Below are 56,475 nucleotides of genomic sequence, written 5' to 3'. Positions count from 1 at the left end.
CGACCCGTTGGCCGCGGCCGCCGCGATGCGGGCCGCCGGCTTCCCCGCCGACCTGGCGTCGACCGCCCTCACCCAGACGGAGCTGCGCCTTCGCGCGCGGGCGAAGTTCGGGTCGGACGCCGGGCGCCTGTTCTTCACCCGGGCCGGCCTGGAGCAGGCCACCCGCGCCCCGGTCGCGGCCCGCCGGGCCGACCGCCTCGCGGCCGCCGGCGTGCGCCACGTCGCCGACCTCGGCTGCGGCATCGGCGCCGACACGATCGCGTTCGCCCGCGCGGGCCTGCGCGTGCGGTCCGTCGACGCCGACCCGCTCACCGCCGCGATCACCGCCGCGAACGTAGAGGTCCTCGGCCTCTCCGACCTGGTCACTGTCACGACAGCCGACGCCACGACCGTCCCACTGGACACTGTGGACGGCGTGTTCTGCGATCCGGCCCGGCGCCGGGCCGGTGGCGGGCGCGTCTTCGACCCGCAGGCCTACTCCCCACCCTGGGACTTCGTCACCGGCCTCGCCGACCGGATCCCGGCGACCGTGCTCAAACTGGGCCCCGGCATCGACCACGCGCTGATCCCGCCCGGCGCCGAGGCCGAGTGGGTCAGCGTGGACGGCGAGGTGGTCGAGGCCGCGTTCTGGTGCGGGCCGCTGGCCGCCACGCCGCGAAAGGCAACCCTGGTGAGTACGCGCGGCCGCGCCACGCACCAGCTCACGGGCACGGGCGGCGCGCTCGCGCCGGTCGGGTCGCCCGGCCGGTTCGTGCACGATCCGGACGGGGCGGTCGTGCGGGCCCACCTCGTGGCCGAGTTCGCCGCCACCGTCGGCGGGCGCCTGGCCGACCCGACGATCGCCTACTGCTACACGGACGAGGCCGCTGTCAGCCCGTACTCGATGAGTTTTGAGGTGTTGGAGATGTTGCCGTTCTCGTTGAAGCGGGTGCGCGCGGCGGTGCGGGCCCACGGCCTGGGCGTTCTTGAGATCCGCAAGCGGGGGTCGGCGCTGGAGCCCGAGAAGCTGCGCCGCGACCTGCGGCTGTCCGGGTCGGGGTCGGGGACGCTGCTGCTCACCCGGGTTGCGGGGGCGCCGACGGCGATAATCGCTCGCGGCGTACCGGTAGCCTGATCGACTGTGGCAGCCCAAGGCACTCCCGCGACCGCGTTGCTGACCAGACAGAAGGTCACCCACGCGCTGCACCCCTACGAGGTCGACGCGCAGACCCCGAACTACGGCTTCGAGGTGGCCGCGGCGCTCGGCCAGGAGCCGGCCCGCGTGTTCAAGACGCTGGTCGCCGAGGTGGACGGCGCCCTGACGGTCGCGGTCGTCCCGGTGACCGGCGAGCTGGACCTCAAGGCGCTGGCCACCGCCGCCGGCGGCAAGAAGGCCGCGCTCGCGGACCGCACGCTCGCCGAGCGGACGACGGGCTACGTGCGCGGCGGCATCAGCCCGCTCGGCCAGCGCAGGGCCCTGCCCACAGTGATCGACGAGTCGGCCCTGGAGTTCGACACGGTCCTGGTCAGCGCCGGCCGCCGCGGCCTCCAGGTCGAACTCGCCCCCACCGACCTGGTCCGCCTCACCGCCGCCGTCACCGCCCCCATCTCCCGCCCCGACTAACGCACGACGCGTTGCTGCCGATGCGGGTGATCACAGCATCAAACCTGCGCCCGAACCTCGCCGCCGCACTCGACGCGATCGAGAGCGACGCCGCGGATCCTGTTGTGACGCGCAGCGGCCACGAAGATGTGGTGATCATGCTCAAGCGCGGCTACGACGCCTGGCGCGAAGCGGACTATGTGTCCCGCGGCGCGAACGGCGCCGAACTCCGTCGCCGGATCGCCGACATGGATGCCGTTGACGTCGAGATCCACGACCGTCGTTGATATGTGCTCGCGTGGAGATCGCCATCTTCGGTACGAACGCGCGGTCCGGCCAGCGGTCACGGACGCGCGCCGGCTCACGATCACTGAACCCTGTGCGAATGTGAAGCGCCAGCGACCCGAAAAGCCGCATATCACCCTGCACCTGTCGCGAAGATCGGCGTTTCGTGTACCAGAGTGCGGCCCAGCTGCACTCTGGTACACGAAACCGCGACCTTGGACGCGTCCTGTGGCGCCGACCGGGATGCGAATGCCGACATGCACGGTCTCGCCGGCAAGAGTCGACTTCTGGTTGTTATCCCTCGTCGGGTAGCAGCCAGAAGTCGACTCTTGTGTGCGCGGGGCCGGCGGCGCAGCCGCCGGCCCCGACGCGTCAGCGGACCGTGACCTGGTCGGTCGCGGAGGACGGGGCGTGGGTCGCGTCGCCGGCGTAGCGGACGCGCCACGTGCCCGACTTTGTGGCCGTCGCGTGGAAGGCGTAGAGGCCGCCGAAGATGGTCGTCGTCGTGGTGATCTGGGTGTACGTGGTCGCGCCGTCGGGCTTGAACTCGACGATCAGAGTCGCGCCGGAGAAGCCGTTCATCGCGCCGTTGTCCAGGTGCTGGACGACGCCGAGGGCGGCGATGTCCTTGCCCTTGCGGGCCGGTTCGGGCAGGACGTCGACGCTGACCGTGGTCGGGGCCAGCGCGGTGAACGACCCGAGCTTCGCGGCCGCCGCCGGCGGGGCGAAGCTGGCGCCGACGCAGTCGGTGCCCGACAGGTACACGTCGTAGGCGCCGGCCGCGGTCGTCTTCGACGCCGTCAGCTTGGCCGCGTAGGTACCGGATGGGGTCTTCGCCAGCGTCGCCGACAGGGTGCCGTTCGGGCCGACCGCGACGACCTTGCTGCCCGTGGTCGGGCACCAGCTCGCCGACAGGGTGACCGTCAGCGGGACCGTGCCCTTCGTGGGCAGCACCACCGGGTCCGCGCTGAGCGTCGCCGTGCGCGGCCCGGCCGGCAGCCAGGTCCTCGCCACGTCGACGACCGTGTCGAAGACCGGCTTGGCCTGCAGCCGGTCGTCGAACAGCAGCGGCGTGTCGAGGTGGTTGATCGGGAAGGTCGTCAACCACGTGTCGTCATCGGCGAGACCCCAGAACGTCAACGAGTCGATGCCGGCCGCGTGCTTTGCGAACGCCTCGAACACCGCCTTGTACTGCGCCTTCTGGGCCGCGAGCGCCGAGTCGGGGATCGGGTCGTACGAGTCGTAGCGGTCGGCGTACACGCTGATGTCCAGTTCGGTGATGCGCTGGCGCAGGCCGAGGGCCTGGAACTGGCCGAGGACCTGGTCGATCTGGGCCGGCGAGTCGTTGACCAGCAGGTGCATCTGGTGCCCGACGCAGTCGACCGGCACGCCCTCCGCGAGCAGCTGCTTCACCAGCGCCAGGTACTTCGCCGCCTTGTCCGGCAGCTGGGTGTTGTAGTCGTTGATGCACAGCTTCGCGTCCGGGTCGGTCTCGTGCGCCACCCGGAACGCGGTCCGGATGAAGTCGAGCCCGGTGTACTTGTAGTAGTCGCTCTGCCGGTACGTCTCGTCGGCGGCGTCGGAGATGACCTCGTTCACCGCGTCCCAGGCGTAGACCTTGCCCTTGTACCGGCCGACGAGCGCGCGGATGTGCTCCGCGAGCCGGTCGAGGACGAGCTGCCTGCTCTCCGCGTTCACCGGCAGCGGGTTGCCCGCGCTGTCCTGGAAGACCCAGGCCGGCAGCTGCGAGTGCCAGGCGAGCACGTGCCCGTACACCTTGATGTTCCTGGCCTCGGCCAGGGCGACGATGCGGTCGGCGCGCGCGAAGTTCCACACGCCCGGCTGGGGCTGGATGGTGTCCCACTTCATCGCGTTGCCGGGCGTCACCGAGTTGAAGTGCTTGGCCAGCAGCGTCGCGTGGTCGCCCACCAGCTGCGGCACCTCGACGGCCGCGCCCGTGAGCGGCCAGTAGCGCGCCAGCTCGTCCTTGAGGGACGCGATGTCGGTCTGGATCGGCAGCGGCGGCAGGTAGGTGATCTTCACGTCGTCGACGAAGAAGTCCTCCAGGCCGTCCGTCTCGACGTACAGCTTCAGGAAGTCGACGTCGTCGCCGAGGATGTACGAGCCGGTCAGCTTCGTCCAGCCGGTGCTGGTCACCGGCGTCGCACCGGTCAGGCCCTCGTACGTCGGCGTGTCGCCCAGCCGCCGCTCGACGGTCAGCCTGGCCGTGGCTGTCGGGAACGCCGCGGAGGTGCGCACCCACGCCGAGACGTTGTACCTGATCCCCTGCTTCACCCGGCCGAGCAGGCTGACGATCGGCGCGTTCCAGGTCTGGGTGCGCCCCGTCACCGACAGGCTGTGCGTCCCGGTGTGGGCCACCGTGGTGCTGTTGGTGACGACCTCGGGGCCGCCGCGCGCGGTCCAGCCCTGCGTGGTGCCGTTCTCGAAGCCGTGGTTGAGCAGCGTCTGCGGGCCGTCCTCCGGGTCCGGCTCCGGCTCCGCCACCGGGTCGTCAAGACCCAGGAAGGCCAGGGCGTACGCGTGCATCTCCGGGCGGGGCAGGTCGTGCCCGTTGCCGTTGACGGTGATCGCCTCGACGGGCGCGGTGACGGTGTCGCTGCCGTAGCGGCTGCGCGACCAGGTGTCCTCCAGCGTCCGGGTGGCGGCCGGCGTGGCGGGGACATCCAGGACGTCGGCCCACTCCTTCACGCCCTCGACGAGGTTGTTGTAGGAGATCGTGGTGTCCTCGGTGCCGTGCCACAGCTGCACGCGCGGGCGCGACCCGGTGTAGCCGGGGTAGGCGGCCCGGACGAGGTCGCCCCACTCCTGACCGGTCTTGACCAGCGAGCCCTGCGCACAGGCGCTGTTCCACAGGTTCGTCGAGCTGCCCGTGCCGAAGCAGCTGTGCGGCACGCCCATGAACGACACCCCCGCGGCGAACACGTCCGGGTAGTTGCCGAGCAGGACCTGGGTGAGCATCGCGCCCGAGGACGCGCCGACCGCGAAGACCCGCTCGTCGTCGACCGGGTAGTGCGCCTTCACATAGTCGACCATGGACTTGACGCTGACCGGGTCGCTGCCGCCGTCGCGGCGCAGCGACTCCGGGCTCGCGCTGTCGAAGCAGCGCCCGTCGCGGGTCGACTCCGGGAAGATCATGATGAAACCGAGCCGGTCGGACGCCTGCACGATCTCCTTCACGCCGAAGCCGGAGCCCGTGTAGAACGCCGACGCCGTGCCGGTGCAGTAGTGCGAGGCCACCACGACCGGCGCCTTCGCCTGCAGCGTGGTCGGCACGTGCACGTACATCTTGAGGTTGCCGGGGTTGGCGCCGAAGTCGGTCACCTTCGCAAGGCCCGCCGGGAGCGGCGGGTCGGTGGGCGTGGTCGGCGCGCCCTCGTAGGTGAGGGAGATGTCGTCGAGGTAGTACTCCGACGTGGCGGCGGCGCCCTCGACGTAGAGGCTCAGCTCGGTGGCGTTCGCGGGGGCGGTCCACGTGCCGGTCAGCTTCGTCCAGCCGGCGTCGGTGGCGGTGACGCGGGCGCTGGCCCCGTCCCAGCTCGTCGTGCCGTCGACGGCCTTCTGCACGGTGGCGCCGATCGTGTCGGTGCCGGAGACCATCCGGACGTACGCGGTGAACGTGTACTGCGTGCCGGCGGCGACCTTGCCGAGCAGGCTGATCGCCGGCCCGTGCCAGTTCGCCGTACGGCCGGTGGTCTTGAGGCTGCGGGTGCCGCCGTTCGCCTGCTCGGTGCTGTTGGCGACGGTCACGCCGCCGCGCGGGCCCCAGCCCTGCGCGCCGCCGTCCTCGAAGTCGTGGGCGAACACCGTCCGGGTGTCCGAGTCGCCGGAGTCCACGTGGGTCAGCGTCACGTCGTCGAGGTACATCGGCACAAACGGATCACCCTGCTCGAAGTAGACCTGCAACGGGCTGGGCAGCGCCTCGCCGGCGGCGGCCGTGTAGGTGCGGCTGAGCTTCGTCCAGCCGGTCGCGTCGAACGGCACCTGGTACGTGCCGGAGTTCTCGTACGCGGCGCCGGCGTTGACGGTCATGGAGACCTGGCCGGCGCCGGACACGGCGCGGACCCAGGCGGTCAGGGTGTACTCGACGCCGGGCGCGATGTTCGGGGTGAGGTCGCGCAGCGCGACGCCCCAGCCGGTCTTGTCGTGCACGGACAGCACGCCGGTGCCGCCGTGCGCGTCCGCGGCCACGGCGGCGTTCTCCGCGGTGATGCCGTTGCCGACCCAGCCGTGGGTCTGCCCGGCCTCGAAGTCGTGGGTGAAGTCGGTCACCACCGTCGCCGCGTTGGCCGTGGTGACGGTGAGCGGGACGAGCACGGACGCCGCGAGCGCGGCGGTGGCGAGGAGCGCGGTCCGCGCGCGCCGTCGGTGGCGCTGCGGGATGTACGGCAATCGACCCAGGCGCATGGGTTTCCCTTTCTTCCGGGCAGGACGCACTCACCACCCGGGCGCGTGTTCTTCGAAGACGGGGACGAGAAGAGCGGGCCAAACGATAACCCACTGTCGATATGTTTCGGCAGCCCTCGCCGCCAGTTCGTTGTCGCGACCGGCGATTTGATGGCAGTTACATGGGGCTATTGATATCGAAAGCGCTGTGGAAACTTTCGAGGGTCAACGTTCTTGGCACAGGCGATCTACAGTGCAGGGTGGTTTAAAGCAGTCCTAGCTCTGGTGAATGGAACAACTCGTGAGCGACCCTTACGCGCAGCACCCCGGCCAGCCCGGCCAGCCCGGCCAGAACTGGCCGCCGCAGGCTCCGACCTCGCCCTACGCCCAGCCGCCGACGCAGCCGGGCTTCCCTGCCTACGGCGCCCCGGGCCAGCAACCGCCGTACGGGGCCCAGCCCGGCTACGTTCCCGGCGGTCAACCGCCCGCAAATTCCAACAAGGGCCTCATCATCGGCCTGATCTCCGGTGTCGTCGTGCTCCTGCTGCTGCTCTGCGGCGGCGGCGCGGCGTGGTACTTCACCAGCAAGGACGACCCCACCACGCCGGAGGCCCCGGCCACCGTGGCGGCGCCTCCCTCCGCGGCGCCCACGACGGGCGACGACAGCGGCAAGCAGAACAACAACAACGCGATCACCGCGAAGTACTCCAGCGACTTCGGTGACGTGTGCTCCGGCGGCGCGATCCTCAACGCGGCCGACTACAACGCGTCGGCCAACAACAACAAGGCGTACGTGTTCTCGAACCGCCCGAGCCGCCCGACGTACTGGAGCATGGGGTATCTCGACTCGACCACCCCGTACTACGCCAAGTCGGCCGACTTCACCAAGGTGAGCGTCGTCGGCTGCCTGAAGTACGTGGACGGCAGCGAGACGCTCGGCCAGAAGTGCGACATCAAGGCCTCCGACGGCAAGAAGCTCACCGTGGACTACATGTCGGCGCGGTACGTGCTCACCTTCTACGCCGCCAAGACCGGCCAGAAGATCGGCGACGGTGGTCCGGTCAGCGCCCCCGCCAACCGGTGCCCGAGCTTCATGACCTACGACAAGGACACCCTGAAGTCGTACGCGTCGCCGGACGACGGGACCGTCGACGCCGCGTTCGCGAAGCTGCTGGGTTCCTGACCCACCCGTGGGGCCGGTCGCCACCGGCAACCGGCCCCACGTAAGGGTCTTGTTCGCGCATCGGCGCTCATCGTATCGTTGAGCGTCGCTGGATCCGGGGCCGCCGGGTGACCAGCGCCGGCACCGGAGCGTCCCACATGCACCATTCCCCTCGCGCTTACGCCATCGCTGTGGCGACCTCGGCCATCGTCGTGCTCGCCATCGCCGCGATCAGCGGACCGGGCGACCCCGCCGACTGCACCGGCCCCGGCTGCCCGCCCCACACGGCGGAGGCCTCGCCGAGCTCGAGCCCCACGCCGAGCGGCACGACGCCCGTGCCCGCCGCCCCGGGCAACGGCGACGTGCGCCCCGGCGCCGGATCGTTCGACGCGCCCGCGGGCGGACACGCGAACGGGGCGCCGCCCAGCGCCGACGCCACGGCGGACGCCGAACGCCCGGCCGGGCCGCGCGACCCGCTGCGGCAGCCGTTCGCCAGCGACAGCATCTGGAACACCCCGATCGGCTCCGGTGCCGCGTACCGACGGGTCTACCTGCGCGCCGAGCCCGGCGTGACGCTCGACGTCAACACGTTCGCCCACCCGGACCGCGCCGGCAGCTACCGGGCGTACACGCTGCGCGGCCCGGACGGCGGGGCCTACGACGCCGACGGCGTCACCTACGGCGGCCGGTGCACGGGCACGACCGACCTGGGCCCGGTGCTGTTCCCGCGCGGCACCGTCGTGGGCGACTCGGTCGTCGCCCCGACGTACTCGACGCCCGGCAACGCCACCGCCGTGGTCTACCCGGACGGCCGTACCCTCCTGCAGTTGCGGTCGATGGCCCGGTGCGACGCGGACAGTGAGCCGCACGGCCACCGGGCGACGGAGGCCGACCTCTACGGCGACGGCACCTACGGCGGGCACACCGGATCCGGGCTGTCCAGCGTGGGCGGGCAGCTCGCGCCCGGCGAGCTGACCGGCGCCGCGCCGATCGCGCACGCGCTGCAGCTGTCGGTGTGGGCACAGAAGTACCTGGCCTACGACCCCGGCGCCGAGCGGCCCGGCTTCCGCTGGCCCGCCGACCGCAACGACGCCGACGCGGCGAACGTCTACTGCACGCTCGACCCGTGCCGGTCCGCCCCCGACCGGCGGCTCAAGATGGGCGCCCTGCTCGCGGTCGACCCGTCGCTGAGCGCGTCCGACCTGCGGCTGCGCAACCCGGCCGCGATGAAGATCTTCCAGGCCCTCAAGGACTTCGGCGGGTACGTCGTGGACGACACGTACGGCCCGACCAACCAGCTCGGCATCGACGCCGCCGCGGTGGCGGAGATCGACCAGGACGACCCGGGCTGGGCACGCGACGTCCGGGTGATCTTCAACCACCTGTCGCTCGTCGACAACAACGGGCCCGACCGGATCGGCGGCGGCGGCACCCCACGCGTCACCCGGCCCGCACCGCTGCCCGCCCCCGCCACCACCCCGAAGGAGCTGGGCCGGGCGGGCTGGGTCGCGTCCGCGTTCCGCAACGGCGAGGACGCGGGCCGGGTGCTCGACGCCGACGCGGCCACCGGCTGGCGCGCGGCCGTCCCGCTCGCCGACGGCCAGTGGTTCCAGGTCGACCTGGGCGCCAAGCGGGCCTTCAACCGGCTCACGCTGGACGCCGAGGCGTTCCCGTACGACTACGCGCAGGAGCTCGACGTGCTGGTCTCCGCCGACGGGCGCCGGTGGACCCGGGTCACCCGCGCGGGCGGGGCGCGGTCCGGCGCGGTGACGTTCCCGCGCCAGACCGCCCGCTTCGTGCGGCTCGTCGCCGTCGGCGACGGCATCGACCCGCACCAGACCTGGTCGATCGGCGACCTGCGCCTGTGGCGCAACGACGCCGTCAGCTTCCGCTGACGCCCGCCAGCTCGGGCGGCTCCGCCGCCAGCGGATCCGGCGCCGCCGTTCCCGGCGCCGGCTGCGCCGGCGTCGGACGCTCGCCGTGCCAGGAGCGCCACAGGGCCGCGTAGGCACCGCCGGCCGCCACCAGCTCGTGGTGCGGGCCGAGCTCGCTGATCCGGCCGTCCTCGACCACGGCGACCCGGTCGGCGTCGTGCGCCGAGAACAACCGGTGCGCGATCGCGACGACCGTACGGCCGTCCAGGACGCCGGCCAGCGAACGCTCCAGGTGCCGGGCGGCCCGCGGGTCGATCAGCGAGGTCGCCTCGTCGAGGACCAGCGTGTGCGGGTCGGCGAGCACCAGCCGGGCCAGCGCCAACTGCTGCGCCTGCGCCGGTGACAGGGCGTGCGCCCCCTTGGACGGCGCGGCACCCGCGCCACCGACCTGCGTGTCCAGGCCCTCCGGGAGGGCCAGCGCCCAGTCGGCCGCGTCGACGGCCGCCAGCGCCGCGCGGATCTCCTCGTCGGTGGCGCCGGGGCGGACCATGGTCAGGTTCTCCCGGAGCGTGCCGAGGAACACGTGGTGCTCCTGGGTGACCAGGGCGACCTGGCGGCGCAGCTCGTCGAGCGGCAGGTCGGCGAGGGCCACCCCGTCGACGGTGATGCTGCCGGTGCGGGGCCGGTGGATGCCGGCGAGCAGCCGGCCGAGCGTCGACTTGCCGGCGCCGCTCGGGCCCACCATGGCGAGCCGCTCGCCCGGCGCGAGCGTCAGGTCGACGCCGTGCAGCACGTCCCGGCCGTCCACATAGGAGAACCGTACGTCGCGGGCCGCCAGCGCGCCCGGGCCGGCCGCTGCCGCTGCCGTGGCCTCCTCGCGGGCGGCCCCAACCCCGAGCACCCGCGCCAGCGACGCGGCGCCGACCTGGAGCTCGTCCAGCCAGGACAGCAGGCGGTCGACCGGGTCGACGAGCTGCTGCACGTAGAGGGTCGCGGCGGTCACCTGGCCGAGCGTCGCCCAGCCCCAGTTGTAGTACAGGCCGCCGATGAGCAGCGTCGCCACGACCGGCACGACGTAGCCGATCTCCGCCAGCGGGAAGAACACCGTCCGCAGGCGCAGCGTGTACATCTCCGCCCGGAACGAGCGGCGGATGTCGTCGTCCGTGCGTGCGACCCGGCGCTCCCGCACCCCCAACGCCTCCGCCGTCCGCGCGCCCTCCACCGTCTCGGCGAGCCCGTCGGTGATGTCGGCGTAGGCGGCGTTCTCCCGCAGGTAGCCCTCGGGGGCGCGGCGCAGGTACCACCGGGTGCCGGCCCAGATGATCGGCACACCGAGCACGAGGGGCAGCGCGAGCAGCGGCCCGACCACGATCAGCGCGCCGATGCCGAAGCTGCCCACGACGACCGCGATGATGATCTCGGGCAGGGCCAGCCGCACGCTGCGCGCCAGCGTGTCCACGTCCCGCGTCGTACGGGTGAGCAGGTCGCCCGTGCCGGCCCGCTCCAGGGTCGACAGCGGCACCGACAGCGCGCGGGTCATGAAGTCCTGGCGCAGCTCCGCGAGCACCCGCTCACCCAACCGCGCGGACACGTACGTCGCGAAGCGGGTGAACGCCGCGCACACCACCACGCAGCCCGCGATGGCGAGCGCGATCGTGTCGACCCGCGCGGTGGACGTGCCGTCCTTGACCTCGTCGATCAGCCGGCCCACCAGTGCGGGCAGGCCCAGCCCGGCGACGGCCGCGAGGCCGTGCAGGGTCAGCGCCAGGGCCAGCTGGCGCGGGTGGCGCAGCATCAGCCGCCGCGCGTACCGGCGGACCTCCGCCGGCGACGCGATCGGCAGGATCTGGATCACTCGTCCTCCCCCCGGGTCACGGTCGCGGCATAGCGCGGGTCGCGGTCGAGCAGCTCACGGTGGGTGCCCTCGGCGACCACCCGGCCGCCGTCGACGAACGCGACCCGGTCGGCCCGGTCGAGCACCAGCGGGCTCGTCGTGCACACGACCGTGGTGCGCCCGTTGCGGGCCCCCGCGAGCCGAGCCGCGATGCGGGCCTCGGTGTGCGCGTCCACGGCGCTGGTCGGCTCGACGAGCACCAGGATCGGCGGGTCGGCGAGCAGCGCCCGGGTCAGCCGCAGCCGCTGCTGCTGCCCGCCCGAGAACTCCCGGCCCCGCTCCGCCACGATCGCGTCGAGCCCGTCGGGCAGCGCGTCGACGATGTCCTGCGCGCTGGCGGCGTCGAGTGCCGCGCCGATCTTCTGGTCGCCCTGGTCGCGCGGGTCCAGCTCGTCGCGCAACCGGCCCGAGAACAGCCGGGCGTCGTTGTCCGCGACCAGGATCAGGTCGCGGACGGTCGCCCTGGTCAACTGCCTCAGCGGTACGCCGTCGAGCGCGGCGTCGCTGTCCGCGTAGCGGCCCAACCGGTCGGCGATCGCCGCGGCCTCCTCGGGGCGCGCCGCCGCCACGGCGGTGAGCTGGCCGGGCCTGACGGTGAGCCCCGACTCGGGGTCGACCAGCTCCGACACCGTCGGGTCGGGCGTCGCCGCCGGGGTGGCCGGGTCGTCGATCTCGGGCTCGAGGCGGAACAGCCCCAGCACCCGCCGCGCGGCCACGTGCCCGCGCGTGATCTTGTTGACCGCCTCGGTGAGCGTACGCAGCGGCATCATGAGGAAGACCGCGTAGCCGTAGAACGCCACGAGCTGGCCGGGCGTGATGTCGCCCGCCACGGTCAGCCGGGCGCCGAGCCAGGTCACGAGCGCCACGAAGATGCCGGGGAGCAGCACCTGGGTCGCCTCCAGGAGCGAGTCGACCTTTGCCACCCGTACCCCGGCGCCCCGGAGCTGTTGCGACTCGGACCGGTAGCGCGCCGCGAAGGCCGCCTCACCACCCACGCCGCGCAGTACGCGCAGGCCGGTGACGATGTCGGCCGCCCGGGTGGTCAGCGCGCCCTGCTCCTCGCGGTAGGCCGCCTGCCGCTTGTGCAGCGGGCGGATCAGCAGCGTCACCGCGAGGGTGAGCAGCGGGACGCCGATCACGACGACGAGGCCGAGCTGCCACGACGTGCTGAGCATGATGGTCGCGACGGCGACGATGCCGACCAGCGCGCCGGCCGCGCGGGCGAGGATGTCCACGCTGTCGCCGAGGTGGGCGATGTCGGACATGCCGATGCTGACGACCTCGCCGGTCGCCATCCGCTTCGGCAGCGTGGCGCCCAGCCGGGCGGCCTGCCGGACCGTGAGCTGCATCGTCCGGTACGCCGAGCCGAGCCAGTTCTGCACGGTCTGGCGGTGGCGCATGATCCCGGCGAGCGCCTGGGTCACCCCGAGCGCGAGAAGCGCCCCCGTCCACAGGACGAGGGCGCCGGTGTCCTTGGCCATCACGCCGAGATCGATGGCCTTGCCGATCGCCAGGGGCATGAGCGCCTGGGCGAGGCTCCAGACCACCGCGAACAGAATGGCGCCGACGACCGTCGGCGCGTGGGCCCGCACGAGCCACCAGAGGTAACCGGTGGCCGTGCGCGTAGGGGGTGTCCCGGGGTCGGGGACCGGTAACTGCCGCATAGTCCTCTGACGGTACGTGGGCGGTGACCTGCGGCGCCTTCCATTTTTGGGGCCCTGCGGTAGCGTGCCCGGCATGCCCGCGGTGCTGCTCGATCTCTACAACACGCTGGTGCCCGGCGGCGACGCCGAACGTGACACGCTGGTCGCCGACTGCGCCCGCGACGTGGGCGCCGACCCCGCGGTCCTCGTGGAGCTGTTCCACTCGTCGTGGCCCTGGCGGATGACCGGCCAGCTCGGCTCCGTCGAGGAGACCCTGCATACGCTCGCCGTCCGCGCGGGTGCTGCCCCCACCCCTTCCCGGGTACGCCTCGCGGCCGCGCGGCGCCGGTCGTTCACGCGGTCCCAACTGTGGCCCTCGGCAGGGACCCTCGCGGCGCTGGCCTCGTTGCGGTCGCTGGGCTGGCGACTGGGTGTCGTGACGAACTGCACCATCGAGACGGCCGAGCTGTGGTCGACGACGCCCCTGTCCACGCACGTCGACGCGGCGGTGTTCTCGTCGGTCCTCGGCGTCGGCAAGCCCGACCCGGCGATCTACCTGTCGGCGTGCTCTCTTCTCGGGGTCGCGCCGCAGGAGTGCGTCTACGTCGGCGACGGGGCCGACCGGGAGCTCCCGACCGCCGCCCAGCTCGGCATGACGGTGATCCGCACGGTGGAGTACGTCGCCGCCGACTCGTCGTGGCCGCCGACCCGCATCAGGTCCCTGAGCGAGCTGCCGGCCCTGCTGGGCGCGCCATTCGTCGGGGCCGCCCCACCGCCGTCCCCGGTCGGGGCGCAGGTCGCGCCAGGCCCGGCTCCGGTCGCGCCGCACGCGCCGGTCTCACCGCGGGTCGCGCCCCAGGTCGCGCCGGTCGAGGCGGGTCCGTCGGCGGACCCGTTCGCACAGGTCCGGCCGTGATCAACGGTCGACGGGGCTGAAGTCCCAGACATGCGGGCTGCGGGCGACCAGCTCCGCGGGCGGATCGGGCAGCGGCAGCGGATTGCTGCGCCACTTGGAGATCACCACAAGCCGGTGATCCGTCGACGAGAACACCTCGCTGGAGATGTGCAGCGGGTGGACCTCCACCTCCGGAACGGCGGTCTCACACACCCACGTGAGCAGCGCCGGAAAGTCCTTCGGGTAGGCCTTGACCTCCCACATCCGCACAATCACGCAAGGACAATACCCACCCCGCTCGACCCCTCCCCGCACCCGCCCACCCCGGGCAGAGTTCCCACACATATTGCCCTTACGTGCGAAACCACGCCCCCGAATTCCGCACGCAATTGCCCATACGTCGCGCCCGCCCGGCGGAAACCCCGTTATGGCGCCGTGGGTGGGGAATGGTGCCGGGCATTACCGGACTATGGCGCCGTAAGCCGATCACGTCCGCCGGCGGCGGAGGAGCAGCACCAGGATGACCACCAGAAGCAGGGCGAGGACGGCGCCGAGGACGATCAGCGCGATCGGCGGGTCGTCGTCGACCACGTCCGGGAGATCGTTGTAGGACGGGGTTGTCTGCGGGTGGAGCGGCGGAACGTCGGCCGTCAGCGCCTTGACGATGTTGACAACCCCGTAGCCGTACTCGTCGTCCCGCCCGGTCGGCCCCTTGTCATCGGCCGTGTACGTCAGCCGGTGAATGACCTCTTCGGCGGACAGGTCGGGAAACTTCGCCCGCACCAGCGCCACCGCCCCCGCCACGAGCGCGGTTGAGTTACTCGTGCCGGTAGCGATGGTGTATTTCCCATTCGGCTCAGTGACCGAGATCTTGTCAGATGGCGCCGCGAGCACAATCCGGTCGCTCCGCACGGAGATCTTCGCGTGGTTGCCCTCGCGGTCCACGCCTCCCACAGCCACAACTCCGTCGTAGGCAGCGGGATACGCGACCAGATGATCCTCATCCGTGTTGCCAACACTCGCGACCACAACCACGCCGGCCTCGATGGCCCTACGGACAGCCATTTCGTCACTAATGCCGGATCGACTCACACCTAGAGAAATCGAGATGACCGTCGCACCGTGATCGATTGCCCACTCGATTCCCGGCGCAAGGCTGGCGTAGCCCACACCATTACTGATCTTGACCGGAAGCACCGTTGCCGCCGGCGCGACCCCGCGCACCCTTCCGTGGCCCACCACGAGGCCTGCCATGCCGGTGCCGTGGCCGTCCTCATCATTGCGCCCATCAGGGTCGTTGCCGCCGACCCGAGCGTCCGTCCCGGATAGCACGCGGCCAGCTAGGTCCGGATGAACGCCGACGCCGCTGTCGATGATGGCAACGGTGACGCTCCTGCCTTGAGAAATCTTGTGGGCACTGTCCAGGTCAAGAAAGTCGACATACCACTGGCCGCCCTCGACTGTCTCCGCAGCCGCAGGGAGTGCGTGGACCAGGTTCGCCAACAACACGACCAATGCCGCCACAGGGTATCGCCGCCAACGGCGGCTCAGGGTCATCGTGGCCATCCTTCGATGCTCACGACACCAGGTGGCAGTTCGTCGTCCGGACCACCGGCCGACTCTGAAGCTCGGAGCCCAATCACCGGATCCACAACCTCGTGGTCGATGAGCCACGGGTCATCCGGATCATGCGGCGGACGTCGCTTGCGTCGCTCACCGCCAATCACACCCCCAGGCCGGCCGACCCTGGTGCCCTCGCGCGTTGTGCCAGCACCGCCCATCATCAGCGGCGCGCCGAGCATCCCACCAGCGCCGGCACCATGACCGGTCGACCCGGAAGCCGAACCGGCGGCCCCGGGCCGTATTGGAGCGGCGGATGAACCTCCAGGGGCTCCCCCGATCACACGACCGACCGGCGCACCAACGTCTGTCCCGGCGCCGAGCGGCTGCCCAACCACAAGATCCGGCCCAGAGCCGCCGGTGTTCGGCAACCCCGCGTTGGGCGCGCCCTGCCCGGGGACAGAGGTCGGATCAACGCCACCTTCTAAGGTCGGGGCACGGCTGCCTGCGCCTGTGCCAGATCCCGACAAACCGCCAAGCGTCGTCGTCAGGCCCGGGCTGAAGGACTGGCCGCTCGACCTCGGCGTGCCACTAGTTCCAGCATCAGGAGTTTCGTCGGGCGGCTCGCCCTTGTATCTAACCACCGCTGCCAGATATACCGGCGGTGGCTTCATGAGATGGGCGAGGAGTTGGGCGCTCTTGTCGGCGGCGTCCATGACTGTGCGGGCGTCGGCGGCGAGCTGGTCGCGGCGGGCGACGATGCCGCTCGCGGCCAGGCCGGCGGCCCTCTCCGGATACTTGTCGACCAGGTCTGAGACCTTGCGGCGGGTTTCCATCAGGTCGCCGTGGTAGTTCGCGAGGGCGCGGCCGTTGGCGTTGGCCGCGTTGGACGTTGCCGTCAGGTTGGCAATGAGGGTCCTCACGTACTGCTGGAAGTGCTCGGCGGCGTTGCCCTTGGCCGGGGGCCAGGCGGACGCCAGGGACGTGAGCGCGGCGGTCAGCTGGTCGGCGTGGTGGCGGCAGATGTACTCGATCTGGAACCAGGCGCGGATCTGGTCGTAGGCCGCGTCACCACCCTCGTCGCGCAGCATGGCCCAGATCTGGGGCAGGGTGAACTGCGACCAGTCGGTCGGCTTGTTCGCCGTGCTCACAGCGGGTCACCCCATTCGGTGACGGACGTCGGCAGGATGACGTGGGCGCCGGCGATGCGGACCATCTCGTCGTGGGCGCGGCGCTGCCGGGCCGCCTCGGTGAGCGCGTCGTCGAGGATCTTCTTGACCGCCGTGGACGCGAGGCCGTCCGCCGCGGCGTACTCGGAAGTGATCTTTTTGACGGCGTCGACGATGATCTGGGAGGCCGTGACGAACTCGCGGAGGTTGCCGATGGCCTGGCGCAGGCTTGCCTCGTAGCCGGTGCGGGCGTCGTAGAGCGCCGGGAACGCCAGCCGGTTGCCGAAGGCGACCGCGTCGTCGTCGCAGAGGCGCACGATGTCCTCCGCGTACGGGTGGAGGTTGTGTGTCACCTCGTCCTGGACGAACGCGCCGAACCCGTGGACCCCGTCAGGATCCACGGTGACCGGCGCGAGTCCGGTCGTGTCGTCGTCGAGTGTCCCCATGACCGCCTCCCCGCCCGCGGACCCGCAAGCGTATCGGAGTGCGTCACCGCGTGGGCACGGTCTGTGGACAACGAATGGGGACTGTGGACAGTCAGACGGTCACGGTCGTGATGGGCAAGGCTGAGTCGGTGGGCAGACTCAACGCGCTGGGGGCGACGCCGGCGACGACCAGGCGGGCGCCGAGGGCCGCGACCATCGCGCCGTTGTCGGTGCACAGGCCGGGGCGCGGCACGCGCACCTCGATCCCGTGGGCCGCGCAGCGTTCGACCGCGAGCGCGCGCAGGCGGGAGTTCGCGGCCACGCCACCGCCGATGATCAGCGTCCGGACGCCGCGGGTCAGACACGCGTCGACCGCCTTGCGGGTGAGCACGTCGCAGACGGCCTCCTGGAACGAGGCCGCGACGTCGGCCACCGGCACGGGTGAACCGGAGCGTTCACGGGCCTCCACCCACCGGGCCACGGCGGTCTTCAGCCCGGAGAACGAGAAGTCGAACCGGTGCGACTCCAGGTCCTTGGGCGCGGTGAGGCCGCGCGGGAAGGCGATGGCGGAAGGAGACCCGCCGGCGGCGGCGCGGTCGATCGGCGGCCCACCGGGGAACGGCATGTCGAGCAGCCGGGCCACCTTGTCGTACGCCTCGCCGGCCGCGTCATCGATCGTGGCCCCGAGCGGTTCATACGAACCCGCGACGTCGTCGACGTACAACAGCGACGAGTGGCCGCCCGACACGAGCAGCGCGATGGCGGGTTCCAGGAGAGGCCCGTGACCGCCGCATTCAACCGCCAGCGTGTCGACGGCCACGTGCGCGGCGAGGTGGTTCACACCGTAGATCGGCTTCTGGGTCGCCAGGGCGTACCCCTTGGCGGCGGCGACACCGACGAGCAGGGCGCCCGCGAGGCCCGGCCCGGCCGTCACGGCGATCGCGTCGATGTCCGCGAGCGTCACCCCGGCCGTGTCGAGCGCCCGCCGCATCGTGGGAACCATGGCCTCCAGGTGGGCGCGGCTGGCCACCTCGGGCACCACCCCGCCGTAGCGGGCGTGCGCGTCCACGCTGGACGCGACCGCGTCGGCGAGCAGCACGTTGCCGCGCACGATGCCGATGCCGGTCTCGTCGCAGGACGTCTCGATACCGAGGATGATTGGTTCAGAGCTCATGGGACATCACCAGGGCGTCGGTGTTGCTGGGCTGGTAGTAGCCGCGGCGGCGGCCGATCACCTCGAAGCCGTAGCTGGCGTAGAGGTGCTGGGCGGGCTCGTTGTCGGCCGCCACCTCGAGCAGGATCTGCTTCGCGCCGACCCGCGACGCTTCCGCGTGCAGGTCGTCGACGAGGGCCCGGCCGACCCCGCGGCGCTGGGCGTCGCGGCGTACCCCCACGTTGTTGATCCAGGCCTCGTCGGGCGGGGAGACGGCGAGGCCGGCGTAGCCGACCACGTCGTCCGCGGAGAGGAAGACGCGGTAGTAGTGGCCCGCGGCCAGCTCGTTCCAGAACATCGGGGCCGTCCAGCGCTCCGCCCCGAACAGCTCGTCCTCGATGAGCAGGACCGGTTCGATGTGCCACCACCGGAAGGGGGCGATCACGTGAGGACCGGCTTGCGGGCGTGCGGTTCCGTGGCGTCGGGACGCCGCAGGTACTGGGGGGTGAGGGGTTCCGACGGCGCGCCGTCGAGGATCCGCGAAGCGGCCAGACCGACGAGAACAGACGGCGACGGGTAGCGGGGCGTCTCCAGAACCGGCAGGCCGAGCACGTCGGCGTACTTCAACGCGCCGTCACCGATGGCCCGCACCGGGCCGCCATCCGGCGGCAACGAAGCGATCACGTCGGCGGGCCGCCCGACGGCCGGGTCGGTCAACCGGACCCCGTCGAGGTACACCGCCCAGTAGATCTCCTTGCGCCGCGCGTCCGTCGCGACCAGCGTGGGTCCCGGCCCGGGCGCCGCGGCGCCGAGCCCGTCGAGGGACACGACCCCGTACGTCGGTACGCCCAGCGACTGCGCGACGGACGCGGCGGTGACGAGGCCGACCCGCAGCCCGGTGAACGGCCCAGGGCCGACACCCGCGACCACCGCCCCCACGGACGTGATCGAGACGCCGGCGTCAAGCAGGCAGGACGAGAGCTGGGGAGCCAGGACCTCGCCGTGGGCGCGCGCGTCGACGGTCGCCCGCTCCGCGAGCACGGTCACGCCATCCCGCGAGACCTCGGCGAGCGCGGCGGTGACCGCCGGCGTCGAGGTGTCCACCACGACTACAAGCACGCCCTGCACCCTATCGGGCGTGCTGGGCCAGCCCTGCGAGGCGGTCGGGCCAGTCGCCGCCACGGGCGACAACCTCGACGAGCCGGGAGTCGTCGTCGCGGCGGTCGATGCGCACCTCCAGGTGCGCGTCGGCGAGCTGCTCGACCTTGTCGACGCCCCACTCGACGAGGGTCACCGACTCCTCCAGGCTCGCGTCCAGGTCCAGGTCGTCGACCTCGGCGACGCCGCCGATGCGGTACGCGTCGACGTGCACCAGCGGCAGCGTGCCGCCGGGGCCGGGCCGGTGCACCCGGGAGATCACGAAGGTCGGCGAGGTCACGGCCCCGAGCACGTTAAGGCCCGCGCCGATGCCCTGGGCCAGGGCGGTCTTGCCGGCGCCCAGCGGGCCGCTCAGCACGACCAGGTCGCCGGCCCGGAGCACCCCGGCCAGCGCGCGGCCGAACGCCCGGGTGTCCTCGACGGTCTCGAGCTCAACTTTCACGACGGCGCACCTCCGGGAACCAGGTTACGCACGAACGGGCCGAGGACCGCGTCGACCGCCTCGTGGTGCTCCAACATCACCACATGTCCCGCGTTCGGGACCACGACGAGCTGCGCCAACGGCAGCACCCGGCAGATCGCCTCGGCGTGCTCGACCGGGGTGAGCAGGTCCTCGTCGCCGACGATCACGAGCGTCGGGGAGTCCTCGAAGCTGGTCAGGGCCGGGAACCGGTTGTGCGCGTCGATCGTGCGCACGTACCGGGCCACCACGTCGGTCGGGGTGGACGCGTTCATCCGCTCCACGTAGGACACGAGCGACGGGCTGACCTTCGTGGAGCCGAACCCGTACCGCTTGGTGAGCATCCAGGCCAGGTCGGTGTGCGCCTGCCGGGCCCGGTCCCACACGGGGGCGGTCAGCCGACCCGCGTTGGTGATCACGGGCAGCAGCGGGGTGCGCACCTTCGCGAGCACCTTGGGCAGCCCGAACGTGACCCCGCTCATCTCGCCGGCCGAGGACGCGACGAGCGCCACGCCGGACACCCGCTGACCCACGCCGAACAGCTCGGGGGACTGCTCCGCCAGCGCCATGATCACCATGCCGCCCATGGAGTGGCCGACGAGCACGACCGGCCCGGCCGGCGTCGTCTCGTCGATCACGGTCCGCAGGTCGCGGCCGAGCTGCTGGATCGAGTACTCGCCGCTGCGCAGACGGCCGGACAGGCCGTGGCCCGGCTGGTCGTAGGCGACGATCCGCACGCCCCGGATGGTGCGCAGCAGCTTGCGCTGGAAGTGGAACGTGCCGATGTCGAGGCAGAACCCGTGCACGAGGACGACCGTGAGCGGCGCGGCCGGGTCCCCGTCGATCTCCACGTGCAGGTCGAGGCCGTCGGCGGTGGTCACCGTCCGCGTCTCGTCGGCGCCCAGGGCGCCGAAAGGCTCATCCTTGTACGGGTCGGCGTCGGTGATCCGCCGGTTGCGCCCCATGAGGATGCGCTCGGTGGCGACACCCGCGGCGATGCCGGCCGCCGCCACGCCGACCACGGCCGAGACGATGCCGACCTTGCGCTTGCTGAACCGCCCGTTCGTGGGGGTCTCGGTGGTCACCGGGTGGTCCGCTCGCCGTCGTAGACGCGGGGTACGCGGGAGCTGCCCATCCGCGTCACGATCTCGTAGTTGATCGTGCCGACCGCGTCGGCCCAGTCGTCGGCCGTCGGGCCGCCGTCGGCGCCGTCGCCGAACAGCACCGCCACGTCGCCGGCCGCGACCGGGTCGTCGCCGCAGTCGAGGACGAACTGGTCCATGCAGACCCGCCCGGCGATGGTCCGGTTCGCCCCGGCGAGCCGGACGGGGGCGAGGTTGCCCGCGGCGCGGGGCACGCCGTCGGCGTACCCGAGCGGGACGAGCGCCAGCGTCGTGGGCGCGGTCGTCGTGTAGGTGTGCCCGTAGGACACGCCCTGGCCGGCCGCGGCCCGCTTGGCGTGCAGCACCCGCGCCCGCACCGTCATGGCGCGGCGCAGCCCGAAGTTGTCGTCGCGCCCGGCCACCGGGGACAGGCCGTAGACGGCGATACCGGGACGGACCAGGTCGAAGTGCGCGTCGGGCCGGGTGAGGGTGGCCGCGGAGTTGGCGATGTGGCGTACCCGGGGGTTGATGTCGTGGTTGCCGGCGACGCCGAGGGCCGTGCGGAACGCCGCGAGCTGCCGGTCGATCGTCGGGTGGTCGGGCACGTCGGCGTAGACGAAGTGGCTCCACACACCCACGACCTCGATGTCGCCCGCGGCGGCGGCCTTGGCCGCGGCGAGGCAGAGGGCGGGCCAGTCGTCGGCGCTCGCCCCGCCCCGCGCCAGCCCGGTGTCGATCTTCAGGTGTACGCGGGCGGGCCGGCCGGCCTCGGCTGTCGCCCGGACGATCTCGTCGAGCAGCTCGGTCGTGGACGCGGAGAGGTCGACGTCGGCGGCGATGGCGCGGTGCAGCGGCAGCCCGGGGGCGAGCAACCAGGACAGAACGGGCACCGTGATGCCGGCCGCCCGCAGCTCCAGGGCCTCGTCGAGGGTGCACACGCCCAGCCACGTGGCACCGCCGTCCAGCGCGGCGAGCGCGGCCGGGACGGCGCCGTGCCCGTACCCGTCGGCCTTGACCACCGCCATCACCTCGGCGCTCGTACCGGCCCGCAGCCGCGATACGTTGTGCCGGATCGCGTCAAGATCAACGCGTACCTCCGCCTGCCACATGGGGCCAAGAGTAACCGGCGGGTAGCAAGGGCCTCTATCCCGCGCGCGCCCTCGCCACCTGGTAGGCGGCCAGGAACTCCGCGGCCACGCCGTCGGGCGGCCGCTCCGCCGCGCCCCGCCCGCGCGCCTGGATGACCGCTTGCGCCAGGGCGGCCGGGTCGGCGTCGGCCACCGCGGTGGCCAGCTCGGGCAGCCCGCCGGTGGCCGTCGCGACCGTCGGGACGCCCAGCTTGCGGGCCACGGCCAGCACGCCCGACTGGCTCGCCACCGCATACGGGGCCACGATCACGTCCGCCGCGGCGACCAGCGCCATGTAGTCGGCCACCGACACGTACTCGAAGATCATTGTCACCGGCGCGTCGGTGAGCTGGACGACATGGGCGAGTTCCGCGGCGCCGCCGTGGTCCTCCCCCACGACGCCACCGCGCCAGCCGGGCAGCCGCGCCATCGCCCGCACGAACAGGTCGTAGTTCTTGTCCCGGCGCACGTGGCCGGGCATGAGCGCGAGCGGGGCACCGTCGGGCGCCAGGCGCTCGCGCCAGCGACGCACCCGGTCCGGCTCCACCGGTGGCGTCCACTGCACCAGCGGGAGCACCGAGGCGTCCCGGTCGAGCACGGCGGTGTCCGCGTCCGCGTAGACGACCAGGTGGTCCGGGCGGCGCAGCATCGTCTCGTGCGAGCGCACCGCGCGGGAGCCGGCTCCCTCGCGGACGAACGTGTTGTGCGGGCTGCCGACGACGGTCGCCCGGCGCAGCCGGGCCGCCCTGATGACCATAGGGTTGAGGAACGAGAACCCGTGGACGTGCACGACGTCGCGCGGCCCGAACGCCCGGCAGAGGTGCGGCAACAGCTCGCCGCCCAGGTAGCGGGCCCGTGCGGCCCGCCGCAGGACGACGTTGCGCCCGTTCTCCGGCCACCGCACGCACCCGCACACCGGCACCGCGGCCGGGCGGACCTCGCATCCGTCGGACGTGTGCAGCACCGCGTCGACCCCGGCCCCGACCAGGATGCGGGTCACCTCGACCGCGTGCTGATAGATGCCGCCCCGCCCGCCCGGCTCCACCACGTGGACCCGGCGCAACCCCGCCTTGGCCATGTCTTGATCAACGCCTCGTGGCGCCCGGGGAAACGCGACGGGACCCCGGCCGCGTCGCGGCCGGGGTCCCGTCGGTCAACGTCGGGGTCAGGAGCAGATCTGTCCGGTGTGGAGCATCCGGTTGGGCGACCCGTTACCGATGTTGGTCAGTGTGTTGTAGGTGGCCATGGCCGTCATGCAGTCGGCCACCTGCAGCGGCGAATAGTTGGTGTGCGCCTGCAGGATGAGTGCGACCACCCCCGCGGTGTGGGGCGACGCCATCGAGGTGCCGCTCATCGTCTGGTAGGCGCTGTTGGAGGCGTTCCACGCGGAGTAGATGTCAGTGCCGGGGGCGAAGATGTTGACGCACCGGCCGTAGTTCGAGTACCGCGTGTCCCGGCTGTCCTTGTTGTTGGTCGCGCCGACCGTGATGACGATGATCGTCCTGGCCGGCGAGACGGCGCACGCGTCGCCCGCGTTGTTCCCGGCGGCCACCACCACGGTGATCCCGACGGCGAGGACGCCCAGAATGGCCTTGCTCAGCGCGGGATCCGTGCCGGCGTGGCCGAGGCTCATGTTCACGACCCCGGGCCGCCGGCCGTTCTTCACCACCCAGTCGAGGGCCGAGAGGATGCCCGCGGTCGAGCCCTGACCGTTGCAGCCGAGGACCTTCAGGGCGTAGAGGCGCACCGCCTTCGCGACACCCACGTTGGCGCCGCCGATGGTGCCCGCGACGTGCGTGCCGTGACCGTTGCAGTCCGTGTTGCCGCTGCCGGTGAAGTCCGCACCGATGGTCGCCCGCCCGCCGAACTCCCGGTGGCTCGTCCGGATGCCGCTGTCGACGACGTACGCGTTCACGCCCGACCCGGTGTTCGGGTACACGTACCGGTGGTTCAGCGGGAGATCCCGCTGGTCGATGCGGTCCAGGCCCCACGGTGGATTGTTCTGCGTGCCCGCCACCACCGACCCCTGGGCCAGGACCCGGTAGTTCGGCTGGACGTACTGGATCCGCTCATCCTGGCCGACAGCTCTGGCCAGGTGGGGCGTGCCGCGGAAAAGGAAGCCGCGCACCGCCGCGTAGTAGATGCGCTGAATGATGATCTGGCGGTACAGGGCACGGAGCGCCTGGATCACCGCGTCCACGCTCTGCGCGGATACGTCATCGCGGAACACGGCGACGTACTCGCCCGGGATCGCCTGCCGGTGCATCGGCAGGGGGCCGATGCGACCTCGCCCGCCCTCCGGGAAGGCCACGGCCGACGACGTCGGTCCCGCCGTACTGACGCCGGGCGATGCGGACACCGCACCGGTCTCCAACGTGAGCGGCAGCACCAGCGCAGCCGCCAGAACCATTCGCAACCCGAACCGCGAAGTACGCATCATCATATTGCCCTTCGTCTGTACACCCTGTTCAACGGGCAAAAGGGCACATAAGATACGTATCAATTGACGTCAGCAGCGGTCGCGGATGAAGAGCAACCGGTTGGGCGAGCCGCTGCCGACGCTGCCGAGCACGTTGCGGGTCGCCAGACCCGTCAGGCACTGGTACGCCTGGACGGCCGAGTAGTCGGGGTGCTGGCCGCGGATGACCGCCAGGGCCCCCACGACGTGCGGCGTGGCCATCGAGGTGCCGCTCATCGTCTCGTAGCTGCTGTCGGACGCCGGCCACGCGGAGTAGATGTTGGTCCCTGGGGCGAAGATGTTCAGGCACTGCCCGTAGTCCGAGTACTGCGTGTCCCGGCTGTCGTTCTGGTTCGTCGCGCCGACCGTGATGACCTGCCCCTCCTGGGCCGGCGACACCCCGCACGCGTCCTCGGCGTAGTTCCCGGCCGCCACCACCACGTTGAAACCCGCCTCGAAGGCGCCGTAGGTCGCCTTGCTGAGGGCCTCATCGTCGCCGGGGTGTCCGAGACTCATGTTGATCACACCGGGGCGCTGCCCGTACCTCGCCACCCAGTCCAGGGCCGCGATGATGTTCGAGGTCGAGCCCGAGTTGTCGCAGCCGGGCACCTTCAGACCGACGAGGCGCACGCCCTTGGCGACGCCCACGTTCGTGCCGCCGATGGTGCCCGCGACGTGCGTGCCGTGGCCCGCGCAGTCCTGGTTGCCCTCGCCCGTGAAGTCGACGGCGGCCACCGCGCGCCCGCCGAACTCCCGGTGGCTCGGCCGGATGCCGCTGTCGATGATGTACGCGTTGACGCCCGACCCGTCGCCCGGGAACACGTACCGGCTGTCCAGCGGCTCGGTGCGCTGGTCGATGCGGTCGAGGCCCCACGACGGCGGGCGGTTCTGCGCGCCCGTCACCGGGAGCACCTGGGCGTGGTGCACGAAGTCCGGCTGGACGAACGCGACCCGGCGGTCGGCGGCGATCCGCGCCGCCAGCGCAGGCGTGGCCCGGAAGTGGAAGCCGCGCACCCACAGGTAGAACAGACGCTGCACGACGATCTGGGGGTGGCGCCGCAGGAACTGCCGGACCAGCGCCCGCACGGGATTGCGCACCGTCGCCTCGTCGCGGAACACCGCGATGTAGTGACCCCGGATCGCCTGTGGCCGGAACGGCAGGTGACGGATGCGGCCACGCCCGCCCTCCGGCAGGCTCGCCGTCGACGCCGTGACGTTGGACGTCGTCGACTCGTTCGCGACGCCGGGCGACGCCGACACCGCACCAGTCTCCACGATGAGCGGCAGCGCCAGCATCGTCGCGAGAACCATGCGTACACCGAATCGCGAATTGTGCGCCATCACATTGCCCTTCGTCTGTACGCCCTGCTCAACGGGCCGATGGGCACTGAGATACGTCCGGCGGATCAGCAGAGACGGCCGACGTAGAGCATCCGGTTCGGCGAGCCGTTGCCCGCGTTCTCGACCACGTTGGAGGTCGCGTTCTGGGTCAGGCAGGAGGCCACCTGCCTCGGCGAGTAGTCGGGGTGCGCGCCGAGGATGAGCGCCACCGCCCCGGCGACCAGTGGCGACGCCATCGAGGTGCCGGTCAGCGTCTCGTAGGCGTTGTCGGACGCCGACGAGGCGGAGTAGATGCCCGTGCCCGGCGCGAAGATCTTGACGCAGGACCCGAAGTTCGAGTACAGGACGTCGCGGCTGTCCTTGTCGTTGGTCGCGCCGACCGTGATGGCCATTGCCGACCGGGCCGGCGAGACGTTGCAGGCATTGCTCGCGCTGTTGCCGGCGGCCGTCACCACGCTGAAGCCCGCGTCGACGGCGGTCGTGACCGCCTGACCCAGCGCCGGGTCCGTGCCGGCGTGACCGAGGCTCATGTTCACCACCGCGGGCCGGTGGCCGTTGCGCACCACCCAGTCCAGGGCCGCGATGGTGCCCGAGGTCGAGCCATGGCCGTCGCAGGCCAGCACCTTCAGACCGACGAGCCGCACGCCCTTGGCGGCACCCACGTGCTGGCCCCCGATGGTGCCCGCGACGTGCGTACCGTGGCCCGCGCAGTCGACGTTGTCGGCGTCCGACGTGAAGTCGGCCGCGGCCGTCGCCCGTCCGCTGAACTCGACGTGGCTGGCCCGGATGCCGCTGTCGATCACGTAGGCGGTGGCGCCCGACCCGTTGGCCGGGAACGCGTACTGCTCGTCCAGCGGCAGGGCCCGCTGATCGATCCGGTCCAGGGCCCAGGTCGGCGGGGCCTCCTGCTGGCCGGCCACGATGTCCACCCCGGTCACCACGTAGTCCGGCTGGACGAACGAGACGCGACGGTCGGTGCCGATGCGCCCGGCCAGTTGGGGCGAGGCGCGGAAGTGGAAGCCGCGCAGCGCGTTCTGGAAGATCCGGGACGCGACCACGCCGCGGTGCTGCCGGACCAGCCTGCTGACCGCTGCCCGCACCTGCTGCCGGGAGACCGCCGAGTCGCGGAACACGGCGATGTAGTTGTCGCGGATCTGTTGACGCGGCGAGCCCAACTGAACGACCGCCGGGGTTTTCGGCGAAGCGGCCGGAACGGGCGACGCGGATACGGCGCCCCCCGCAGCTATGAGCGGCAGGGTCATCAGCGCCACGAAAGCCGTTCGCGAACCCGGAATTGACTTGCCGTCCATCGATATCGCCCCCTCCATCTCCCCTGCTCAACTGCCCAAACAACAGACAGATACGATTTCTTTTGTACGTCGGAAAATATCTGATGTCCATTGGTCGCAACCAACGACGTAATTTGTCGTTGGCTCGGTTCCATGCGTCTTAAGTCGGCCGATAAATGGCATTCCCCGCTCCGGACGCTCGTTGTGTCACACAGGGGTGGCATGGTGTCCGACCATGAGCTACGACCTGATGTTCGCCCGGCTCGCCGACCGCCAGACCTGGGACGACTACCTCGACGCGGACGAGGACGACGACGACAGCGAGGACGTTGACGCGGAGATCTGGGCACGGATCGTGCGGCGGGTCCGGGCGGTCCTGCCCAACCTCGTCGACCACGGCGGCGAGCTCGACGATGAACAGACCGCGATCCAGGTGTTCTGTTCCGCCGACTCGGCGGCGATCCAGGTGCCTTACTGGCACACCGGCGCCGCCGCACACCTCGTCGTCACCACGATGTACCGGATCTCCGCGATCATCGAGGAGGAGACCGGCCTGCAGGGCTACGACCCGCAGATCGAGGTGCCGACGGCCGAGGCCGGCGCGCGGGTCGCCGACGCGGTCGCCGTCTTCGAGATGGTCGCCGCCTCGTTCTCCGCCCGGGCCATCACGACGGACCTGCCAACGCGCGGGGGAACCGCTACTCAGCAGAGCTGACCGACGAAGAGCATCCGGTTGGGCGAGCCGGAGCCCGCGTTGGCGACCACGTTCTGGGTGGAGATATGGGTGAGGCAGGAGGCCACCGACTGCGGTGAGTAGTTGGCGTGCCTGCCGAGGATGAGCGCCACCGCGCCGGCGGTCATGGGCGACGCCATGGAGGTGCCGCTCATCGTCTGGTAGCTGTCGTTCGCCGACGGCCACGCGGAGTAGATGTCGGTTCCCGGGGCGAAGATGTTCACGCACGCCCCGTAGTTGGAGTACCGCGTGTCGCGGCTGTCCCTGTTGTTGGTCGCGCCGACCGTGATGGCCAGCTCCGCCTGGGCCGGCGACACGCTGCACGCGTTGCCCGCGTCATTCCCGGCCGCGACCACGACGCTGAAGCCCGTCTGGATGGCTTTCTGGATCGCCCTGTCCAGCGCGGGGTCCGCGCCGGAGTGACCGAGGCTCATGTTCACCACGGCGGGCCGCTGGCCGTGCCGCACCACCCAGTCGAGCGCCGAGAGAATGCCCGAGGTAGAGCCCTGACCGTTGCAGCCGAGGACCTTCAGCCCGACCAGGCGCACACCCTTGGCCACGCCGACGTTCGTGCCGCCGATGGTTCCCGCGACGTGCGTGCCGTGCCCGTTGCAGTCGCGGTTGTCGGCATCGGGCGTGAAGTCGACGGCGGCCGTCGCCCGCCCGCCGAACTCCCGGTGACTCGCCCGGATGCCACTGTCGATGACGTACGCGTTGACACCCGACCCGTTGTTCGGGAACACGTACCGGCTGTTCAGCGGCAGCGCCCGCTGATCGATGCGGTCGAGGCCCCAGGCGGGCGGCCGGTTCTGCTGGCCGGTGACCACGTAGCCCATCTCGGTGACCACGTAGTCCTGCTGGACAAACTGGATGCGATGGTCCGCGTTGAGGCGCCTGGCCAGCTCGGGCGACGCGCGGAACTGGAAGCCGCGTAGCGCGTTCTGGTAGATCCGGGCCGCGACCAGGCCCCGGTGGCGCTGCACCAGTGCGCGCACGACCGCGCGCACCCGTTGCCGGGAGACCGCGCGGTCGCGGAACACGGCGATGTAGTTGTTGTTGACCACCGGCCGATGCGACGGCTCCAGCTGGGCAAACGCCGCAGCGGCTGCCGGAGTGGTCCTGACGGGCGAAGCGGACGCCGCGCCGTCGGCGGCGACGAGCGGCAGTGTGACGAGTGCCGCGAGAGCCATGCGTACGCCGGAGCGTAGATTGACGTTCATCGTATTTTCCCTGCTCAGCTCCTAAAATTCAGACGATTACACCTCCCGTTGTACTCCTGAAACGTCTGACAGATGTTCGAAGTCGCCGACTGAGCCAGGCCCGGTTGTTCCGCCACGCCCGCCGGCAGATCTAAACGCCTCTTAATGGCCGAAAACGACGAATGCCAGCCGGCCTGTGTCGCACCCGGCTGGCAGGGACAAAAGTGCCACCCGATCCTGGACGGGTGGTTAAGGGTGGAGCTGAGGGGACTCGAACCCCTGACCCCCTCGATGCGAACGAGGTGCGCTACCAGACTGCGCTACAGCCCCTTGTAACCGGGCACAAGGCTAACAGGTCCCCCGCCCGCCACGCGACTCGGCATCCCACCCACCGAAGATCAGTGCCCCGGATGCTCGTACGGCCGGCCCCGGACCGGCCCCGGCCGCTCGTTGGGCTGTACGCCCGGGCGGGCCGGCCGGGCCATCGGCGGCTCCCCGGCGTCGCCCACGGCCCGGTCGAGGCGGGAGTAGCGCTCCACGTACTCCGTGGCCCGCCGCATGGCCTCCCGGCGCGCCGCCTCCCGCTCCACGACCAGTCGGCGCTGGGCCTCCCGGCGCTGGGCGGCCCGGCGCTCGTGCTCGCGGCGGACGGCGGCCTGTTGGGCGGCGACCCAGCGGGCGCGACGCGCCTCCTGACGGCGCCGCCGGGCGGCGGCGATCGACCGGTTGCGCAGGTGCACGACGTAGGCGGTCAGCGCCCCGGCGGTGACCGCGAAACTGATCCACATTCCGGGGCCGACCAGCACGATGCCGACCACCTCGACGAGGTTCAGCAGCTCCAGCGCGGCGAACACGCGCCGGCGCCGGTGCATGGCCGACGCGGGGGCCCTGCGGCGCTTCGACCGGCCACCCACCCGGGTGGTCGACCCGGCTGCGGACCGCCGGCGTGTCGCGGCGCCCGCGTGCCGGCGCGGCCCGGTCGTCGACCGCCGCCGCCCGCCGCCGGCAGCCTCACGGGAACCGCCGTTACGCGAACCACCCGCCGCGCCGTCACGGGCGTTCAGAGACTCATGGACCCCGACGGTGCCCCCGTGGAACGCGACGACCCCGTGGTCATCCTCCGCCGACCACGGGACGGGGCGGGGCGGGTTGATCGGAACACGGCCGGGGACGGTACGACGACTACGGCGCCGGGCGAGCACCCGCGCCGTGGACGTCGTCCGCTCCGCGGCGAGCCGCTCGGTCGCGTCATACCGACGCACCAGGGCCGGCGCGAGGGCGAGCAGGCTCGCTGCGGCGAGAACGGCGAGGAGCACCGACGTCGGCACGCCCTCCCCCTCCGCAACAAGCTTTCAGATGGCGCCACACCACCTTGCCACGAGGTTACGGTGCGACTATGCGGATCGGCGGATGCCACGCTGCTGATGCCAGCGGGCGAGCAGTCCGCCCTCGCCGGCGAGGTCCTCTGTGGTCAGGGCGTACCCGATGTGATCCCGCCAGGCGCCGGCGATGTGCAGGTACCGCTGGTGGTAGGCCTCCTCGCGGAAGCCGAGCTTCTCCACGACGCGGCGGCTGGCCGCGTTCTCGGGGCGGATGTTGACCTCGATGCGGTGCAGGCCGCCCTGGTCGAAGGCGTGGTCGACGGCGAGCGCCAGGGCGGTGGGGATGACGCCCCGGCCGGCGACGCGGGCGTCGACCCAGTAGCCCGCGTACGCGGAGCAGAAGGCCCGCCGGACGATGTTGCCGAGGGTGACCTGCCCGACGAGCCGCTCGACGTTGTCGGGCGTGTGCAGGCAGACCGCGAACGGCATGGCGTGGCCGAGCCGGGCGGCGCGCCGCAGCTCCTTGTGGACGAGCCGGAACGACGCCGGCGAGTTCAGCTCGGCCCACGTCCCGCCGGGCGGGGTGGGCTCCCAGGGCGCGAGCCACTCCTCGTTGGCCCGCCGCACCTGCGACCACGCGGGCGCGTCCGACCGGCGGTAGGGGCGCAGGGTGACACCCGACTGCGGGTCATGCAGCACCGCAGGCCAGCCGGGCGCACCAAGAAAACTCACAAACCTCACCGTCGGCGGTCGAGAAGCAGGACATCCACAGTAGACCCGGCCGGCGCCCCGCCGACCTTCTCACCCAGTACCAGCAGGCCGTTGGCGTCCGCCAGACCGGACAGCGTATACGGCCCGCCGGCGAGTGGCTGCACGGTGTAACCGCCACCCCGGCGTTCCTGCACCCGCGCGGGCCGGAACTCGCGCAGCCCGATGGGCGACGCGATCGTCTCCAGCAGGTGGGCGCGCACCGACGGCCGGAACACGGGCTCCGCCCCGGCGAGCACCTGGATCACGGGCCGGGCCAGCACCTCGAAGCCGATGAGCGCCGCGCCCGGGTCGCCCGGCAGGCAGACGACGGGCACCTGGTCGGCCTGCGAGCCGATCATCCCGAACCCGAGGGTCGAGCACGGGAACACGGACAGCTCCGTGAAGCGGACCGACCCGTCCCGGCCCAGGATCCGGCGCAGGATGTCGCCGGGCCCCGTGCCCGTACCCCCGGTGGTGATGATGAGGTCCGAGCGCAGGGTCTGGTCCTCCAGCAGGCCACGGAGGGCCTCGGGGTCGTCGTCGCAGATGCCGACCCGGTAGGCGTGCGCCCCCGCGTCCGCGGCGGCGGCCGCCACGGCGTGCGAGTTGACGTCCACGACCTGCCCGGGCTGGCTGAGCCGGCCGGCCTCGACGAGCTCGTCACCGGTGGCCAGGACCGTCACCCGGGGCGTGGGGCGCACCACGACGTGGCTGACCCCGGCCGCCGCGAGGACGGCGACCATGGGCGGCGTGACGTAGTCACCCGGGCGGGCGACGACCGCGCCGGCGGCGATCTCCTCGGCCGCGCGGCGCACGCCGTGCCCGCGCTTGGGCGCCTGGCGGATCTCGACGGACGCCATGCCCTCGTCGGTGAAGTCGAGGGGCACGACGACGTCCGTGGTGGCGGGCAGGGGCGCCCCGGCCGCCACGGCGAAGCAGGTGCCGGGCACCAGCCGCACCGGCCGCCAACTCGCCGCGGAGAGATCCCCCACGACGTTGAGGCGGACGGTGCGGCCGAGGGCCGCGGCGGCCAGGTCGTCATAGCGGGCGGCGTACCCGTCGATGGCGGCCTGGTCGTACGCGGGGAGCGCGCCGAGCGCCCGCACCTCCTCGGCCAGCACGTTCCCGAACGCCTGGGTGAGGTCCAGGTCGAGCGGGGGCAGTGCGCGCACACGGCGCAGCACGCCCGCCAGGTAGTCGGCGAGCGAGGTCAGCTGAGGGGTACGGGTCAGCGTGATCTCCGCAGTCATCCATTAACCGTCCGATTTAACAAACTCCACGAGCCATTCCTTGAACGCGGGTCCAAGGTCCTTGCGCTTGCAGGCGAGCTCGACGACCGCCTGCAGATAGCCCAACGGCATACCGGTGTCATAACGCACGCCCCGGTAAACGATTCCGTGAACCGGCGTGCCCTCGGCGAGCAGCAGCGCCATCGCGTCGGTGAGCTGGATCTCGCCGCCGGCGCCGGGCTTGGTCCGCTTGATGGCATCGAAGATCGTGGGCGGCAGCACGTACCGGCCGAGCACGGCGAAGTTGCTGGGCGCGGTGCCCTGCTTGGGCTTTTCCACCAGGCCGGTGACCCGGAAGACCTCGCCGGCGTCGGCGAACTCCGGCTCCGCGGCCGCGACGGACGCGATCCCGTACCGGTCCACTTCGTCGTCGGAGACCTCCAGGAACGCGAGCACGATGCCACCCGTCCGGGACTGCAGGTCGATCATCCCGGGCAGCAGCGGCTGTGCCTCGTCGACGAACTCGTCACCCAGGAGGACGACGAACGGTTCGTTGCCCACATGCGACTCGGCGTACCCGATCGCGTGACCGAGGCCGAGCGGCTCGCCCTGGCGGCAGGTGTAGATCTCGGCCAGCTCGCTGGGGCGCCGCACCGCGGCGAGGCGCTCCAGGTCGCCCTTGGCCTCCAGGCGCGATTCCAGGTACGGCTGGCGGTCGAAGTGGTCGACCATGCTGGTCTTGCCGCGCCCGGTGACGAGCAGGACGTCGCGGATGCCACCGGCGGTGGCCTCCTCCACGATGTACTGCAGCACGGGGCGGTCAACGACGGGCAGCAGTTCCTTCGGCACCGCCTTGGTGGCGGGCAGGAAGCGGGTGGCGAGGCCGGCGGCCGGAATGACCGCTTTGACGGCGCGCTGGGTGGTGGCGTGGTCCGGCATGCGCCGAGACTATCGGCCTTCCCGCATGCCGCCCCGACCTGACCCTCCCGACGCGCCGCCGACTGCCATCCTGAGCGGGTGACACCCGCCACTGCGACGAAGTCCGACTGGCGCCGCCGCCTGTTGGCGGCACGGCGCGCGCGGTCCCCGGCTGAGCGGGCCGCCGCCGACTCCGCGCTGGTCACAACCCTTATGGGTACGGTCTCAGAGCGCGCCGTCCGCACCGTCGCCGCGTATTCGCCACTCCTCACGGAGCCGGGCGGGCCCGCGTTGCTGCCGACGCTGGCGTCCGTTGCGCGCGAGATCCTGATCCCGGTGCTGCTCCCGGACCGCGACCTGGACTGGCAACGGTGGCCATCAATCGACACACCGCCGGCCCGGACCCCCGTCGGCAAAGCCGACCCGGCCGCCGGGCCCGGCGGGTCGGCCGTGCCCGGCGGGTCCGACCAGCTCGGCGGGTCCGACCTGGTCGGGAGTGCTGAGCTGCTCGGCGTGACGGCTGTCGGCGGGGCCGACCTGGTGGTCGTGCCGGCCGTGGCGGTCGACCTCGGCGGCGTCCGGCTGGGGCGGGGTGGCGGGTCGTATGACCGGGCGCTGGCCCGGGTCGGCCCGGGCACCCTGGTGGTGGCCCTGCTGTTCGACGGCGAGCTGGTCGAGTCGCTGCCGGCCGAGCCGCACGACCGGCGCGTCCACGCGGTCATCACCCCATCGGGTGGTCTTCGTCACGTCGGCTGAGCGCCCGACGTATTCCCGGGTGTTGATCGGAACACGAAAACTGGACACTTCGCCGGTCCATGCGCCATCCTTGGCACTCAAGGCGCCGGAGTGCCAAGTTGTTGATCACGGAGGCGGAGAAGTGCCCACCTACCAGTACGCCTGCACCGCGTGCGGCCACCAGCTCGAGGCTGTCCAGTCGTTCTCGGACGAGCCGCTGAGCGTATGCCCCTCGTGCGAGGGCAAGCTGCGCAAGCTCTTCAACTCGGTGGGCATCGTCTTCAAGGGCTCGGGCTTCTACCGCACCGACTCCCGCTCGGGCGCGAAGGACTCCGCCGGCAGCACGTCCCCCGCCCCGGCCCAGAAGTCGGAGTCCAAGTCCGACTCCGCCCCCAAGGACGCAAAGCCGGCGACCACCTCCACCCCGAGCACCCCGGCGGCATCCTCCTCCTCGTCGGCGACCCCCGCCAAGGCCTGACGCACCGCCACCACCCGCGACCGCCCCGCCGGACCCACCCGTCCCGGCCCGGCCTTCCTCGCAACCTCCACCACCTGTGCACATATAGCGAGGCAACCCATCGGGCGCCGCCGCCGAACGCGCACCGGTAACGAGCCCACGACGCCCACTGCCGCCATCTGTGCACAAATGGCGAGGCGAAGAGTGCCGGCCCCGCCACAAGCGCACATCTGGCGAGCTCACCATGCAGCGGACCCGCCACAAGCGCACATCTGGCGAGTCAGAACACCCTTACGCCCGCCAACTGTGAACATCTGGCGGGACGAGGACGGATCGGCCCGCCACAAGCGCACATCTGGCGAGCTGAAGACGGGGTAGACCCCAACCAAATGTGAACATTTGGCGGATACACGGCGCTCACCTCGCCAGATGTGCACATTTGGCGAGACGACATCGCCCACTTCCCCGCGGACGGCATCCTCGACGACCAATGACGGGCCTGCCCCCTCGGCCCGGCCGCCAAGGGCGACCCGGTGGTGCGATAAAGACGAGTTCTACCTCGCCAAACGCGACCCTTGGGCGATGTGAGCGCCCTCCAACCCGGCCGTTAGCGACCCGTTGGCTGCCGGACCGCACTCCCCCTCGCCAATGGCGCCCTTTGCCGAACAGGCAGACCGCGCCACCCGCCACCACCGCCACACGGCTAGGCTGTGACGCCAATGACACCCGTAACGCGCCTATAGTCCGGAAATGTGACAATCATCCGGGGCTTTAAGGAGTTCATCCTTCGAGGCAACGTGATCGACCTCGCGGTCGGGTTCGTCATGGGTGCCGCGTTCGGGAAGGTGGTCGACGCGTTCGTCGCCGCGTTCATCGCGCCGCTGGTCAAGGTCGTCACCGGCGGGCACGCGCTCAGCGGCACGTGGCGGGTCAACGACGTGATCTTCGACTGGGCGGCGTTCGTCAACGCGGTGATCACGTTCCTGCTCACGGCCGCCGCGGTCTACTTTTTCGTCGTCGTGCCGGTCAACAAGGTCAACAGGCGCGGGGACGGGAGGACGACGCAGCTCAGCGACGAGGCGAAGCTGCTGACCGAGATCCGCGACGAGCTGCGGACCCGTTAGTCCCAGTGCGGGGGGCGGTCCGCGAGGAGGCGGTCGTCGTTGTCGTACGAGCGCTCGCCCCAGCCCGCGTCCGTGTCGTCGCGGGTCGTCCGCGGCAACACCGGCGCGTCGTCGACGAAGGGCGCCTCGTCATCCAGGTCGACCACGCGGTCGTCATCAAGACCAGGTTGCACGGGTCGAGCGTAGCGCCGCCCGGGTTGCTGTTGAATGACGGGAGTGGGCCCAGCCGGTGACATTCTCGCACTGTTGATCAGGCGGTACGCGTTCCGCGAGATCGCGGCGGTGCTCGGCGCCGGGATCCTGGCCGGCAGCATCCCGAGCCACGAGGCGGCGCTGGCCCAGAAGCTGTGCGCGTACGGGCAGCGCCTCATGGATCTCGACGCCGAGGATCTCGCCGACCCGGACGTGGCCCACGGCGCGTCCCTCGACACGTCCCTGGTCGACCAGGCCCGCGAGACGGTCCCCGCGGACCTGATCAGGCGCGGCGCCGCGTGCCGCATGCCGCAGGTCCCGCGCGAGCAGCCGCGCGCCGCGCTGCGCTCGCTCGTGCCGGCGTACCAACTGGTCCTGGAGTCCGTCGAGATCCGGTGGCGGCGCCAGGAGATGGCGGCGATCCTGGCCGGGGTCCACCTCATGAGCCAGTACGCCTACCTGTTGGCCTGGGAGTCGGTGCTGGGGCACGCCGCCGACCCGGCGGAGCTGGCCCGCGACGAGGCGTTCGCGGGGCTGGACAGCCGGTTCGGGGCGTGGGACGTGACCGGGTGCCCGCACATCCGGCCGGAGAAGGCGGCCGCGAGCCGGGCGCTGCGGGTGGCCGACTCCACCGCGCTGAGCTGGCGCAACTACCTGAACCGGCAGCACTCGACGGTGGCCCGGGCGCTGGGCGCGTGCGCGGCACAGTGCATGAACCCGTGCACGGTGATCTCGACCCGCACCGAGGAGGACCGGGTCCGGCTGGGCGCGGCGTGCCGGGCGGCGTTCGCGTTCGCCGACTCGGCCCTGATCCGGCTGCGCCACGCGGCGCCGGTCGGGCACGGGTTCGGCGTGCCGTCCCGCGACGAGGTGGCCGAGACGTGGCGGCACAGCCGGGTGTCGATCTCCCGGCACGGACCGGTCGGCGAGCTGGTGCTCACCGAGGACGGCTTCCCGCTGCCCGGCCTGGTCACGCTGCTGTCGGGCATCGCCGGCCGGACGCTGCGCCCCGACACCCTGCTCGCGGACATGGCCGCCGAGATCGCCGCGCGTCTGCACACCTAGTCTGGACGGATGCCAGCCAAGGGGATGCTTCCGCTCGATGCCGCGCTCGCCGAGGTGCGGGCCGCGCTGCTCGACCGGGGCCGGCTGATCCGCGCGGTCGCGGCCGGTCGTCGCAAGGGCACAACCCCTTCCCTGGTACGCGCGCAACTGCGCCCCGTCGCGCTCAAGTCGGGCGACCGGTTGCAGGTCGTGACCGACGACGGGGCCCGCCCGCACACCCGCAACGTGGACTGGGAGGTCGAGGGGGGCGCGGCGGTGGACGCGCTGCTCGCGGAGCCGTTCGGCAACTGGCACGTGGAGACGGTCGACGAGACGCTGCAGCTGCGGGTCACCAAGAAGGGCGACGCCCAGCTGCACCGGGCGCCGACGGCGAGCGACCGCGCGGCCGCGCCGGCCGCCCACGACCGGGTCAGGGAGCACCTGCTGGACCCGGGCGACCCGCTGTTCGACGTGATCGGCGGGACGGCGGCGAAGCGCCGCCAGGTGGACGCCTTCCTGCGGGCGCTGGACGCGGTCCTCGGCGAGGACCCGGACCTGCCGCAGCCACTGCGCGTGGTCGACCTGGGCTGCGGCAACGCGTACCTGACGTTCGCGGGGTACCGGTACCTGACGAAGGTGCGCGGGTTGACGGCCGAGCTCGTGGGCGTCGACGTCCGCGAGGACCAGCGGGTGCGCAACACGGAGCTGGCCGCGCAGCTGGGCTGGTCGGAGTGGGTGCGGTTCGAGGCGGGCACGATCGCGGAGGCGCCGGTGGCCGGGGCGGACGTGGTGCTGGCCCTGCACGCCTGCGATACGGCCACGGACGAGGCGCTGGCCCGCGCGGTCGGCTGGCGGGCCCGCTACGTGCTGGCCGCCCCCTGCTGCCACCACGACCTGGCCACGCAGCTGCGCGGTGGGGGCGCGCCAGCGCCGTACTCGCAGGTGGTCAGGTTCGGCATTCTGCGTGAGCGGTTCGCGGACGTCCTCACCGACACCCTCCGGGCGCAGTTGCTGCGCCTGCAGGGTTACACCGTGGAGGTCGTCGAGTTCATCGACTCGCGGCACACGCCGCGCAACCTGCTGCTGCGCGCCCGGCGCACCGGCACGCCACCGACGGCCGCGCAACGCGCCGAGTACGCCCAACTGGTCGAGGAATGGGGCCTCAAGCCCCATCTCTCGACGTTGCTTGATCAGGTCGTGGCGCCGGCCAGCTCGTAGCCGGCCTCGTCGACGGCGTGCGCGACGGCGTCGAGCGGGATCGGCGCGTCGCTGTTGACCGTGACCTCGCCGGCCGCCAGCTCCACCTGGACGTCGCGGACGCCGGGCACCTTGGTCAGCTCCTCGGTCACCGCCTGGACGCAGTGCCCGCAGGTCATGCCGATCACGGTGTACTTGGTCTGGACGGACATGGTGCGTGTTCCCCTCTAGGACCGGACGAGGCGAGCGATCGCGTCGGTCGCCTCCTTGACCTTCGCGCTGGCGTCGCCGGTGCCGGCGGCCTCGACGACACAGTGGGCGATATGCCCCTCCAGCAGGCCGAGCGCGACGGCCTGCAGAGCGCGGGTGGCGGCGGAGATCTGCGTCAGGATGTCGATGCAGTACGCGTCCTCGTCGACCATCCGGTGGACGCCCCGCACCTGGCCCTCGATGCGACGCAGCCGGCCGAGGACGGCCTGCTTCTCGGGGCCGTACCAGTACTCCTGGTGGTCCGTCTCGCCGTGGGGGTGGCTGGGTTCCATGAACTCAGCATACCCCGGGGGAGTATTTGGGCGCGCCGTTGTTGCGCGCTTGGGGTGATTAGCGTTAAATGTCCGCCGTGGAAGGCTCCCATACCGGTTCATTCGGATCTCGTTGGGCGAAGCTGGCCACGGCGGTGGTCACACTGGTCATCGCCACCCCGACGGCCGGGCACGCGGACCCGCCAGGCGACGTGGAGCGTCAGCTCAACGCCGCCAGTGAGCGGCTGGAGAAGGTGGTCGAACGCTTCAACGCCAACCGCGCCGACCTCGCCCGGACCCGGGCCCGGATGCGCGCCGTCACCCGCCAGCTGCGCCCCCTCGACAAGCGGCTGGACGCCGCCCAGAGCCGGGTCAGCCACATCGCGGTCACCGCGTTCAAGGACGGCGGCCTGGTGATGGCCACCGCGCTGCTCACGGCCACCTCGCCGGACGTGTTCGTGGACCGCCTGATGGTGCTCGACCACATGGCCCGCACCAAGCACCGCGCCCTGCGCCGACTCGGCAGCCTCGACCGGGGGCTGCGGGCCCGCCAGCACGACCTCGCCAAGCTTGCGCACCGGCTGGCGGCCCAGCACCGCACCCTCGCCGCCGACCGGGCCGAGGTGCTCTCCGAGATCACCAGGCTGGAGGAGTTGCGGGCCCGGCACGCCAGGCGTGCCGGCACCGGCTGGGGGGCGCCGGTCGCGACGCTGGGCAACGACCCGGACAGCGTCCAGGAGCGGGCGCTGACCGGCCCGCGCGGGCGCTCGGTGGTCACCTACGCGCTCGACCAGCGCGGCAAGTCGTACTACTTCGGCGCCGCGGGACCCGACGCGTTCGACTGCTCCGGCCTGGCCATGGCCGCGTGGCGGCGGGCCGGCGTCTACCTGCCGCACAACGCGTACCGGATGTGGGGGTCCGTGCCGCACCTGCCGCGCGCCGACCTGCGCCCCGGCGACCTGGTCTTCTACTACAGCGACATCCACCACGTCGCCGTCTACATCGGCGGCGACCGGGTGGTGCACGCGCCCGGCTGGGGCCAGCCGGTCACGATCTCGCCGATGCACCACGCCCCGGTCTACGGCTACGGCCGCCCGGGTTAGGTCGCGGCGCCGGATGGCGACCTGACGTCCTCACCACACAACGGCTCCGGCGTCAGGTCGCGGTGCTGGACGGCGACCTGACGTCCTCACCACACAACGGCTCCGGCGTCAGGTCGCGGTGCTGGACGGCGACCTGACGTCCTCACCACACAACGGCTCCGGCGTCAGGTCGCGGAGAACCCGCCGTCGAGCATCAGGTGCTGGCCCGTGAGGTAGCCGCTCGCCGGCCCCGCGAGGAACACGGCCAGCCCCGCGAAGTCGTCCGGCTCGCCGTTGCGGCCGATCATCGTCCGGGCCGCGAAGGAGGCCGCCCGGGCCGGGTCGCTGAACAGCCGGTCGTTCATCGGCGTGTGGACCACGCCCGGGGAGACGGCGTTGCAGCACACCCCGTGCCGCGACCATGCCTCGGCCTGCGAGCGGGTCAGCGACACCAGCCCGCCCTTCGTCGCCCCGTAGCCGCCGCTGTCGGCGTAGGCGCGCACCGCCTGCTGCGACGAGAGGTTGATGATCCGGCCCCAGCCGCGCTCGGCCATCCGGGGCCCGAACCGCTGCCCGAGCAGGAACGGCGCGGTGAGGTTCACCGCGAACAGCGTGTCCCACTCCGGTGGGGTCAGGGACGCGAGCGGGGGTCGGATGTTGACGCCCGCGCTGTTGACCAGGATGTCGGGCTCGCCGAAGAACGCGCACGCGCGCTCCGCCGCGTCCGCGAGCGCCGCGCGGTCGGCCAGATCGGCGCTCACCCAGTCCGCGGCGGCGCCCACGCCGCGCACCTCGGCGGCCGTCTCGACCAGGGTCTTCTCGGCCCGGCCCAGGATCACCACACGCGCGCCGGCGCGACCCAGGGCCAGGGCGATGGCCCGGCCGATCCCCGAGTTGCCGCCCGTCACGAGGGCCACCCGCCCGGCCAGCCCGAACTGTTCCGTCACCCACGAAGTCACGGGGCCATCATGCGCCCTCGGATCGAGAGGTAAGCGCTTTCCTATGCTAGGGTGCGCCTCATGTCACAGGAAGCCTTCCCGTCGGGTCCCCCCTCGCCCGACGACCTGCGCCTGATCAGCGACCAGTTGGCGGCTACCCGGCTGCTACCCGTCGTCGTCATATCCAGGGCCGCGGACGCCCGCCCGCTCGCCGACGCCCTCGCCGAGGGCGGCCTGCGCACCGCCGAGGTGACCATGCGGACGCCGGCGGCGATCGACGCCATCCGCGCGCTCGCCGAGGTGCCGGACCTGCTGGTCGGCGCCGGCACGGTGCTGACCAGGGCGCACGTCGAGCAGGCCGTCGACGCGGGCGCGGCGTTCATCGTCAGCCCCGGGTTCAGCCCCGAGGTGGTCACCCACTGCGCGGCGCTGGGTGTGCCCGTCTTCCCGGGCGTGGCCAGCCCGTCCGAGATCATGCAGGCGTTCGACCACGGCCTGCGTACCCTCAAGTTCTTCCCGGCCGAGCAGCTCGGCGGCGCACCGATGGTCAAGGCCCTCGCCGCGCCGTTCGCGGACGCCAGGTTCATCCCCACCGGCGGCGTCACCGCCGCGTCGCTGCCCGGCTACCTGGCCCTGCCGTCCGTGCTCGCGGTCGGCGGCAGCTGGATGGTCGCGCCGAAGCTGCTCGACGCCGGCGACTGGAAAGAGGTCACCCGCCTGACCGCCGAGGCGGTCGCGCTCGCGAAGGAGTCCACGAATGCCGCTGCCTGAACCTCGTCCGGCCGAGGAGTGCCGCTACGACCTGGTGTCGCTGGGTGAGGTCATGCTGCGCCTCGACCCGGGCGAGGGCCGCGTGCGCACCGCCCGCACCTTCCGCGCCTGGGAGGGCGGCGGGGAGTACAACGTGGCCCGCGGCCTGCGCCGCTGCTTCGGCAAGCGCACCGCGATCGTGACCGCGTTCGTCGACAACGAGGTCGGCCGGCTGCTGGAGGACCTCGTCCTCGCCGGCGGCGTGGACACGGGCTTCGTCCGGTGGATGAAGGACGACGGCATCGGCCGGTCCGTCCGCAATGGACTCAACTTCACCGAGCGCGGCTTCGGGTTGCGCGGCGCGGTCGGCACGTCGGACCGCGGCAACACCGCCGCCTCCCAGCTCAAGCCGTCCGATGTCGACTGGGAGCACCTGTTCGGCACGCTCGGCGCGCGCTGGTTCCACACCGGTGGCATCTACGCCGCCTTGTCGGCGACGACGCCGGACGTCATCGAGGCCGCCATGGTGGCCGCCCGCCGACACGGCACGATCATCTCGTACGACCTGAACTACCGCCCCTCGCTGTGGAAGGCGATCGGCGGCCAGGCCCGCGCGCAGGAGGTCAACCGGGCGCTGGCGCGCTACGTCGACGTGATGATCGGCAACGAGGAGGACTTCACCGCCAGCCTCGGCTTCGCCGTGCCCGACACCGACGAGTCGCTGTCGTCCCTCGAGGTCGCCAACTTCCAGCGCATGATCGAAGAGGTCACCAAGGAGTACCCGAACTTCTCCGTGGTCGCCACCACGCTGCGCACCGTGCACACGGCGACGGTCAACGACTGGGGCGCGATCGCCTGGGCCGACGGCGGGTTCGTCACGGCCACCCACCGCGAGCGCCTGGAGATCCTCGACCGGGTCGGCGGCGGCGACAGCTTCGCGTCGGGCCTCATCTACGGCCTGCTGTCCGGCTTCGACCTGCAAAAATCGATCGAGTACGGCGCCGCGCACGGTGCCCTCGCCATGACCACGCCGGGCGACACCTCGATGGCGAACCTCAAAGAGGTGGAGTCGCTGGTCAAGGGCGGCGGTGCGCGGGTCCAGCGCTGAGCGCAGCGAAGCGCCGATCAGCTCTGCGTTAGCTTCCGGTTAGCTGAGCGTCAGCTCAGCTCTTTGAACATGTAGATCGTGTCCTCGAGGTCGCCGTCGGAGGCCCTCGCGTAGCGGGGGATCACGCCGGCGGCCTCGTACCCGATGCGGCGGTAGAGCCGCTCACCGTCATCGCCGGTCCTGGTGTCCAGGACCAGGAGGGTACGGCCGTGAGCGCGCGCCACCTCCTCGGCCGCGGCCATGAGGGTGGCCCCGAGGCCGCCCCGCCGCGCGGCCGGGTGCACGAGCAGCTTCGCGATCTCGGCGCGGTGCCGGCCGTTGGGCGGCGAGTCCAGCACCACCTGCACCGTGCCGACGAGCACGCCGTCGCGCCGCGCCCCCAGCAGCACCCGCGCCCCGGCGCCGACCGGGCCGCGCAGGCCCTGCCAGTACTCCCGGGCGTTGGTCAGGGTGAACGGGGTGACGAAGCCCACGCTCGCGCCCGCCTCGACGCTGGCGTGCAGGATGTCGGCGAGGTCGTCCAGGTCCCGGCCCACCGTCCGGTCGCTGCCGGCGAGCGTCAAGGGTTCGATCACGTCCGCGATGGTGCCACGAACCGGGCCGCCGGGCCGGTCCCGCGCATCGTATTGTCGTCGTGATCACGCCCCGACCCGCGAGCTCACGGCGGCTACGTGGCACTAGAACATGGATATGTGTACGTGGTTCTCGTGGTCGCCTGACGGGCTGCCGTCGCCGTTGTAGGAGTGCCAGCCGGCGCCGTATTCCCAGATCTGGTTGAACCAGATGACGTACATGATGCCGAGCGCCTCGGCGTTCTTCACCGCCCACGCGGCGAGCTTGTCGCCGTAGCGCTTGTCGTCACCGGTCGCGGTGCCGCCGAAGGTGCTCTTCTCGGCGGAGAAGTCGCACGCGCGGCCCTTGGGATGCTCACCCCAGGACTGGGTGCGCCAGCAGCGGGTGAAGCGTTGGAAGTTGGCCAGCTGGGCCTCGATGAGCATGTGGTGCATGCGCTTGGTGATGCAGCCACCGGTGCCGGTCGGGTCGTCGATGTTGCACGACTGGCCCGACCAGCCGCCGTCGGCGTTGCGCGGGGCGGGCTTGGCGGCGCCCACGTTGCCGTTGAAGCCGGCGCTGATCATGCCGCCGGCCGCGGCAAGCGCGTTCTCGGCCTTGGTCCTGGCCTTGTCCAGCGCCTTGATGTGCTTCTCCTGCTCGAGGATCTCCTTGTTGAGGTCCGCGCGCCGCTGCTGACCGTTGACCCGCAGGTCGTTGAGCTCGCGCAGCAGGTCGTCGTCGCGGTCGATGACGTATGCGGCGATGGTGGCGCCCTGCATCATGTCGCTGCTGGTCTTGGCGTTGAGCAGGGCGCTGAGGATGCTGACCTGCGAGCCCTTGTAGCGCCCCGCGGCCATCTGGGAGACCTGGGCGGACTTCGCCAGGTACTCCTTGTCGGCCGTCTTGACCTGCTTCTCCAGCTCGGCCTGGCGCTTCTGCGACTTCTTGAGCTTGACCTGCGCCTCGCTGTAGGCGACGGCGGCCTCCTCGAGCTTGGCCGCGAGGCCGTTGTCGCTCTCCTCCGGGTCGGCGGCGGCCACCACCGGGGTCGCGAGCGCCGCACCGGTGGGGGCCACGACCACGCCGAGCAGGGTCAACAGAACGACGCCGACGGTGGTCCACCACCGCCTGTCGTGCCTGCGTCGCATCAAGATCATCGGGGGGTCCTTCCGGGGCCGGCCGCCAGACTACCGGACCCGCGCACGACGCTCATCTCGACGAGAAACGCATCACCGCAGCGTAAGCGGCCTGTCACCGAACGGGACCAATGATGGACGCCACGATCCTCGCGCCGAGCGCCACCATCGGCAGCCCGCCCCCCGGGTGCACCGATCCGCCGACCAGGAAGAGTCCGCGCGCGGTCCCCCGGTTGCCGGGCCGGCGCAGCCGGTGCGCCGGCGTCCCGTAGATCGCCCCGCCCGGCGCCCCCGTCGCGTCGCACAGATCGGCGGGCGTCCGAAACTCCCGGAACACCAGCCGGTCGCGCACGTCGATCCCGCGCCCCGCGAGCACGTCGAGGATCCGGTCGGCGTACCCCTCGGCCAGGCCCGGCGAGCGCCAGTTCACGCCGTGCGACGCGGCGTTCACCAGGACGAACCACGCCTCGTGCCCCGCGGGCCGCACCGCCGGGTCGTCGGCGACCGTGACGAACACCGCCGGGTCGGCCGCGAGCCGGCCGCCGAAGACCGCGTCGAACTCGGCGTCGTAGCCGGCCGGGAACGTCACCGTGTGGTGCGCCATCCCGCCCACCCCCCGCACGCCCAGCAGCAGCACGAACCCGCCGAGACTGCGCTCCGCGGGCGCCGCCGGACCGGGCAGCAGGCGCCCGTACACCTCGGCGGCGTCCGCGTTGGCCACCACGACGTCCGCGGGTAGGAATCCGCCGCCGTCAAGGTCGACCCCGGTGACCCGGTCACCCGCCACGCGGATCCGGTCCACCCCTTGGTGGGTACGGACCACCGCGCCCGTTTCGGCGCAGAGGTCGGCCAGGGCCGTGGCGATCCGGGCAAGGCCGCCCCGGACGTACCAGCCGCCGTGCGCCAGCTCCGCGTAGGGGATGGCGAGCAGCGCCGCCGGCGCGCGCCTCGGGTCCGCGCCCGCATAGGTCGCGTACCGGTCGAGCAGCACGCGCAGCCGCGGGTCCCGCAGCGTGCGGCCCGCCGAACGCAGCGTGCTGCCGGGCGCGATGGCCGCGAGGTCGCGCAGCCGCCAGGCCAGTCGCGCCGCCGCGAACGGCCGGTCCAGGTCCCGGGTGAGGACGTCGCGCCACGAGGCCCGCCAGACGCGTTCCGCCCGGCGCCACAGCCGGCGCCAGTCGTCGGCCGCCGTCCCGCCGAACGCGTCGCCGATCCGGGCGACGAAAGCCTCGTGGTCGCTCGTCGAGTCGAGCCACGTCCCGTCCGCGAACCGGTGCCGCACCACCGGGTCGAGCGGCACGAGGTCGACCCGGTCGCGCAGGTCCGCGCCGCAGGTCGCGAACAGCTCCTCGAACACGTGCGGGAGGGTGAGCAGGCTGGGCCCGGTGTCGAACCGGAACGTGCCGACCTCCGTGTGCCGCTCGTACGCGGCGAGCTTGCCGCCGACCGTACCGGCCCGTTCCAGCACGGTGACCCGGTGACCGGACCGGGCCAGCCGGGCGGCGACCGCGAGCCCGCCCACGCCCGCCCCGACGACCACGACGCGGCTCATCGGGCGCCCCCGAGATCGCGGCCCTTCCAGCGCAACCGGCCGCGTCGGCGGTGGCGCAGGGAGCGGGCGACGAGCCAGGCGAGGAGCGCGACCGACGCCGGGTGGCCCAGCGCGTCGGGCCAGGCCCGGCCGCCCGTGGCGCGGGCGGCGACAACGCGGCTGCCGACGCCGGCGAGGTAGCCGAGCGCCGCCGCGCCCACCAGCCACAGTGGCCAGACGGGCGCGGTGAGCAGCACGAGCGGCGGCGTGAGGTACAGCCAGGCCAGCAGGGTGATCACGGCGAGGGCGCCGGGGACGGAGCCGAACGCCGCCCACAGGGACTTCGTGTAGCCGGCCACGAGGTCCGGCCACGTCGCGTACATCCGGCACGTCGCCAGCGTCGAGCCGTCAGCGAGGGCGACCGTGCCCCCGGCGGCCTTGACCGCCCGTGCCAACGCCACGTCCTCGATCACCCGGTCCCGGACGGCGGCGTGCCCGCCGGCGCGCGCGTAGGCGTCCGCCCGCACGACCAGGAACTGACCGCCGGCCGCGGCGAGCGACGGCCGGCGCGACCGGCGCATCGCGTCGAGCGGCAGGAACGTCAGCCACGACCACTGCAGCAGCGGCTGCACGAGCCGCTGCCCGGCCCCGACGGCGACCACGCGCGGATACGGCGTGAGCAGCTCCACGCCCAGGTCGTCGAGCAGCGCCACCGCGCCCGCCACGCCGCCCGGCGCGACCACCACGTCGGCGTCGACGAAGACCAGCACGTCCCCGGCCGCGGCGGCGGCGAGCCGCTGGCAGGCGTACGGCTTGCCGAGCCAGCCCGGCGGCGGGTCACCCGCTCCGGCCAGCACCCGCACGCGAGGATCGGCGCCGGCCACCGCCCGCACCACGTCGGCCGTGCCGTCGGTGGACGCGTCGTCGAGCACGACGACCTCGGACACGCCCGCCTGGCCGAGCAGGGCCCCGACACACGGACCGATCCGCCCCGCCTCGTCCCGAGCGGGCACCAGCACCGACACCCGCCCGGGCCGGGCCGACCCGCGGTCGGACGCACCCGCGCGCCCACGGGGCAGTCGGCGGGCGTTGCGGACGGCGTGCGCGCCGGCCAGCACCGCGCCGACCGAGCCGCCCGCCAGGAGACCGGCGGTCCACAGTGCTCCGGTCACGTCGCCTCCGCGGGGACCGGCGCGCGCCACAGGCGGACCGCCAGCGGTACGGCCACGAGACCCATGCCCAGGGCGCCCCACGCGGCGGAGGCCGGCAACGAGAGGAACGCCGCGTGCGCCAGGACCGACGAGGCGTAGGTCCACAGGTACAGGGCGTGCATCGGGGCGTCAGCCGCACACGGGGCGCGGTCCGGCGGCGGGACGGCGACCCACAGCAGCGTCGCGACGAGCGCCGCCACCAGGAGCCAGCCCGCGTAGTTGCCGAGGGGGACGCCGGGGACGCCGGGGAGCGCCGGGTGCGGGTCGGCCCAGCGCCAGTGGCCGGCGGCGATCATCTGCGGGTCCAGGAACAGGTCCCACGTGGCGAGCGCGACGCCCGCCACGGCCACCCGCGCCGGCCCGCGCGCCGACGGGAGGACGCGCGCCGCCGCGAGCCACGCCGGCCACGCCATCCACGCCCACGCGAGCCCGATGACCATCGGCACGCCAGCCGCGCGCGGACCCAGCGTGTCGGCGTAGGCGTACGCGCCGAACGGGAACCCGGTGTGGACGCCCAGCACCTCGACGCCGAGGCCGGCCACCGCGACGGCGCACAACGCCAGCGCGACCCGGACGCCACGGGTGACCGCCGCGTGGCACAGGCTCGCGCCGAAGCCGAGCAGCACCGTCGCCACGACGAGCGCCGCGCGCGGGCCGCCGCCGGTCAGCGGGTAGAGGATCTGCGCGGCCACCAGCGCGGCGAGCAGCGCCCAGACCGCCCTCACGGGCCGGCCCAGCCGATCAGCGACCGGTCGCCGGCCACCTCGACCAGCGCGAACCGGGCGAACAGCTCCTCGGCGTACCAGCGTTGCGCGGGCGTCGCGGCGACCACCCGCGCGTGCGCCTCGCCCCGGTAGGCGAACTCCCGCAACGCGGCCGCGTCGCGCCACACGCTGACCGTGCCCTGCCAGCCCAGCGGCGCCTCGCCGATCCCGAACGTGGCGAGCAGCCCGTCGGCGCCCGCCACAGCGCCCGCGACCGGCCGGACCGCCCGCCAGAACCGCACCGCCCGGACGGGCCGCAACCGCGCCCGCGTCACCGCCACGACCGCGCCGCCGATGGCCGCAGGGCCGTCCGGCTCGAAGGGTTGCTGGCCGGCCCAGGTGCCCCGGCTGGCGAGCGGCGCCAGGTCCAGGCGGCATTCGGCGACCGCGATCCGGCGCCACGCGCGGGCGACCGTACCCAGCTCGAAACCGGCCGCGTCGGACCGGGAGCGCCACGCGGTCAGGACCGCCCACCGCGTCGCGTCCACGGCGCCCGGGGTGAAGCCGCGCCCGGTGCCCAGGACCTTCGCGAACCGCGCGCCCGGCAGCGCGCGCAGCCGGCCCCGATCGCGGGCGACCCGCCACAGCAGGGCGCCCAGGCGCGCCGGCGGCACCCGCCAGACGTGCAGGGTCACATGCGACACCACGCTATGGTGAGGCACAGAACGGGGCCGTGACCAGCCAGAAGGGCGCAAAGAGATTCTTGCCGCGCCCACCCATCCGCGACGCCGACGGCGACGAATCACGCCTCGAGAGCGGAGGCGGCATGCTTGATGAAATGACGGCGCCCAGGGTTCTGGCGCGCGCCCGGCAGATTGTGGACCCGGCGCTGCGCGCCGCGGTCGCCGACCTGCCGGACACGGTGCGCCGCATCGTCGAGTACCACCTGGGGTGGACCGACGCGGACGGCACGCCGGTGCCGGGCGAGGGCGGCAAGCGGGTGCGCGCGGCCCTGGCCGTCCTCGGCGCCGAGATCGTCGGCGCGGACGACGCGACGGCGGCGGCCGGCGCGGCGGCCGTGGAGCTGATGCACAACTTCACGCTGCTGCACGACGACATCATGGACGGCGACGGGACCCGCCGGCACCGGCCCACCGCGTGGCGCGCGTTCGGTGTCGGGCCGGCCATGCTGGCCGGCGACGCGCTGCTCGTCCGCGCGGTCGAGCTGGTGCAGGACACGGCCACGCGCGGCGCGCCCGACGCGGCCCGGCTGCTCACCCGCACCGCGATGGCGCTGGTCGCGGGCCAGTCCGCCGACCTGGACGGCCCGCGCGACCTGGCCGGCTACCGGGTGATGGCGGCCGGGAAGACCGGGTCGCTGCTCGCCTGCGCCCTGTCGATCGGCCCGGTGCTGGCCGGCGCCCCGGCCAGCCGGACCGCCGCGCTGAGCCGCGCGGGCACCCAGCTCGGGTGCGCGTTCCAGGCCGTCGACGACCTGCTGGGGGTGTGGGGCAGCCCGGCGGACACCGGCAAGCCCGCCCGCTCCGACCTGCGCGAGGGCAAGTGGACCCTGCCGGTGCTGCTCGCGCTCGACGCGGGCACGCCGCAGGCAGCGGCGCTGCGCGCGCTGCTCACCCGCCCCGCCCGGGGCGAGGACGACTTGCGCGCGGCCGCCGACCTGGTCGCGGCCGCCGGCGGCCGCGACGGCGCGGAGGCCGAGGCCCATGCCCTGGTACGCGACGCGCGCGCCACACTCTCCACCGTGCCCATGACACCCGGTGTCCGCGCGGACCTGACCGCCCTGGCCGACTACCTGACCCGACGCGTCGCCTGATGACGTACGCGGAGTTCCTCCAGCGCTTCCTGCTGATCCCGCTCGCCCTCGTGGCGTTCCTGGTGTGGCACGCCCGGGCCCGACTGCGGCGGCGCCGGCTCGCCCGGCGGGCGTTCGGCGCGCTCGCCGCCTACACCGCGCTGGCCGTCGCGTGGACGACGCCGTGGGACGCGTACCTCATCACCCACGACGTGTGGCGCCACGGCGACGTGACGGGGACGGCGCTGGGCGTGCCCACGGAGGAGTACCTGTTCATGGTGGGGCAGAGCCTGATCGTGGGCCTGCTGGCGATCCGCATCCTGGCCGACCACCCGCGGACCGCGCCGCCCGCCACCGGCCCCGCCGCGCGGTGGGCCGCGGGCGGCGCGTAGGCCGCGGCGGCGGTGGCCGCGTGGGTGCTGCATCCGCTGTGGGCGCACGGGTTCTACCTGACCGCCATCGTGGGCTGGTTCGCCCCGCTGCTCGCCCTGCAGTCGTTCGTCGGGGCCGACCGCCTCGTGGCGCACCGCGCGGCGCGGTGGCGGATCGCCGTCCTCCCCGTGGCCTACCTGTGGATCGTCGACCGCGTCGCGATCGCGTCCGGCACGTGGTGGATCAATCCGGACTGGACGTTGGGGCTGCGGCCACTCGGGCTGCCCGTCGAGGAGGCGGTGTTCTTCCTGGTCACAACCTTGTTGCTGGTCAACGGGATGGCGCTCGCGCTCGACGCCGAGATGTGGCGGCGGGCGGCGCGGTGGTTGCGGCGGGGGAAGGTGCCGGCCGATGCGTGAGCGGCCGGTCGTCGTCGTGGGCGCGGGGCTCGGCGGCCTCGCGGCGGCGCTGCACCTCGCGGGGGACGGCCGGCGGGTACACGTCGTCGAGCGGGCCGACGCGCCGGGCGGGCGGGCCGGGCAGCTGCGGGTCGACGGGTACACGTTCGACACCGGGCCGACCGTGCTGACCATGCCGGACGTGATCGCGTCGACGCTCGGCGCGGTCGGCGAGGAACTCGACGACTGGCTCGACCTGGTGCCGCTCGACCCCGCGTACCGGGCGCACTTCGCCGACGGGTCGACCCTCGACGTGCGCACCGACCCGGAGGCGATGGCGGCGGAGGTGTCGGCGTTAGCGGGGCCGCGCGAGGCGGCCGGCTACCGGGACCTCGCGCGCTGGCTGACCAGGCTCTACGAGGTGGAGTTCCGGTCGTTCATCGACCGGAACATCGACTCGCCGGTGGGGCTGGTCGGGCCGGACCTGGCCCGGCTCGTCGCGCTCGGCGGGCTGCGCCGCCTGTCCGGCCGCGTCGCGAAGTACCTGCGGGATCCCCGTACTCAGAAGGTCTTCTCATTTCAGACGTTGTACGCGGGCATGGCCCCGCACGAGGCCCTCGCCCTGTACGGGGTGATCAGCTACATGGACACCGTGGCGGGCGTGTGGTTCCCGCGCGGCGGCATGCACGCGCTGGCCCGGGCGCTCGCCGGGGCCGCGGGCAAGCACGGGGTGGAGTTCTCCTACGGCGCCGCGGTGACGCGGATCGAGACGCGCGGCGGGCGGGCGACGGCCGTGATCGTCGAGGACGGGACGCGGATCGAGGCCGACGCCCTGGTCGTCAACGCGGACCTGGGCGTCGCCTACCGGGAGCTGCTGCCCGACGCGCCGGCGCCGCGCCGGCTGGCCCGCGCCCGGTACTCGCCGTCGTGCCTGCTCCTGCACGTCGGCGCCGACTTCGCCGCCCCGTCCGACGCCCATCACAACATCCACTTCGGGGACGCGTGGCGCGCGACGTTCGACGAGCTGGTGCGCGACGGCGTGCCGCAGTCCGACCCGTCGCTGCTCGTGTGCCGGCCCTCGGTCACCGACCCGGCGCTGGCGCCGGCCGGGCGGCACAGCTACTACGTGCTCGTGCCCGCGCCGCACCTGGGCGGGCGGTTCGACTGGGCCGCCGACGGCGACCGGCTCGTCGAGGCGACCTGGGCGGAGCTGGCGCGGCGCGGCTACGCCGGCCTGCGCGGGTCGGCCGAGGTCGTGCGTACGGTCACCCCGGTCGACTGGGCGGCGTTGGACCTGCCCATGGGTACGCCGTTCTCGCTCGCGCACACGTTCGCCCAGACGGGCCCGTTCCGCCCCGCCAACCGGGCGCGCGGGCTGTCCAACGTGTTCTTCGCCGGCGCCGCCACGCACCCGGGCGTCGGGGTGCCCACGGTCCTGATCTCCGGCCGCCTCGCGGCCGAACGCGTCCGGAAGGCGTAGCCATGGCATCCCCCACCCTGACCGCCGCGTACGAGCGTTGCCGGCGCCTCAACGCGCGCCACGGTCGCTCGTTCTACCTCGCCACGCTGCTCCTGCCGGCCTGGAAGCGCCGCCACGTGCACGCCCTGTACGGCCTGACCCGCCACGCCGACGAGATCGTCGACGACCTGTCCTCGACCGCGACCGTCGCCGAGCGCGGCGACGCCCTGGCCGCGTTCGCGGACAGGTTCTTCGCGGCGCTCGACGGCTCCCCGGCCCACGACCCGCTGCTGCCGGCCGTGGTGCACACGGTGCGCGCCTTCGACATCGACCGGGACGTCTTCACCCGGTTCTTCCGCTCGATGACGATGGACCTGACGGTCTCGTCCTACGCCACCTACGACGACACCCTGTCCTACATGGAGGGTTCGGCGGCCGTCATCGGCGAGATGACCCTGCCGATCCTGGAGCCGCTCGACCCGGACGCGCTGGAGCCGGCCCGGCAGCTCGGCTTCGCGTTCCAGCTCACGAACTTCCTGCGCGACGTCGGCGAGGACCTGGGGCGCGGGCGGGTCTACCTGCCGGCCGAGGACCTGGCCCGGTTCGGCGTGACCCGCGACGACCTGGCCGCCCCGCGCGCCTCGACGGCCGTGCGGGACCTGCTCGCCTTCGAGGTGGCCCGGGCCCGCGCCCACTACGCGGCGGCGGAGCCGGGCATCGACCTGCTCGCCCCGTCCTCACGCCCGTGCGTGCGCACGGCCCACACGCTCTACGGCGGCATTCTGCGCGAGATCGAGCGCGCCGACTTCCAGATCCTGCGCCGCCGGGTCGCCGTTCCCGTCCGTACCCGCCTGGGTCTGTTCGCGAAGGCGCACCGGTCCGCGGTCCGTGCCCACCGCGCGGAACTCGGCTGAACTTCTTCGAAAATCCGGGAACCGTCCCCGACCCGCGCGACTCTGACATCGCGGGGGCAACCCACGGGGGGACGGGTACGGGGACGGGGCGGCGCTGACATACCAGCGCCGCCCCGCCTGGCGTGCGCCATCCACATGGGTGTCGCCTGTCCACAGGGACGCGCCCGCCGATGGCGCTGGACCGTCAGGCCGGTTATTCCGCTCGGGAATCCCTGCCTAACGGCCCAAACGTCGAGTGGGCGCGGTTGCGCGGTGGGTGAGGGCGCTGCACGCGGAGCGTGCGGCGCCCTCGGGGTGGGGTTAGGCGCAGGCCGCGCCGTTGAGCTTGAAGAGCTCGGGGGACGGGTTGGCGTTCGATGTCGTGCCCGTGAAGCCGAAGGTCACCGACTGGCCGGGGTTGATGGTGGCGTTCCACGACAGGTTCTTCGCCGTGACGCCGCCGCCGGACTGGGTGTAGGACGCGCTCCACAGGTTGTCGATCTGCTGGCCGCCGGTGAAGTTCCAGGTCAGCTGCCAGTTCTTGATCGCCTTGGTGCCGGTGTTCTTGATGGTGATCTGGGAGATGAAGCCCTTGCCCCAGTCGCCCTGCTTCTCGTAGGTGACCTTGCAGGAGCCGGCGGCCGGCGCCTTGCCGTCACCGATGTCGCCGAGGAAGCCGCCCACCCACGACAGGGTCGAGTTCCAGTTGATGGCCACCTCGTTCGTGGCGTACGACTGGATGTCGTCGATGTAGCAGAACTGGCCGACGCAGTTCTTCAGCAGCTTGGCCGCCAGCGGGTCCTGGATGTCGGCGTTCGCGCCGCCGGCCAGCGAACCCGTGGGCGGGTTCGGCAGGTCCGCGTTCACCTGGTGCCCGAACATGCGGCTGTGCTGGTTCTGCGGCGACACCTCGCCGTAGTTCGTCACGTACGAGTGGTTGAGCGCGTTGCGGCCGAACACGTAGTCGACGCCCTCGATCACGCCGTCGCGGTACTTGGCCGCGCCGGTCAGGTCGTACGCGGTGGCGATCACCACGATGTTGTTGAGGATGCCGCTGTTCGAGCCCCACACGTACCGGGCGTTGAACGGCAGGCCGTAGGACTCGGCGGCCTGGGTCGCCAGGTACGCGTCCGCGGCCGCCACGACCGACGCCTTCGCCGCGGCACGGTCGGCCGCCGGCAGCAGGTTCGGCACGGTGGCCAGGTCGAGCCGGCCCAGCGCCGCCACGCCCTGCCAACCGAAGCCACCGGCGTCGAAGACGTTGGCGGTCTTCAGCGGCGAGGCGTCGATGTCGGCCTTGTAGGCCGCGTCGCCGGTCGTGATGAACAGCTCGGCCGCCGCCCAGTAGAACTCGTCGGTGACGTTGCTGTCGTCGTACGCGCCACCGCCGTTGCCGTCGCTGACCAGGGCGTACCGGTCAGGGTTGGCCTTGGCGGCCGCGTAGGCCGACTTCGCGGCGGCGAGCGCCTCGGCCGCGAACGCCGCGTCGTAGTTGGCGAACAGGCGGGCCGCCTGGGCCGCCACGGCCGCGAGGTTCAGCGTGGCCGCGGTCGACACCGGGTGCAGCTCGCGCGGCTGCGGGTCCGCCGCCGGGTCGAGCGGCAGGCCGGTCCAGGCCGCGTCGTGGATCTTGTGGTGGGCCATGCCGGCGTACGGCTGACCGGCCGGGACCTGCATGCGCAGCAGGAAGTCCAGCTCCCACTTCGCCTCGTCGAGGACGTCCGGGATGCCGTTGCCACGCTCGGGCAGGCGCAGCGTGCTGTCGCCCCGGGCCGCCCGCACGTCCGTCGCGGTCTTGGACCGCTCGAACTCGCTGAGCAGTTGGTAGGTGGCGATGCCGCCGTTCACGACGTACTTGCCGTGGTCACCGGCGTCGTACCAGCCGCCGCTCACGTCCAGGCGGTAGTCGCAGACGCCCGCCTGGCACGGCACGTCCGTGTCGCCCTGGTTGGGGGCGACGCCGACGTGGCCGGCCGCCCGGGCGTACTTGGCGCCCACCAGCGAGCCGTCGATCGCGATGCCGGAACGCTGGATGTAGAAGAACTGCAGGGCGTCCGAGCGCAGGTTGGTGTAGATGTCGCCGGAGATGTCGAACGCGAAGCTCGTCTCCCCGTCGGCGACCAGCGTGTAGCCGCTACCCACCTTCTTGTACGACGAGAAGTCGATGCGGTGCGTGTTCTGGTTCGACGACGCGTCGGTGCCCGCCGGGACGGTGCTGCCGGACGCGACCACGGTGCCGGCCGAGTTCTTCAGCTCCCACGGCAGGGCGGCGGTCGCCTCGGTGACGAGCGTGGCCCGCTTCGGGCCCGCCGGCAGGTAGCCGACCTGGTTGACGCGCACGCGCGGGCCGGTGTCCGGCTTGTAGACCTCCGGCGCGGCCCCGCCCTTGAGCGAGATGTTGTCCAGGCACAGCGTCCAGCCGCCGGCCGAGCCGCCGATCTGGAACGCCACCTGCTGCGCCTCCGACGTCGTGTCGGCGGTGAAGGTGTACGTGAAGTCGGTCAGCTCCGTCGTGATCGGCGTGGGCCGCGACAGCTGCTGGGTGTACGGCGAATCGGCCAGCTGGACGTTCGCGAGGATCGTGACGGCCTTGCTCGCCTTCGCGGAGAAGGACAGCTGGTACGTCGTACCCTCAACGATCTTCACGCCGTTCTGGCCGATGATCGCGTCCCACGGGTTGACCGTCGCGTCGGCGATCGTGGCGCACAGCTGGCCGTCGACAACCTCCGACGGCGCGCTGGCGGTCCACCACCAGGGCGTGGCGCCCTCGTCGAAGCCGCCGTTGGTGAGCTGCTCGGCGCCGGTCGGGCCGCCGCTGCCGGGCGGCGGGCCCATGAGCGACACGTCGTCGAGGCAGATGGTGTACGGGTCGGCGTTCCCGCCGAGCTGGAAGGCGACCTGCGCCTGCGTCGTGGTGCTCAGCGCGGTGAATGTGTAGGTGTAGGTCTGGCTGTCGCCGAGCGCCACGGTCTGGCTCAGCTCGCTCGTGTACGGGTCGACGCCGAGCTGCACGTTCGCCTTGATGGACGCGGCCGCGGTCGACGAGGCCGTGAACTTCAGGGTGTACGACCCGCCGGCGACCAGGGTGAGGTCGTTCTGGCCGATGCCGGCGTCCCAGGGGTTCGCCAGTCCGCCGGCCACGTCGGCGCAGTATCTGCCGTCCACGACCGCCGCGGGGGCGGCGGTGCCGTAGGCGTACCAGGGCGCGGAGCCGCTATCGAAGGAGCCGTTGACGATCAGGTCGACCGGGTCGTCGGCGAAGGCTGGCGAAACCAGCCCGGGCGCGATAAGGGCGGCGGCCAGCGCCGCCGCCGCACTGACGCGCAGGGCGCGCCGAAGTTTGTGGGGTGTCACCCGGGGATGGTCGCTAGGGGCATTCAAGCATGTCAACGGACATCATCACAGCCCGTGTCCAAGCCCAAGCGGAACCGGAAAGTTACATACGCCAAGGTCATTGTCCCGCACGCCGTTGGGTGCGGCCGACCCTTGACCGCGCCGGCGCGGCGGCCGACGCGGTCCGTGGGGCCGAGGCTACTTCTTGTTGTTCTTCTTCTCGGACTTCTTCCGATAGTCCTTGGCATACTTGGATCTTGACCGTCCACATCGGAATCGGTCACCTTTTGATGGTTTCCCGGGCTGGGAAAACGGCGCCTGAGCAGAAAAGTCCGCCCATTGGTCACGTCCCGGCCAGCTGCGCGACCCTCCGCGACTAGGCTCGACACATGCTGTTGTCGTTCTCGATCACGCCGCTGGGCGTCGGCGAGTCCGTCGGGGAGTACGTCGCGGACGCCGTGCGCGTGGTCCGCGGGTCCGGCCTGCCGAACCGCACGGACGCCATGTTCACCACCGTCGAGGGCGACTGGGACGAGGTGATGGCGGTCCTCAAGGCCGCCGTCGACGCCGTCCAGGCCCGCGCTCCGCGGGTCAGCGTGGTCATGAAGGCCGACGTCCGCCCGGGCGTCGAGAACGCCCTGACGAAGAAGGTCGCCGACGTGGAGGCCTACCTGGCGGATCCCGGCCGACGTTTGGACAGTTAGGCGGGCTATTCGACGCCTGATTTCCACACGTAGGTGGCCTAACATCGGCCGCCATGAGCTTGACGTCCTACGCGGTGCGGCGGAT

The 56,475-nt window shown here is 72.3% G+C and carries 55 protein-coding genes and 1 tRNA gene (1 of these 56 running past the window's edge); 22 read left to right on the top strand and 34 right to left on the bottom strand.

What is annotated here, in order from left to right:
- From ABD211_RS08640 to ABD211_RS08630, 3 genes are all read left to right on the top strand, one after another.
- On the top strand, positions 1-1,114 hold a 1,114-nt coding region (locus ABD211_RS08640; RefSeq protein WP_344128121.1), incomplete at its 5' end, for a class I SAM-dependent methyltransferase.
- Between the two features lie 6 nt (positions 1,115-1,120).
- Positions 1,121-1,603: a Cys-tRNA(Pro) deacylase gene (gene ybaK / locus ABD211_RS08635; protein ID WP_344128119.1), complete on the top strand. Its 483-nt coding sequence runs from the start codon at positions 1,121-1,123 to the stop codon at positions 1,601-1,603.
- A gap of 20 nt (positions 1,604-1,623) precedes the next feature.
- On the top strand, positions 1,624-1,869 hold the full coding sequence (locus ABD211_RS08630) for a type II toxin-antitoxin system Phd/YefM family antitoxin (RefSeq protein WP_344128117.1): 246 nt from the start codon (positions 1,624-1,626) through the stop codon (positions 1,867-1,869).
- A 370-nt stretch (positions 1,870-2,239) separates the two neighbouring features.
- On the opposite strand, the gene ABD211_RS08625 is transcribed toward ABD211_RS08630, so the two are convergent.
- Complete coding sequence (locus ABD211_RS08625) at positions 2,240-6,292, bottom strand: extracellular catalytic domain type 1 short-chain-length polyhydroxyalkanoate depolymerase (protein WP_344128115.1); 4,053 nt, start codon at positions 6,290-6,292, stop codon at positions 2,240-2,242.
- Positions 6,293-6,572: 280 nt separating this feature from the next.
- Here ABD211_RS08625 and ABD211_RS08620 point away from each other — a divergent pair, with 280 nt between their 5' ends.
- Positions 6,573-7,454, top strand: coding sequence for a hypothetical protein (locus ABD211_RS08620; RefSeq protein WP_344128114.1), 882 nt, complete (start codon positions 6,573-6,575; stop codon positions 7,452-7,454).
- Between the two features lie 170 nt (positions 7,455-7,624).
- Positions 7,625-9,328, top strand: a complete 1,704-nt coding sequence (locus tag ABD211_RS08615) for a discoidin domain-containing protein (RefSeq protein ID WP_344128113.1) — start codon at positions 7,625-7,627, stop codon at positions 9,326-9,328.
- On the opposite strand, the gene ABD211_RS08610 is transcribed toward ABD211_RS08615, so the two are convergent.
- Positions 9,315-11,102, bottom strand: a complete 1,788-nt coding sequence (locus ABD211_RS08610) for an ABC transporter ATP-binding protein (RefSeq protein ID WP_425560380.1) — start codon at positions 11,100-11,102, stop codon at positions 9,315-9,317. The genes ABD211_RS08615 and ABD211_RS08610 overlap by 14 nt on opposite strands.
- Before the next feature lie 56 nt (positions 11,103-11,158).
- Positions 11,159-12,865 (bottom strand): ABC transporter ATP-binding protein, encoded by a 1,707-nt coding sequence (locus ABD211_RS08605; protein WP_344128110.1) that lies wholly within the window; start codon positions 12,863-12,865, stop codon positions 11,159-11,161.
- 73 nt (positions 12,866-12,938) lie between these two features.
- On the opposite strand from ABD211_RS08605, the gene ABD211_RS08600 reads away from it, so the two are divergent.
- Complete coding sequence (locus ABD211_RS08600) at positions 12,939-13,760, top strand: HAD-IA family hydrolase (protein ID WP_344128108.1); 822 nt, start codon at positions 12,939-12,941, stop codon at positions 13,758-13,760.
- On the opposite strand, the gene ABD211_RS08595 is transcribed toward ABD211_RS08600, so the two are convergent.
- The 14 genes from ABD211_RS08595 to ABD211_RS08530 all read right to left on the bottom strand — a co-directional run bounded on the left by ABD211_RS08595 (position 13,761) and on the right by ABD211_RS08530 (position 26,868).
- A complete protein-coding gene (locus ABD211_RS08595; protein WP_344128106.1) occupies positions 13,761-14,015 on the bottom strand; it encodes a hypothetical protein in 255 nt (84 codons plus the stop codon).
- A 210-nt stretch (positions 14,016-14,225) separates the two neighbouring features.
- Positions 14,226-15,305, bottom strand: coding sequence for a S8 family serine peptidase (locus ABD211_RS08590; RefSeq protein WP_344128104.1), 1,080 nt, complete (start codon positions 15,303-15,305; stop codon positions 14,226-14,228).
- Positions 15,293-16,450, bottom strand: a complete 1,158-nt coding sequence (locus tag ABD211_RS08585) for a WXG100 family type VII secretion target (RefSeq protein WP_344128102.1) — start codon at positions 16,448-16,450, stop codon at positions 15,293-15,295. Before ABD211_RS08585 ends, ABD211_RS08590 begins: the two co-directional genes overlap by 13 nt.
- Positions 16,447-16,914 carry a hypothetical protein gene (locus tag ABD211_RS08580; protein ID WP_344128100.1) on the bottom strand — a complete coding sequence of 156 codons (468 nt, stop codon included), beginning with the start codon at positions 16,912-16,914 and terminating at the stop codon, positions 16,447-16,449. The genes ABD211_RS08585 and ABD211_RS08580 overlap by 4 nt, the downstream gene beginning before the upstream one ends.
- A 91-nt stretch (positions 16,915-17,005) precedes the next feature.
- Positions 17,006-18,067, bottom strand: a complete 1,062-nt coding sequence (tsaD, locus tag ABD211_RS08575; RefSeq protein ID WP_344128098.1) for a tRNA (adenosine(37)-N6)-threonylcarbamoyltransferase complex transferase subunit TsaD — start codon at positions 18,065-18,067, stop codon at positions 17,006-17,008.
- On the bottom strand, positions 18,057-18,491 hold the full coding sequence (gene rimI, locus ABD211_RS08570; RefSeq protein WP_344128096.1) for a ribosomal protein S18-alanine N-acetyltransferase: 435 nt from the start codon (positions 18,489-18,491) through the stop codon (positions 18,057-18,059). Before rimI ends, tsaD begins: the two co-directional genes overlap by 11 nt.
- Complete coding sequence (gene tsaB, locus ABD211_RS08565) at positions 18,488-19,165, bottom strand: tRNA (adenosine(37)-N6)-threonylcarbamoyltransferase complex dimerization subunit type 1 TsaB (protein ID WP_344128094.1); 678 nt, start codon at positions 19,163-19,165, stop codon at positions 18,488-18,490. The genes rimI and tsaB overlap by 4 nt, the downstream gene beginning before the upstream one ends.
- A 10-nt stretch (positions 19,166-19,175) precedes the next feature.
- Positions 19,176-19,646, bottom strand: coding sequence for a tRNA (adenosine(37)-N6)-threonylcarbamoyltransferase complex ATPase subunit type 1 TsaE (gene tsaE / locus ABD211_RS08560; protein ID WP_344128092.1), 471 nt, complete (start codon positions 19,644-19,646; stop codon positions 19,176-19,178).
- A complete protein-coding gene (locus ABD211_RS08555) occupies positions 19,643-20,749 on the bottom strand; it encodes an alpha/beta fold hydrolase (RefSeq protein ID WP_344128090.1) in 1,107 nt (368 codons plus the stop codon). Before ABD211_RS08555 ends, tsaE begins: the two co-directional genes overlap by 4 nt.
- Entirely contained in the window at positions 20,746-21,876 is a 1,131-nt protein-coding gene (gene alr, locus ABD211_RS08550) for an alanine racemase (RefSeq protein ID WP_344128088.1), read from the bottom strand. The genes ABD211_RS08555 and alr overlap by 4 nt, the downstream gene beginning before the upstream one ends.
- 34 nt (positions 21,877-21,910) lie before the next feature.
- The gene (locus ABD211_RS08545; protein ID WP_344128086.1) at positions 21,911-22,972 is read right to left on the bottom strand and encodes a glycosyltransferase family 4 protein; all 1,062 of its coding nucleotides are present in this window, start codon (positions 22,970-22,972) and stop codon (positions 21,911-21,913) included.
- A gap of 87 nt (positions 22,973-23,059) precedes the next feature.
- A complete protein-coding gene (locus ABD211_RS08540; RefSeq protein WP_344128084.1) occupies positions 23,060-24,304 on the bottom strand; it encodes a S8 family peptidase in 1,245 nt (414 codons plus the stop codon).
- Positions 24,305-24,403: 99 nt separating this feature from the next.
- Positions 24,404-25,663: a S8 family peptidase gene (locus ABD211_RS08535; RefSeq protein ID WP_344128082.1), complete on the bottom strand. Its 1,260-nt coding sequence runs from the start codon at positions 25,661-25,663 to the stop codon at positions 24,404-24,406.
- A 95-nt stretch (positions 25,664-25,758) separates the two neighbouring features.
- Positions 25,759-26,868, bottom strand: coding sequence for a S8 family peptidase (locus ABD211_RS08530; protein WP_344128080.1), 1,110 nt, complete (start codon positions 26,866-26,868; stop codon positions 25,759-25,761).
- A gap of 349 nt (positions 26,869-27,217) precedes the next feature.
- On the opposite strand from ABD211_RS08530, the gene ABD211_RS08525 reads away from it, so the two are divergent.
- Complete coding sequence (locus tag ABD211_RS08525; protein WP_344128078.1) at positions 27,218-27,697, top strand: hypothetical protein; 480 nt, start codon at positions 27,218-27,220, stop codon at positions 27,695-27,697.
- On the opposite strand, the gene ABD211_RS08520 is transcribed toward ABD211_RS08525, so the two are convergent.
- The 6 genes from ABD211_RS08520 to ABD211_RS08495 form a co-directional block, all read right to left on the bottom strand.
- Positions 27,685-28,935: a S8 family peptidase gene (locus ABD211_RS08520; protein ID WP_344128076.1), complete on the bottom strand. Its 1,251-nt coding sequence runs from the start codon at positions 28,933-28,935 to the stop codon at positions 27,685-27,687. The genes ABD211_RS08525 and ABD211_RS08520 overlap by 13 nt on opposite strands.
- Before the next feature lie 235 nt (positions 28,936-29,170).
- Positions 29,171-29,244: transfer RNA gene (locus ABD211_RS08515), tRNA-Ala, on the bottom strand.
- Between the two features lie 68 nt (positions 29,245-29,312).
- Positions 29,313-30,242, bottom strand: a complete 930-nt coding sequence (locus tag ABD211_RS08510) for a hypothetical protein (protein WP_344128073.1) — start codon at positions 30,240-30,242, stop codon at positions 29,313-29,315.
- 66 nt (positions 30,243-30,308) lie between these two features.
- The gene (locus tag ABD211_RS08505) at positions 30,309-30,968 is read right to left on the bottom strand and encodes a GNAT family N-acetyltransferase (protein ID WP_344128070.1); all 660 of its coding nucleotides are present in this window, start codon (positions 30,966-30,968) and stop codon (positions 30,309-30,311) included.
- A gap of 5 nt (positions 30,969-30,973) precedes the next feature.
- Entirely contained in the window at positions 30,974-32,236 is a 1,263-nt protein-coding gene (locus tag ABD211_RS08500) for a molybdopterin molybdotransferase MoeA (RefSeq protein ID WP_344128068.1), read from the bottom strand.
- A 3-nt stretch (positions 32,237-32,239) separates the two neighbouring features.
- Positions 32,240-33,154 (bottom strand): UTP--glucose-1-phosphate uridylyltransferase, encoded by a 915-nt coding sequence (locus ABD211_RS08495; RefSeq protein ID WP_344128066.1) that lies wholly within the window; start codon positions 33,152-33,154, stop codon positions 32,240-32,242.
- Between the two features lie 78 nt (positions 33,155-33,232).
- Between ABD211_RS08495 and ABD211_RS08490 the strand changes: the two genes are divergently transcribed.
- The 3 genes from ABD211_RS08490 to mscL all read left to right on the top strand — a co-directional run bounded on the left by ABD211_RS08490 (position 33,233) and on the right by mscL (position 35,449).
- Entirely contained in the window at positions 33,233-33,889 is a 657-nt protein-coding gene (locus ABD211_RS08490; RefSeq protein WP_344128064.1) for a 5-formyltetrahydrofolate cyclo-ligase, read from the top strand.
- Positions 33,890-34,010: 121 nt separating this feature from the next.
- Entirely contained in the window at positions 34,011-34,346 is a 336-nt protein-coding gene (locus ABD211_RS08485; protein ID WP_344128061.1) for an FmdB family zinc ribbon protein, read from the top strand.
- 731 nt (positions 34,347-35,077) lie between these two features.
- A complete protein-coding gene (gene mscL, locus ABD211_RS08480) occupies positions 35,078-35,449 on the top strand; it encodes a large conductance mechanosensitive channel protein MscL (RefSeq protein ID WP_344128058.1) in 372 nt (123 codons plus the stop codon).
- Here mscL and ABD211_RS08475 read toward each other — a convergent pair.
- On the bottom strand, positions 35,446-35,622 hold the full coding sequence (locus tag ABD211_RS08475; RefSeq protein ID WP_344128131.1) for a hypothetical protein: 177 nt from the start codon (positions 35,620-35,622) through the stop codon (positions 35,446-35,448). The genes mscL and ABD211_RS08475 overlap by 4 nt on opposite strands.
- A 73-nt stretch (positions 35,623-35,695) precedes the next feature.
- Here ABD211_RS08475 and ABD211_RS08470 point away from each other — a divergent pair, with 73 nt between their 5' ends.
- Both ABD211_RS08470 and ABD211_RS08465 read left to right on the top strand, forming a co-directional pair.
- Positions 35,696-36,706 carry a hypothetical protein gene (locus tag ABD211_RS08470; protein ID WP_344128056.1) on the top strand — a complete coding sequence of 337 codons (1,011 nt, stop codon included), beginning with the start codon at positions 35,696-35,698 and terminating at the stop codon, positions 36,704-36,706.
- A 9-nt stretch (positions 36,707-36,715) separates the two neighbouring features.
- On the top strand, positions 36,716-37,903 hold the full coding sequence (locus tag ABD211_RS08465; protein WP_344128053.1) for a class I SAM-dependent methyltransferase: 1,188 nt from the start codon (positions 36,716-36,718) through the stop codon (positions 37,901-37,903).
- On the opposite strand, the gene ABD211_RS08460 is transcribed toward ABD211_RS08465, so the two are convergent.
- A complete protein-coding gene (locus ABD211_RS08460; RefSeq protein ID WP_344128051.1) occupies positions 37,876-38,094 on the bottom strand; it encodes a heavy-metal-associated domain-containing protein in 219 nt (72 codons plus the stop codon). The genes ABD211_RS08465 and ABD211_RS08460 overlap by 28 nt on opposite strands.
- A gap of 15 nt (positions 38,095-38,109) precedes the next feature.
- Positions 38,110-38,424 carry a metal-sensitive transcriptional regulator gene (locus ABD211_RS08455; RefSeq protein WP_344128049.1) on the bottom strand — a complete coding sequence of 105 codons (315 nt, stop codon included), beginning with the start codon at positions 38,422-38,424 and terminating at the stop codon, positions 38,110-38,112.
- Between the two features lie 134 nt (positions 38,425-38,558).
- Here ABD211_RS08455 and ABD211_RS08450 point away from each other — a divergent pair, with 134 nt between their 5' ends.
- The gene (locus ABD211_RS08450) at positions 38,559-39,506 is read left to right on the top strand and encodes a C40 family peptidase (protein WP_344128047.1); all 948 of its coding nucleotides are present in this window, start codon (positions 38,559-38,561) and stop codon (positions 39,504-39,506) included.
- A gap of 164 nt (positions 39,507-39,670) precedes the next feature.
- Here the strand turns inward: ABD211_RS08450 and ABD211_RS08445 are convergent, their stop codons facing one another.
- Positions 39,671-40,444, bottom strand: a complete 774-nt coding sequence (locus tag ABD211_RS08445) for an SDR family NAD(P)-dependent oxidoreductase (protein ID WP_344128044.1) — start codon at positions 40,442-40,444, stop codon at positions 39,671-39,673.
- Positions 40,445-40,504: 60 nt separating this feature from the next.
- Between ABD211_RS08445 and ABD211_RS08440 the strand changes: the two genes are divergently transcribed.
- Positions 40,505-41,194, top strand: a complete 690-nt coding sequence (locus ABD211_RS08440) for a bifunctional 4-hydroxy-2-oxoglutarate aldolase/2-dehydro-3-deoxy-phosphogluconate aldolase (protein WP_344128042.1) — start codon at positions 40,505-40,507, stop codon at positions 41,192-41,194.
- On the top strand, positions 41,181-42,281 hold the full coding sequence (locus ABD211_RS08435) for a PfkB family carbohydrate kinase (protein WP_344128040.1): 1,101 nt from the start codon (positions 41,181-41,183) through the stop codon (positions 42,279-42,281). The genes ABD211_RS08440 and ABD211_RS08435 overlap by 14 nt, the downstream gene beginning before the upstream one ends.
- Before the next feature lie 50 nt (positions 42,282-42,331).
- Here ABD211_RS08435 and ABD211_RS08430 read toward each other — a convergent pair whose 3' ends face one another.
- The 6 genes from ABD211_RS08430 to ABD211_RS08405 form a co-directional block, all read right to left on the bottom strand.
- Positions 42,332-42,856, bottom strand: coding sequence for a GNAT family N-acetyltransferase (locus ABD211_RS08430; RefSeq protein ID WP_344128038.1), 525 nt, complete (start codon positions 42,854-42,856; stop codon positions 42,332-42,334).
- Between the two features lie 102 nt (positions 42,857-42,958).
- Positions 42,959-43,993 carry a coiled-coil domain-containing protein gene (locus tag ABD211_RS08425; RefSeq protein ID WP_344128036.1) on the bottom strand — a complete coding sequence of 345 codons (1,035 nt, stop codon included), beginning with the start codon at positions 43,991-43,993 and terminating at the stop codon, positions 42,959-42,961.
- Positions 43,994-44,087: 94 nt separating this feature from the next.
- Complete coding sequence (locus ABD211_RS08420) at positions 44,088-45,524, bottom strand: phytoene desaturase family protein (RefSeq protein WP_344128034.1); 1,437 nt, start codon at positions 45,522-45,524, stop codon at positions 44,088-44,090.
- A complete protein-coding gene (locus ABD211_RS08415) occupies positions 45,521-46,675 on the bottom strand; it encodes a glycosyltransferase family 2 protein (protein WP_425560378.1) in 1,155 nt (384 codons plus the stop codon). Before ABD211_RS08415 ends, ABD211_RS08420 begins: the two co-directional genes overlap by 4 nt.
- The gene (locus tag ABD211_RS08410; protein ID WP_344128031.1) at positions 46,672-47,439 is read right to left on the bottom strand and encodes a carotenoid biosynthesis protein; all 768 of its coding nucleotides are present in this window, start codon (positions 47,437-47,439) and stop codon (positions 46,672-46,674) included. Before ABD211_RS08410 ends, ABD211_RS08415 begins: the two co-directional genes overlap by 4 nt.
- The gene (locus ABD211_RS08405) at positions 47,436-48,179 is read right to left on the bottom strand and encodes a monooxygenase (protein WP_425560379.1); all 744 of its coding nucleotides are present in this window, start codon (positions 48,177-48,179) and stop codon (positions 47,436-47,438) included. Before ABD211_RS08405 ends, ABD211_RS08410 begins: the two co-directional genes overlap by 4 nt.
- A gap of 65 nt (positions 48,180-48,244) precedes the next feature.
- On the opposite strand from ABD211_RS08405, the gene ABD211_RS08400 reads away from it, so the two are divergent.
- From ABD211_RS08400 to ABD211_RS08380, 5 genes are read left to right on the top strand one after another with little or no spacing between them, the layout of a single operon-like run.
- Positions 48,245-49,252, top strand: coding sequence for a polyprenyl synthetase family protein (locus ABD211_RS08400; RefSeq protein WP_344128026.1), 1,008 nt, complete (start codon positions 48,245-48,247; stop codon positions 49,250-49,252).
- The gene (locus tag ABD211_RS08395; RefSeq protein ID WP_344128024.1) at positions 49,252-49,623 is read left to right on the top strand and encodes a lycopene cyclase domain-containing protein; all 372 of its coding nucleotides are present in this window, start codon (positions 49,252-49,254) and stop codon (positions 49,621-49,623) included. The genes ABD211_RS08400 and ABD211_RS08395 overlap by 1 nt, the downstream gene beginning before the upstream one ends.
- A gap of 24 nt (positions 49,624-49,647) precedes the next feature.
- Positions 49,648-50,022, top strand: a complete 375-nt coding sequence (locus tag ABD211_RS08390) for a lycopene cyclase domain-containing protein (protein ID WP_344128021.1) — start codon at positions 49,648-49,650, stop codon at positions 50,020-50,022.
- The gene (gene crtI, locus ABD211_RS08385; protein ID WP_344128019.1) at positions 50,015-51,481 is read left to right on the top strand and encodes a phytoene desaturase family protein; all 1,467 of its coding nucleotides are present in this window, start codon (positions 50,015-50,017) and stop codon (positions 51,479-51,481) included. The genes ABD211_RS08390 and crtI overlap by 8 nt, the downstream gene beginning before the upstream one ends.
- Before the next feature lie 2 nt (positions 51,482-51,483).
- Complete coding sequence (locus ABD211_RS08380) at positions 51,484-52,374, top strand: phytoene/squalene synthase family protein (protein WP_344128016.1); 891 nt, start codon at positions 51,484-51,486, stop codon at positions 52,372-52,374.
- A gap of 300 nt (positions 52,375-52,674) precedes the next feature.
- Here ABD211_RS08380 and ABD211_RS08375 read toward each other — a convergent pair whose 3' ends face one another.
- Positions 52,675-55,707 (bottom strand): glycoside hydrolase family 9 protein, encoded by a 3,033-nt coding sequence (locus ABD211_RS08375; RefSeq protein WP_344128014.1) that lies wholly within the window; start codon positions 55,705-55,707, stop codon positions 52,675-52,677.
- 368 nt (positions 55,708-56,075) lie between these two features.
- Between ABD211_RS08375 and ABD211_RS08370 the strand changes: the two genes are divergently transcribed.
- Together ABD211_RS08370 and ABD211_RS08365 are read left to right on the top strand one after the other, a co-directional pair.
- On the top strand, positions 56,076-56,390 hold the full coding sequence (locus ABD211_RS08370) for an MTH1187 family thiamine-binding protein (protein WP_344128011.1): 315 nt from the start codon (positions 56,076-56,078) through the stop codon (positions 56,388-56,390).
- Between the two features lie 53 nt (positions 56,391-56,443).
- A protein-coding gene (locus ABD211_RS08365) for a GNAT family N-acetyltransferase (protein WP_344128008.1) crosses the window boundary here: on the top strand, positions 56,444-56,475 show its 5' portion. 880 nt of this gene lie beyond the right edge of the window; 32 of the gene's 912 nt are visible here — the first part of the coding sequence; its start codon is at positions 56,444-56,446; the stop codon falls past the right edge of the window.

This window comes from Luedemannella flava (assembly GCF_039528515.1).
Classification (GTDB): Bacteria; Actinomycetota; Actinomycetes; order Mycobacteriales; family Micromonosporaceae; genus Luedemannella; species Luedemannella flava.
The sequence above is the reverse complement of the archived record's forward strand: the minus strand, read 5'-3'. Positions and strand labels throughout refer to the sequence as shown.

Bases quoted from the DNA above. Each gene is read 5' to 3' on its own strand.
- ABD211_RS08425 (WP_344128036.1), bottom strand. From the start codon at position 43,993: ATGATCTTGATGCGACGCAGGCACGACAGGCGGTGGTGGACCACCGTC.
- ABD211_RS08495 (WP_344128066.1), bottom strand. From the start codon at position 33,154: ATGCCGGACCACGCCACCACCCAGCGCGCCGTCAAAGCGGTCATTCCG.
- ABD211_RS08465 (WP_344128053.1), top strand. From the start codon at position 36,716: ATGCCAGCCAAGGGGATGCTTCCGCTCGATGCCGCGCTCGCCGAGGTG.
- ABD211_RS08525 (WP_344128078.1), top strand. From the start codon at position 27,218: ATGAGCTACGACCTGATGTTCGCCCGGCTCGCCGACCGCCAGACCTGG.
- ABD211_RS08630 (WP_344128117.1), top strand. From the start codon at position 1,624: ATGCGGGTGATCACAGCATCAAACCTGCGCCCGAACCTCGCCGCCGCA.
- ABD211_RS08535 (WP_344128082.1), bottom strand. From the start codon at position 25,663: ATGGTTCTCGCGACGATGCTGGCGCTGCCGCTCATCGTGGAGACTGGT.
- alr (WP_344128088.1), bottom strand. From the start codon at position 21,876: ATGTGGCAGGCGGAGGTACGCGTTGATCTTGACGCGATCCGGCACAAC.
- ABD211_RS08455 (WP_344128049.1), bottom strand. From the start codon at position 38,424: ATGGAACCCAGCCACCCCCACGGCGAGACGGACCACCAGGAGTACTGG.
- ABD211_RS08625 (WP_344128115.1), bottom strand. From the start codon at position 6,292: ATGCGCCTGGGTCGATTGCCGTACATCCCGCAGCGCCACCGACGGCGC.
- ABD211_RS08380 (WP_344128016.1), top strand. From the start codon at position 51,484: ATGGCATCCCCCACCCTGACCGCCGCGTACGAGCGTTGCCGGCGCCTC.
- ABD211_RS08435 (WP_344128040.1), top strand. From the start codon at position 41,181: ATGCCGCTGCCTGAACCTCGTCCGGCCGAGGAGTGCCGCTACGACCTG.
- ABD211_RS08520 (WP_344128076.1), bottom strand. From the start codon at position 28,935: ATGAACGTCAATCTACGCTCCGGCGTACGCATGGCTCTCGCGGCACTC.
- ABD211_RS08500 (WP_344128068.1), bottom strand. From the start codon at position 32,236: ATGACTGCGGAGATCACGCTGACCCGTACCCCTCAGCTGACCTCGCTC.
- ABD211_RS08580 (WP_344128100.1), bottom strand. From the start codon at position 16,914: ATGGGGACACTCGACGACGACACGACCGGACTCGCGCCGGTCACCGTG.
- tsaD (WP_344128098.1), bottom strand. From the start codon at position 18,067: ATGAGCTCTGAACCAATCATCCTCGGTATCGAGACGTCCTGCGACGAG.
- ABD211_RS08370 (WP_344128011.1), top strand. From the start codon at position 56,076: ATGCTGTTGTCGTTCTCGATCACGCCGCTGGGCGTCGGCGAGTCCGTC.
- crtI (WP_344128019.1), top strand. From the start codon at position 50,015: ATGCGTGAGCGGCCGGTCGTCGTCGTGGGCGCGGGGCTCGGCGGCCTC.
- ABD211_RS08420 (WP_344128034.1), bottom strand. From the start codon at position 45,524: ATGAGCCGCGTCGTGGTCGTCGGGGCGGGCGTGGGCGGGCTCGCGGTC.
- ABD211_RS08605 (WP_344128110.1), bottom strand. From the start codon at position 12,865: ATGCGGCAGTTACCGGTCCCCGACCCCGGGACACCCCCTACGCGCACG.
- ABD211_RS08440 (WP_344128042.1), top strand. From the start codon at position 40,505: ATGTCACAGGAAGCCTTCCCGTCGGGTCCCCCCTCGCCCGACGACCTG.
- ABD211_RS08610 (WP_425560380.1), bottom strand. From the start codon at position 11,102: ATGCTGCGCCACCCGCGCCAGCTGGCCCTGGCGCTGACCCTGCACGGC.
- ABD211_RS08460 (WP_344128051.1), bottom strand. From the start codon at position 38,094: ATGTCCGTCCAGACCAAGTACACCGTGATCGGCATGACCTGCGGGCAC.
- ABD211_RS08395 (WP_344128024.1), top strand. From the start codon at position 49,252: ATGACGTACGCGGAGTTCCTCCAGCGCTTCCTGCTGATCCCGCTCGCC.
- ABD211_RS08590 (WP_344128104.1), bottom strand. From the start codon at position 15,305: ATGGCCACGATGACCCTGAGCCGCCGTTGGCGGCGATACCCTGTGGCG.
- ABD211_RS08400 (WP_344128026.1), top strand. From the start codon at position 48,245: ATGCTTGATGAAATGACGGCGCCCAGGGTTCTGGCGCGCGCCCGGCAG.
- ABD211_RS08600 (WP_344128108.1), top strand. From the start codon at position 12,939: ATGCCCGCGGTGCTGCTCGATCTCTACAACACGCTGGTGCCCGGCGGC.
- ABD211_RS08545 (WP_344128086.1), bottom strand. From the start codon at position 22,972: ATGGCCAAGGCGGGGTTGCGCCGGGTCCACGTGGTGGAGCCGGGCGGG.
- ABD211_RS08540 (WP_344128084.1), bottom strand. From the start codon at position 24,304: ATGGTTCTGGCGGCTGCGCTGGTGCTGCCGCTCACGTTGGAGACCGGT.